The sequence below is a fragment of the Gordonia sp. BP-119 genome (assembly GCF_016924115.1).
GTDB lineage: Bacteria > Actinomycetota > Actinomycetes > Mycobacteriales > Mycobacteriaceae > Gordonia > Gordonia hongkongensis.
The window spans coordinates 1-57,671 of record NZ_JAFFZF010000013.1 but is presented as its reverse complement, the minus strand read 5'-3'; the positions used below and the strand labels follow the sequence as shown (position 1 = coordinate 57,671).

The 57,671-nt window shown below is 68.8% G+C and carries 49 protein-coding genes, 1 tRNA gene and 1 rRNA gene; 34 read left to right on the top strand and 17 right to left on the bottom strand.

From position 1 onward, the window contains the following. Positions 1–82 precede the first annotated feature (82 nt). The 6 genes from JW364_RS10105 (at position 83) to malQ (ending at position 6,386) form a co-directional block, all read left to right on the top strand. Positions 83–1,033 carry a ParA family protein gene (locus JW364_RS10105; RefSeq protein WP_058251912.1) on the top strand — a complete coding sequence of 317 codons (951 nt, stop codon included), beginning with the start codon at positions 83–85 and terminating at the stop codon, positions 1,031–1,033. 56 nt (positions 1,034–1,089) lie between these two features. Further along, positions 1,090–1,533, top strand: a complete 444-nt coding sequence (locus JW364_RS10100; protein WP_058251911.1) for a lipoprotein LpqH — start codon at positions 1,090–1,092, stop codon at positions 1,531–1,533. Positions 1,534–1,716: 183 nt separating this feature from the next. After that, positions 1,717–1,986: a GlsB/YeaQ/YmgE family stress response membrane protein gene (locus JW364_RS10095; RefSeq protein WP_058251910.1), complete on the top strand. Its 270-nt coding sequence runs from the start codon at positions 1,717–1,719 to the stop codon at positions 1,984–1,986. Positions 1,987–2,136: 150 nt separating this feature from the next. After that, positions 2,137–2,790 (top strand): SDR family oxidoreductase, encoded by a 654-nt coding sequence (locus JW364_RS10090; RefSeq protein ID WP_165629752.1) that lies wholly within the window; start codon positions 2,137–2,139, stop codon positions 2,788–2,790. Beyond that, positions 2,771–4,174 (top strand): FAD-binding oxidoreductase, encoded by a 1,404-nt coding sequence (locus JW364_RS10085; protein ID WP_137810412.1) that lies wholly within the window; start codon positions 2,771–2,773, stop codon positions 4,172–4,174. Before JW364_RS10090 ends, JW364_RS10085 begins: the two co-directional genes overlap by 20 nt. A gap of 79 nt (positions 4,175–4,253) precedes the next feature. Continuing rightward, positions 4,254–6,386: a 4-alpha-glucanotransferase gene (malQ, locus tag JW364_RS10080; protein ID WP_205333244.1), complete on the top strand. Its 2,133-nt coding sequence runs from the start codon at positions 4,254–4,256 to the stop codon at positions 6,384–6,386. Here malQ and JW364_RS10075 read toward each other — a convergent pair. Next, entirely contained in the window at positions 6,358–7,575 is a 1,218-nt protein-coding gene (locus JW364_RS10075) for an MFS transporter (RefSeq protein WP_058251907.1), read from the bottom strand. The genes malQ and JW364_RS10075 overlap by 29 nt on opposite strands. Before the next feature lie 118 nt (positions 7,576–7,693). Here JW364_RS10075 and JW364_RS10070 point away from each other — a divergent pair, with 118 nt between their 5' ends. Next, on the top strand, positions 7,694–9,175 hold the full coding sequence (locus tag JW364_RS10070) for an NAD(P)/FAD-dependent oxidoreductase (RefSeq protein WP_058251906.1): 1,482 nt from the start codon (positions 7,694–7,696) through the stop codon (positions 9,173–9,175). A gap of 102 nt (positions 9,176–9,277) precedes the next feature. On the opposite strand, the gene JW364_RS10065 is transcribed toward JW364_RS10070, so the two are convergent. Continuing rightward, a complete protein-coding gene (locus tag JW364_RS10065) occupies positions 9,278–10,054 on the bottom strand; it encodes an SOS response-associated peptidase (protein WP_068971508.1) in 777 nt (258 codons plus the stop codon). A gap of 65 nt (positions 10,055–10,119) precedes the next feature. Continuing rightward, positions 10,120–10,617 carry a Cys-tRNA(Pro) deacylase gene (gene ybaK / locus JW364_RS10060; protein WP_068971504.1) on the bottom strand — a complete coding sequence of 166 codons (498 nt, stop codon included), beginning with the start codon at positions 10,615–10,617 and terminating at the stop codon, positions 10,120–10,122. A 177-nt stretch (positions 10,618–10,794) separates the two neighbouring features. Between ybaK and JW364_RS10055 the strand changes: the two genes are divergently transcribed. Together JW364_RS10055 and rsrA are read left to right on the top strand one after the other, a co-directional pair. Next, positions 10,795–11,604: a sigma-70 family RNA polymerase sigma factor gene (locus tag JW364_RS10055; RefSeq protein WP_058251904.1), complete on the top strand. Its 810-nt coding sequence runs from the start codon at positions 10,795–10,797 to the stop codon at positions 11,602–11,604. Then, the gene (gene rsrA, locus JW364_RS10050; protein WP_055475556.1) at positions 11,601–11,888 is read left to right on the top strand and encodes a mycothiol system anti-sigma-R factor; all 288 of its coding nucleotides are present in this window, start codon (positions 11,601–11,603) and stop codon (positions 11,886–11,888) included. The genes JW364_RS10055 and rsrA overlap by 4 nt, the downstream gene beginning before the upstream one ends. Before the next feature lie 114 nt (positions 11,889–12,002). Here rsrA and JW364_RS24640 read toward each other — a convergent pair whose 3' ends face one another. After that, positions 12,003–12,077, bottom strand: coding sequence for a 50S ribosomal protein bL37 (locus tag JW364_RS24640; RefSeq protein WP_369758845.1), 75 nt, complete (start codon positions 12,075–12,077; stop codon positions 12,003–12,005). Positions 12,078–12,320: 243 nt separating this feature from the next. On the opposite strand from JW364_RS24640, the gene JW364_RS10045 reads away from it, so the two are divergent. Then, entirely contained in the window at positions 12,321–12,536 is a 216-nt protein-coding gene (locus tag JW364_RS10045; protein WP_055475555.1) for a biotin/lipoyl-binding carrier protein, read from the top strand. Between the two features lie 39 nt (positions 12,537–12,575). Then, complete coding sequence (locus tag JW364_RS10040; protein WP_055475554.1) at positions 12,576–14,081, top strand: sensor histidine kinase; 1,506 nt, start codon at positions 12,576–12,578, stop codon at positions 14,079–14,081. Between the two features lie 121 nt (positions 14,082–14,202). Here the strand turns inward: JW364_RS10040 and JW364_RS10035 are convergent, their stop codons facing one another. Continuing rightward, positions 14,203–14,457 carry a WhiB family transcriptional regulator gene (locus tag JW364_RS10035; RefSeq protein ID WP_004023450.1) on the bottom strand — a complete coding sequence of 85 codons (255 nt, stop codon included), beginning with the start codon at positions 14,455–14,457 and terminating at the stop codon, positions 14,203–14,205. A 414-nt stretch (positions 14,458–14,871) separates the two neighbouring features. On the opposite strand from JW364_RS10035, the gene JW364_RS10030 reads away from it, so the two are divergent. Then, positions 14,872–16,062 carry an MFS transporter gene (locus tag JW364_RS10030; protein ID WP_055475553.1) on the top strand — a complete coding sequence of 397 codons (1,191 nt, stop codon included), beginning with the start codon at positions 14,872–14,874 and terminating at the stop codon, positions 16,060–16,062. Here JW364_RS10030 and JW364_RS10025 read toward each other — a convergent pair. Then, positions 15,999–16,949 carry a diacylglycerol kinase family protein gene (locus tag JW364_RS10025; RefSeq protein WP_171011664.1) on the bottom strand — a complete coding sequence of 317 codons (951 nt, stop codon included), beginning with the start codon at positions 16,947–16,949 and terminating at the stop codon, positions 15,999–16,001. The genes JW364_RS10030 and JW364_RS10025 overlap by 64 nt on opposite strands. Positions 16,950–17,078: 129 nt before the next feature. On the opposite strand from JW364_RS10025, the gene JW364_RS10020 reads away from it, so the two are divergent. After that, positions 17,079–17,510, top strand: a complete 432-nt coding sequence (locus JW364_RS10020; protein WP_055475551.1) for a hypothetical protein — start codon at positions 17,079–17,081, stop codon at positions 17,508–17,510. A gap of 100 nt (positions 17,511–17,610) precedes the next feature. Continuing rightward, entirely contained in the window at positions 17,611–18,399 is a 789-nt protein-coding gene (locus JW364_RS10015; protein ID WP_055475550.1) for a ParA family protein, read from the top strand. Positions 18,400–18,430: 31 nt separating this feature from the next. Here JW364_RS10015 and JW364_RS10010 read toward each other — a convergent pair whose 3' ends face one another. Both JW364_RS10010 and JW364_RS10005 read right to left on the bottom strand, forming a co-directional pair. After that, entirely contained in the window at positions 18,431–19,705 is a 1,275-nt protein-coding gene (locus tag JW364_RS10010) for a hypothetical protein (protein ID WP_137810417.1), read from the bottom strand. Positions 19,706–19,721: 16 nt separating this feature from the next. Then, entirely contained in the window at positions 19,722–21,332 is a 1,611-nt protein-coding gene (locus tag JW364_RS10005; RefSeq protein ID WP_137810418.1) for a DEAD/DEAH box helicase, read from the bottom strand. 287 nt (positions 21,333–21,619) lie between these two features. Here JW364_RS10005 and JW364_RS10000 point away from each other — a divergent pair, with 287 nt between their 5' ends. Together JW364_RS10000 and JW364_RS09995 are read left to right on the top strand one after the other, a co-directional pair. Continuing rightward, positions 21,620–22,333: a ferritin-like fold-containing protein gene (locus JW364_RS10000; protein WP_078113366.1), complete on the top strand. Its 714-nt coding sequence runs from the start codon at positions 21,620–21,622 to the stop codon at positions 22,331–22,333. 125 nt (positions 22,334–22,458) lie between these two features. After that, positions 22,459–22,689, top strand: coding sequence for a DUF3107 domain-containing protein (locus JW364_RS09995; protein ID WP_004023442.1), 231 nt, complete (start codon positions 22,459–22,461; stop codon positions 22,687–22,689). Positions 22,690–22,767: 78 nt separating this feature from the next. Here the strand turns inward: JW364_RS09995 and JW364_RS09990 are convergent, their stop codons facing one another. Beyond that, positions 22,768–23,502, bottom strand: coding sequence for a TetR/AcrR family transcriptional regulator (locus tag JW364_RS09990; RefSeq protein ID WP_058251898.1), 735 nt, complete (start codon positions 23,500–23,502; stop codon positions 22,768–22,770). Between the two features lie 66 nt (positions 23,503–23,568). On the opposite strand from JW364_RS09990, the gene JW364_RS09985 reads away from it, so the two are divergent. From JW364_RS09985 to JW364_RS09950, 8 genes are all read left to right on the top strand, one after another. Next, positions 23,569–24,612, top strand: coding sequence for a DUF3152 domain-containing protein (locus JW364_RS09985; RefSeq protein ID WP_055475547.1), 1,044 nt, complete (start codon positions 23,569–23,571; stop codon positions 24,610–24,612). A gap of 58 nt (positions 24,613–24,670) precedes the next feature. Next, on the top strand, positions 24,671–25,879 hold the full coding sequence (gene moeZ / locus JW364_RS09980) for an adenylyltransferase/sulfurtransferase MoeZ (RefSeq protein ID WP_055475546.1): 1,209 nt from the start codon (positions 24,671–24,673) through the stop codon (positions 25,877–25,879). 85 nt (positions 25,880–25,964) lie between these two features. After that, on the top strand, positions 25,965–26,819 hold the full coding sequence (locus JW364_RS09975; protein WP_055475607.1) for a TIGR02569 family protein: 855 nt from the start codon (positions 25,965–25,967) through the stop codon (positions 26,817–26,819). A 237-nt stretch (positions 26,820–27,056) separates the two neighbouring features. Continuing rightward, entirely contained in the window at positions 27,057–28,562 is a 1,506-nt protein-coding gene (locus JW364_RS09970; protein WP_078113367.1) for a NarK/NasA family nitrate transporter, read from the top strand. Positions 28,563–28,599: 37 nt separating this feature from the next. Next, the gene (nirB, locus tag JW364_RS09965) at positions 28,600–31,188 is read left to right on the top strand and encodes a nitrite reductase large subunit NirB (RefSeq protein WP_078113368.1); all 2,589 of its coding nucleotides are present in this window, start codon (positions 28,600–28,602) and stop codon (positions 31,186–31,188) included. Further along, positions 31,185–31,622, top strand: coding sequence for a nitrite reductase (NAD(P)H) small subunit family protein (locus tag JW364_RS09960; protein ID WP_137810419.1), 438 nt, complete (start codon positions 31,185–31,187; stop codon positions 31,620–31,622). Before nirB ends, JW364_RS09960 begins: the two co-directional genes overlap by 4 nt. Before the next feature lie 5 nt (positions 31,623–31,627). Next, positions 31,628–32,812: a uroporphyrinogen-III synthase gene (locus JW364_RS09955; RefSeq protein WP_055475606.1), complete on the top strand. Its 1,185-nt coding sequence runs from the start codon at positions 31,628–31,630 to the stop codon at positions 32,810–32,812. Positions 32,813–32,829: 17 nt separating this feature from the next. Beyond that, complete coding sequence (locus JW364_RS09950; RefSeq protein WP_137810420.1) at positions 32,830–33,573, top strand: sirohydrochlorin chelatase; 744 nt, start codon at positions 32,830–32,832, stop codon at positions 33,571–33,573. An 87-nt stretch (positions 33,574–33,660) separates the two neighbouring features. Here the strand turns inward: JW364_RS09950 and JW364_RS09945 are convergent, their stop codons facing one another. Next, positions 33,661–33,963 carry an MGMT family protein gene (locus JW364_RS09945; RefSeq protein ID WP_137810421.1) on the bottom strand — a complete coding sequence of 101 codons (303 nt, stop codon included), beginning with the start codon at positions 33,961–33,963 and terminating at the stop codon, positions 33,661–33,663. 23 nt (positions 33,964–33,986) lie between these two features. Next, positions 33,987–34,763, bottom strand: coding sequence for an alpha/beta fold hydrolase (locus tag JW364_RS09940; RefSeq protein WP_137810422.1), 777 nt, complete (start codon positions 34,761–34,763; stop codon positions 33,987–33,989). A gap of 108 nt (positions 34,764–34,871) precedes the next feature. Between JW364_RS09940 and JW364_RS09935 the strand changes: the two genes are divergently transcribed. From JW364_RS09935 to nudC, 4 genes are all read left to right on the top strand, one after another. Further along, positions 34,872–38,309 (top strand): ATP-dependent DNA helicase, encoded by a 3,438-nt coding sequence (locus JW364_RS09935; protein ID WP_137810423.1) that lies wholly within the window; start codon positions 34,872–34,874, stop codon positions 38,307–38,309. Beyond that, complete coding sequence (locus JW364_RS09930; protein WP_137810424.1) at positions 38,302–41,706, top strand: ATP-dependent helicase; 3,405 nt, start codon at positions 38,302–38,304, stop codon at positions 41,704–41,706. Before JW364_RS09935 ends, JW364_RS09930 begins: the two co-directional genes overlap by 8 nt. 102 nt (positions 41,707–41,808) lie before the next feature. Further along, positions 41,809–42,879 (top strand): TrkA family potassium uptake protein, encoded by a 1,071-nt coding sequence (locus JW364_RS09925; RefSeq protein ID WP_058252009.1) that lies wholly within the window; start codon positions 41,809–41,811, stop codon positions 42,877–42,879. Positions 42,880–42,922: 43 nt separating this feature from the next. Next, entirely contained in the window at positions 42,923–43,846 is a 924-nt protein-coding gene (gene nudC / locus JW364_RS09920; RefSeq protein WP_240198905.1) for an NAD(+) diphosphatase, read from the top strand. Between the two features lie 42 nt (positions 43,847–43,888). Here nudC and JW364_RS09915 read toward each other — a convergent pair whose 3' ends face one another. Next, on the bottom strand, positions 43,889–44,173 hold the full coding sequence (locus tag JW364_RS09915) for a mycoredoxin (RefSeq protein WP_058251890.1): 285 nt from the start codon (positions 44,171–44,173) through the stop codon (positions 43,889–43,891). 81 nt (positions 44,174–44,254) lie between these two features. Between JW364_RS09915 and JW364_RS09910 the strand changes: the two genes are divergently transcribed. Then, the gene (locus tag JW364_RS09910; RefSeq protein WP_165629759.1) at positions 44,255–46,402 is read left to right on the top strand and encodes an ATP-dependent helicase; all 2,148 of its coding nucleotides are present in this window, start codon (positions 44,255–44,257) and stop codon (positions 46,400–46,402) included. 611 nt (positions 46,403–47,013) lie between these two features. Next, positions 47,014–47,304, top strand: a complete 291-nt coding sequence (locus tag JW364_RS09905) for a WhiB family transcriptional regulator (RefSeq protein ID WP_068970011.1) — start codon at positions 47,014–47,016, stop codon at positions 47,302–47,304. A gap of 63 nt (positions 47,305–47,367) precedes the next feature. On the opposite strand, the gene JW364_RS09900 is transcribed toward JW364_RS09905, so the two are convergent. The 3 genes from JW364_RS09900 to JW364_RS09890 form a co-directional block, all read right to left on the bottom strand. Continuing rightward, positions 47,368–48,684 carry an AarF/ABC1/UbiB kinase family protein gene (locus JW364_RS09900; protein WP_068970010.1) on the bottom strand — a complete coding sequence of 439 codons (1,317 nt, stop codon included), beginning with the start codon at positions 48,682–48,684 and terminating at the stop codon, positions 47,368–47,370. Positions 48,685–48,699: 15 nt separating this feature from the next. Then, positions 48,700–49,641 carry a hypothetical protein gene (locus tag JW364_RS09895; RefSeq protein ID WP_091344360.1) on the bottom strand — a complete coding sequence of 314 codons (942 nt, stop codon included), beginning with the start codon at positions 49,639–49,641 and terminating at the stop codon, positions 48,700–48,702. An 88-nt stretch (positions 49,642–49,729) separates the two neighbouring features. Next, positions 49,730–51,202 carry a zinc-dependent metalloprotease gene (locus tag JW364_RS09890; RefSeq protein ID WP_058251886.1) on the bottom strand — a complete coding sequence of 491 codons (1,473 nt, stop codon included), beginning with the start codon at positions 51,200–51,202 and terminating at the stop codon, positions 49,730–49,732. Between the two features lie 123 nt (positions 51,203–51,325). Here JW364_RS09890 and JW364_RS09885 point away from each other — a divergent pair, with 123 nt between their 5' ends. Continuing rightward, the gene (locus tag JW364_RS09885) at positions 51,326–52,390 is read left to right on the top strand and encodes a PDZ domain-containing protein (RefSeq protein ID WP_205333205.1); all 1,065 of its coding nucleotides are present in this window, start codon (positions 51,326–51,328) and stop codon (positions 52,388–52,390) included. A 20-nt stretch (positions 52,391–52,410) separates the two neighbouring features. Here the strand turns inward: JW364_RS09885 and JW364_RS09880 are convergent, their stop codons facing one another. Beyond that, positions 52,411–52,956: a PPA1309 family protein gene (locus JW364_RS09880; RefSeq protein ID WP_065631883.1), complete on the bottom strand. Its 546-nt coding sequence runs from the start codon at positions 52,954–52,956 to the stop codon at positions 52,411–52,413. Positions 52,957–53,176: 220 nt separating this feature from the next. Here JW364_RS09880 and JW364_RS09875 point away from each other — a divergent pair, with 220 nt between their 5' ends. Next, a complete protein-coding gene (locus JW364_RS09875; protein ID WP_238994920.1) occupies positions 53,177–56,134 on the top strand; it encodes a UPF0182 family protein in 2,958 nt (985 codons plus the stop codon). A gap of 43 nt (positions 56,135–56,177) precedes the next feature. On the opposite strand, the gene JW364_RS09870 is transcribed toward JW364_RS09875, so the two are convergent. Continuing rightward, the gene (locus JW364_RS09870) at positions 56,178–56,462 is read right to left on the bottom strand and encodes a hypothetical protein (RefSeq protein ID WP_058251883.1); all 285 of its coding nucleotides are present in this window, start codon (positions 56,460–56,462) and stop codon (positions 56,178–56,180) included. Positions 56,463–56,680: 218 nt separating this feature from the next. Here JW364_RS09870 and JW364_RS09865 point away from each other — a divergent pair. Next, positions 56,681–56,757: transfer RNA gene (locus tag JW364_RS09865), tRNA-Met, on the top strand. A gap of 791 nt (positions 56,758–57,548) precedes the next feature. Beyond that, positions 57,549–57,671: ribosomal RNA gene (locus JW364_RS09860) — 16S ribosomal RNA — on the top strand; the annotation flags it as partial.

Genomic DNA, 57,671 nt, shown 5'->3' with positions numbered 1-57,671 from the left:
GGTGGCCTACGCGTCGGCTCGGTAATCTACTCGCGACGCAGGACGCCCGAACAGCAGGGCGACCGAACAGACCGGGGACGCCATGCCGACGGTGATCGCGACCATCAGTCTCAAGGGCGGGGTCGGGAAAACCACGCTCACGGGAGGCCTCGCCGACTTCCTCGCCGGCGTCTTCGGCAAGAAGGTGCTGCTCGTCGACCTGGACGCCCAGACCAACCTGACGACGATGATGATCGGGCAGGAACACTGGCTGACGTGCAACGCCCGGCGGCACACCGTCGCGACACTCTTCACCGACCTGCTCGACGGCACGGAATCGTTCGACCTCGAGGGCAGCGTGCAGCGCGATGTCTCGACCGTGGCCGGGCTCACCGGGATCGACCTGCTGCCGTCGTCTCTGGACCTCATCGAACTGGCCGAGGAGCTCAGTGCTCACCGGGTTGCTGCGGACGACCATCTGGCGGCCGTGGAGGTACTGACGAACGCGTTGGCCCCGATCGCCGGGCAATACGACTACATCCTCGTCGACTGCCCGCCCAACGTCGGACCGTTCAGCCTCAACGGGCTGGCGATGGCCGCCGCATATCTGATCCCGACCATCCCGGATGTCCTGTCCACATATGCGATTCCGCACATCCAGCGTCAGGTCGCCGATTTCGGCACCGAATTGGGGCGGGAAATCGTCGAATTGGGGGTGGTGATCACCAAGTACCGGGCGGCGTCGACGCTTCATCAGGACACGGTGCGGCGACTGAGACGGGACACCTCGATCCAGAACGTCCTGCCGACCTACCTGCACGAGGGCAATGCGATCGGTGCCGCCGCCGACTTCGCAACCTGGCCGAGCCTGCATGCGAAGTACGGCTACCACGGCCACTACGAACAGTTCCGCGATCTGACCCGCGCCGTGATGGTCGAGGCCGACGCCAAACTCGCTCGGGCCGAACTCGCTCGGGCCGAACTCTCGGGGGCGGTTCCGAGTTCCCGCGGCCCATTCGATCGACCGACGCCGAACCGCAGCTCAGGCGTCTAAGTTCATCTCAGCCGCCGACCGGTGGCGCCTCGTTCGACTCCTCAGGAGCTCCCATCATGCGCAAAGTGCACATCACCTCGGTTCTCGGCGCCGCAGCACTGGCCGTCGCCCTCACGGCGTGCGGTTCCGATGACTCGGCGTCGGGTGGCACCGACGCGGAGGCCACCGTGACCGTCGACGGTCAGGAACTGGAACTGGCGGACAAGACGGTCGGGTGCACCGACGCCGCGGGCAAGGTGACCATCGGGATCGGATCGGGTGGGGGCTCGGGTATCGGCGTCGTCCTGACGTCGGGTGACTCGCCCGAGGTGGAATCCGTGGGTCTGGGCTCGCTCGACGGTGTGGTGCTGGCCTATCAGAAGGGTGCCGGCGGCGGCAGCGGCGAGGTCACCAAGGACGGGGACACCTACACGGTCACCGGCGACGCATCCGGGATCGATCCCGCCAATCCGACCGAGCCCGTGACCAAGTCCTACGAGATCAAGGTGACCTGCCCCTGATCCCGGTTCCGCCGCTTGGTCTCGGTCCGGTGACCGGTCCGGTCTCGATGTGTACACATTTTCCCCGGACGCTGTTTGGCGCTCTGTCGGGCTGGGTACGTTCCGATTTGTAGCGATTCGAGAGGTCTTCGCGATCTCTAACGATTTGCACAACGGATCAACGACGACCCTTTAGGAGCAGACATGTGGGCCATCCTCGTATGGATTGTGATCGGCGGGCTCGCCGGCTGGATCGCCAGCAAAATCATGGGAACCGATGCACAACAGGGAATCATCCTCAACATCGTTGTGGGCGTCGTTGGCGGCTTGTTGGGCGGCTGGTTGTTGCAGGCGTTGTTTGACGTGGAGGGTGGTGGCATCTTCCTCACGTTCGTGACCTGCCTCGTTGGTGCATGCATCTTGCTGTTCATCGTGAAGCTGGTGACCGGGCGCGGTCGTCGAACTCGCGTCTGACAGCAGAGAATCTCCGCCCCGGCTCGACGTTCGCATCGAACGTCGAGCAGGGGCGGAGTCGCGTCGGGGCCGTGTCCGGGGCATATGCGTACGTTGGATTGGGTACGAGAGTGGCGACCGCACAAGTGAGCAACCGAAAGTGAGCATCCAGTGACTCGAGTGGCGATCATCGGCGGACACGGCAAGATAGCGCTGCGGCTGGCGCGGATTCTGTCGGAACGCGGCGACGAGGTGACCTCGATCATCCGCAATCCCGAACACGCCGAAGACGTCGCGGACACCGGGGCCGTTCCCGTGGTCGCCGACGTCGAGACCCTCGACACCACCGGCATCGCCACCGCGATCTCCGGCCACGACGCGGTGGTGTGGACCGCGGGGGCCGGCGGCGGCGATCCGAAGCGGACGTACGCCGTGGACCGCGATGCCGCGATCCGGTCCATGGACGCCGCCGTGCGGGCCGGAGTCCGCAGGTACGTGATGGTGTCCTACTTCGGCGCCGGACCCGATCACGGTGTGCCCGAGGACAACTCTTTCCACGCCTACGCCGAGGCCAAGGCGGCTGCGGACACGTACCTGAAGTCCACGGAACTCGACTGGACGATCCTCGGACCCAGCAAGCTGACCGACGAGAACGGCACCGGCAGCATCACGCTCGGCGGCGACCGGGTCGAGGGTGACCAGGTCAGCCGGGACAACGTCGCCCAGGTCGCGGCGGCCGTTCTCGACCATCCGGCGGCGGTGCACGAGGTGATCGAGTTCAACGACGGCGACACCCCGATCCTCGATGCCTTCCCACGGTCCTGAGGAGCCGGATTCCCCTCTTGCCGCCGTTATCGCGGCTTGTCGCGCGATCGTCGGCGACGCGCATGTCCTCACCGACCCGGACGCCACGGCAGGGTTCCTGACAGACTGGACCGGGCGGTATCGCGGAGCGGCGGAGGCGGTGGTCCGGCCCCGCACCACCGACGAGGTCTCGCGCGTGCTCACCGAATGCGACCGGTCGGGCATCCGGGTCTGCGCGCAGGGCGGCAACACCGGACTCGTCGGCGGCTCGGTGCCACCGGCCGCCGCCGTCGGCGAGCGCTGGATCGTGCTGTCGACGGTGCGGATGACCGACATCGACGAGGTGGACACCGTCGGTCGTTGTGTCGGCGCCCAGGCCGGCGCGACCGTCGAATCCATCGACCTCCGCGCCGCGGCGCACGGCCTGTCGTTCGGTATCGACCTCGCCTCCCGCCAGAGCGCGACCGCGGGCGGGGTCGTGTCGACCAATGCCGGTGGGACGCGGATGATCCGGCGGGGCAACGCGAGGTCGCAGATCGCGGGGATCGAGGCCGTCCTGGCCGACGGCCGCGTGCTCCGCCGGTGGACATCCCTCGTCAAAGACAATGTGGGATACGACCTTCCAGCCCTCCTGGCCGGTAGCGAGGGAACCCTCGCGGTGATCACCCGGGTCCTGTTCCGACTCGTCGCGCCGCCCTCGGCCGCGACCGTCGCGGTCGCCTCGATCGAGCGCGTCGAGAACGCCATCGGGCTGATCGGCGCCGCGTCGGCGGCGGGACTGACCGTCGAGGCCGCCGAACTGATGACCGAGGCCGGGGTTGCGCTCGTCGCCGAGTACGGGCACCGGCGCCCGACGACGCCGGGACCGTTCTATGTCCTTCTCGAGGCGTCGGGGACCGGGGACATCGAGACCGCGACCGCCGAGCTCCTCGGTGATGCCACCGGGATCATCGACGCCGTGCTCGCGCCGGCGCCGGCTCGCGCCCTGTGGTCCGGTCGCGAGGGCCACACCGAGGCCATCGCCCGGTCGAGCGCGACACCGGTCGTCAAGCTCGACATCTCGGTTCCGATCCGGGCACTGCCCGAGGCATTCGCCGAACTGTCCCGTGTGGGTGACGAAAACGAATTTTCCTGTCGGCCGATTCTTTTCGGACACGTCGGTGACGGCAACATCCACGTCAACCTGCTCGACGTCCCGCCGGCGCAGGCCGGCGCGGTCACCGACCACGTGTTCGGGATCGTGGCCGCCAACGGCGGGAGCATCAGTGCCGAGCACGGTATCGGCCGCGCGAAGTCGGCCTGGACGCACCTCGGCCGCGACGCCACCGACCTTGCGACCATGCGCGCGATCAAGGACGCGCTGGACCCGCGGGGAACCCTAAACCCGGGGGTGATCTTTCCGTGAGGACCGAACCGGTGGACCGAACCCGGCGGCGCGGGCGGCGGGCGCACGGAAATCCTGCGATCATGCACGGGTGGCTGATGTGAACCTCGATGGGTTGACCGCACTGGCGGATCGCTACGGCGTCGCTTCCAGCTATGTCGGCTGGGGTGACGAGCGGCACGAGGTGGACCAGGACACATTGGTCGCGGTGCTCCGGGCGCTCGACGTCCCCGCGGGTTCGCCCGAGGAGATCGAGAACTCGATTCGCGAGATCGACGAACAACCGTGGCGTGAGTTCGTCCCGGCCGTGACCGTCGTGACCGAGGGCTCGGGAGCCACGTTCGCCGTGCATGTTCCGCACGGGCACCTGGTGAAGGTGTGGGTGGTCAGCGAAACCGGTGACGACGTCGCGGCCCCCCAACTCGATGTCTGGGTCGAGCCGCGCGAGGTCGACGGCGTGCTGATCGGCCGTGCGACGTTCGCCGTGCCCGACGACCTCCCCACCGGATATCACCAGATCAAGGCGATCGATCTCGACGATTCATCGGCCTCGAGCGCGCCCCTGATCGTGACGCCGCGCCGACTGCACACCGCCGACCGGCTGATCGGCCGGAAGCGATGGGGACTCGCGGCGCAGCTGTACTCGATCCGATCGGCTGACTCGTGGGGCGTGGGCGACTTCGCCGATCTCGCCGGGATCTGCGAGGTGGCCGCCAGTGCGTACGGCGCCGACTTCGTCCAGGTCAATCCACTTCACGCCGCCCAGCCGAAAGCGCCGATCGAGGCGTCGCCGTACCTGCCGGTGACGAGACGATTCGTCAACCCGCTCTACATCCGGATCACCGACATCCCCGAGCTGGACGGGCTGTCGAAGTCGCAGCGCAAGTGGGTCAAGGCGTTGAAGCGCAGCTTCCTCGACGAGAACACCGCGACCGACAAGATCCGGCGCAACAAGGCATTCCGCGCCAAGCTGGAAGCACTCGAACTCATCTACGGCGTCCCGCTCGCCCCGGCTCGTGCGCACGCCTACCGCGCATTCCGGCGCCGGGAGGGGAAGGGCCTCAAGCGTTTCGCGACGTGGTGCGCGCTGGCCGAGCGGTACGACGCCGACGACCCGCGCTGGCAGGGCAAGTTCGCAGACCCCGCGTACATGAAGAAGAAGCGTCGAAAGATGGCCCGGCGCATCGACTTCCACATGTGGCTGCAGTGGATCTGCGACGAGCAACTGGCCACCGCCGCGCACGCGGCGCGATCGGCCGGCATGGAGATCGGTGTGATGGCCGATCTCGCGGTCGGGGTCGCTCGGCACAGCGCCGATGCATGGGCCCTCGGTGACGTGCTCGCCTCCGGTGCGACGGTGGGGGCGCCGCCCGACGGTTTCAACCAGCAGGGCCAGGACTGGGACCAACCGCCGTGGCATCCACGACGCCTCGCCGAGGCCGGTTACGAGCCCTACCGCGACATGATCCGCACCGTCCTCCGACACGCGGGCGGTGTGCGCGTCGATCACATCCTGGGATTGTTCCGGCTCTGGTGGATACCCGACGGCAGCAGCCCGGCCCAGGGCACCTATGTGCACTACGACAGCGAGGCGCTGATCGGCATCCTGGCGCTCGAGGCGCACCGCGCCGACGCGGTGGTCGTCGGCGAGGATCTCGGGGTGTTCGAACCGTCGGTGCAGGACTCACTCCGCGAACGCGGAATCCTCGGCACGTCGATCCTGTGGTTCGAACAGGGGCCCGACGCCGCGACCCCGCCCGAGGACTACCGCGAGCTGTGTCTGACCTCGGTGACGACCCACGATCTGCCCCCGACCGTGGGATATCTGGCGGGCGACCACATCACGCTGCGATCGCGGCTGGGCCTGCTCGCCTCCGGGGAGGACGCGGAGCGGGCGCGCGATGCACGTGAACGCGACGCCGTCCTCGAACTCGCCTACGAACGCGGCCTGCTGTCCCGGGACACCCCGCTGACCGACCCGAAGGTCGTCGACGCTCTCTACGCCGTGATCGCCCACAGCCCGTCGGTACTGCTGAGCGTCGCCCTGGTGGATGCGGTGGGGGAGCGACGAATCCAGAACCAGCCGGGCACCGACAGCAGTCAGTACCCGAACTGGTGTGTCCCGCTGGCCAATTCGGAGGGCGACGTCGTGCTCGTCGAGGACCTCGTCAGCAGCGTGCGCTTCCGCCGCCTCGTGTCGGTGCTCAACGAGTCGGGCGTGCCAGGTTCCTGACCGAGACGATGGTCAGTACGAGTGCGATGAGGGCCAGCAGAGCGACCCCGATGTTGAAGGCGATCCCGGCGGGCCGGAGACCCCAGTGCTGCGCGGTGATTCCCTGGCCGACGATCGGGATCGAGATCGCGACGTAGGCGACGACGAAGTAGGTCGAGGTGACCTCGGCCTTGCGTCCCGCCGGGGTCGCCGCGACCACCGACGCCAGTCCCTTGCTGAACGACATGCCCTGCCCCACACCGCAGATCACCGCTCCGCCCAGCAACGCCGGGGTCGATGCGGCGACCAGTCCCAGGATCGACAGGCCGGTCCCGAGGATGAGGATGGCGCAGCCGGCGATCAGGGCCGGTTCGGTCGGCATCCGGCGCACGACGATCTGGGTGACCGCCGAGGACGCGAACAGGACGAACACCAGGAAACCGGTGAACGCGTGGTCGTCGATGCCGAGGATGTTCGTGACGAAGGACGGCATCACGCCGGTGAAGGTGCCCATCACCGCGAATCCGGCGAATGCGGCGATCGACGCCCGGACGAAGACGCCGCGGATGTCGGCCGGGACCGACAGCCGCTGGATGCTCAGCCGGGCGCCGGGGACGACGTCCACCGTCTCGGGCAGCCGCCAGATGCCGAGGAAGACCAGGACCAGTAGCGCCAGATCGAGTACGAACGGGGTGTGCAGCGGGGACGGGGCGTACTCGGCGAGGACTCCGGCGATCAGCGGTCCGAGGCCCAGGCCGCCGATGTTGGCCGCGGTCGCCACGGCCGGGGCGCGTCCCCGCCACGACGCGGGGGCCAGTTCGATGACCGCGGTGGTGGCGGCGCCGGCGTAGATGCCCGCGGACAGACCCGACAGCACCCGGCCCAGCAGCAACTGCCAGACCGGGCCGGCCGTGAGGAAGACGACGGCGCTGACCGCCGACAGGATCGCGCCGGCGATGAGCATCTTGCGCCGGCCGATGACGTCGGACCAGCGTCCGAAGCCGATCAGCGCGGCGATGACGCCGGCCGCGTACACGGCAAAGATCACGGTCGTGGTGGTCACGCCGAAATCGAGTTCCTCGCCGTAGATCGCGTAGAGCGGTGTGGGCAGCGTGGTGCCCAGCATGATCACGGCGAAGGCGTAGACCGCCGCGGCGAAGGATGCGCCGGTCGGCGCAGGGGAGGCGGGGGTATGCGAACGGTCAGACATGGCAGCTGACACGCTACCGCCGCGTCCGGGAGGGTCCGGCCCTGGTCTCCCGGCTGTGTGCTGGGTTACGGTAACTGTCGGTAACGGTAATTAAGGGTGAGCGACGAGGGGGTGTCGGATGCAACCAGAACTCGACGTCGTGATCGTGGGTGCCGGCTTCGGCGGGATGGGTGCCGCGATCGAACTGAAGCGACAGGGCTTGGACAACATCGCGATCCTCGAGCGGGAGGACGACCTGGGCGGGACGTGGCACGTGAACCACTACCCGGGACTCGCCGTCGACATCGCGTCGGTCACCTACTCCTATTCCTTCGAGCCCAACCCGTACTGGTCCCGGCTGTTCGCCCCCGGAGCAGAGCTGAAGCGTTACGCCCACCACGTCGCCGACAAGTACGACCTCAAGCGGCACATGGAATTCGGAACGGTCGTCGAGTCCGCGACCTGGGACCCCGACGAGCAGCTGTGGCGCGTCCGCACCGCATCCGGCACCGAACGCACGGCGCGTTATCTGGTGACCGCGACCGGGTTCCTGTCCCAGCCGCACGTCCCGGAGTTCCCGGGCATCAAGAACTTCGCGGGCACGATCCTGCACACCGCGGACTGGCAGGACGGGTTCGACTTCACCGGTAAGAAGGTCGCCGTGATCGGTACCGGCGCGACCGCGGTGCAGCTCATCCCCGAGATCGCCGCCCGCGCCGAGGCCCTGACCGTCTTCCAGCGCACCGCGATCTGGGTGGTGCCCAAGATCGACTTCGCGATCCCGTCGCTCGTCCAGCAACTGTTCGGCCGGTTCCCGCTCACCCAGCGTGCTGCGCGACTGGTGAACTCGTCGCTTCTCGAACTGCTGATGGTGTTCGGCGTCCTGCACTACAAGCAGGTGAAGCCCGGCAACAAACTCGCCGCCCGACTGGCCCAGGCGCACCTGCGGCGCCAGATCGCCGACCCGGAACTACGGCGGAAGCTCACCCCGGACTACGACTTTGGCTGCAAACGCCCCACCTTCTCCAACACCTACTTCGCCAGCTTCGCCCAGCCGAACGTGAGCCTGCAGACCAGTGGCATCGCCCGCCTCGAAGCCGATGCGATCCTCGCCGCGGACGGCACCCGGACCGAGATCGACACCCTCGTTCTCGCCACCGGGTTCAACCTCTGGGACACCAACTTCCCGGCCTTCGACATCGTCGGCCGGGACGGGCGCAACCTCGGCGAGTTCTGGCGCGAGAACCGCTTCCAGGCCTACGAGGGCGTCACCGTCCCGAAGTTCCCGAACCTGTTGTCCCTCAACAGTCCTTACTCCTACAGCGGCCTGTCGTACTTCACGACCATCGAAGGGCAGATGAAGCACATCGCCCGCCTCTTCGGAGAACTGCGCCGCCGCGGGCAACGGACGTTCGAGGTGACCGAGGAGGCCAACGACGCCTTCCTCGACGAGGTGACCGATCGTCTGCAGTCCTCGGTGTTCTACAACGGGGACTGCGCGACGTCACGCAGTTACTACTTCAACCAGCACGGCGAGGCGACGCTGCTCCGCCCGGCCTCGACGCTGCGGACTCTCCGCGAGATGGACTCGTTCCCGTTGCGCGACTACGAGTTCAGCTGAGCGCTCCTCTCCGACAGCTCCCTGAGGAGCGCCCGGAGTTTGCGGCGGGCCCGCCCTCACCCCTTGCTCCCTGAGGAGCGCCCGGAGCTTGCGGAGGGCGCGTCACGAAGGGTTCAGCAACTCCGGCCCGTTGTTGGCGACGCGGTTGACCAGCGGGGCGACCTCGCGGATCGCGATCGCATCGACCAGCGACTCGGCGGGTGGGGCGAACAGCTCATCGGGTGCCCGGCCGTCCGGGTCGAGCCAGGCATTCCAGTGTTCGTACGGCATGATCAGCGGCATCCGGTCGTGGACGTCGCGCAGCTCCCCGACCGCGTCGGTGGTGAGGATGGAACAACTGAGCAGTGGCTGGGCGGCCTTCTCGGACGACTCGGGGTCGGTCTTGGGGTGCCAGACCGACCACAACCCGGCCATGAAGAGCCGGGTCCCGTCCTGCGGCGACATGAAGAACGGGATCTTGGTGGGTTTGCCCTTGCTGTCGGCCGGACCCTTCTTCCACTCGTACCAGCCGTCCATCGGCACGAGGCAACGCCGCGACTTGACCGACGAACGGAACGAACTCTTCTCCGCGGCGCTCTCGGCGCGCGCGTTGAACAGCAGCGGCCCCTTCCCGACCTCCTTCGCCCACGGCGGCACCAGCCCCCAGCGCATCGCGCGGACGCGGAGCAGCGGATCGTCGTCGGGATCGTCGGGCGAGTGTCGCTTGACGACGGTCATCACGGTCGTGGTGGGCGCGACGTTGTAGTTCACGCCCGGTGACCGGGGCGCCGCGTCGAGATCGGTGGAGTCCGCACCCGCCGGCTGGGGTACCTCGTTGACCGCATCGATCTCGGCTGCCAGCTTCGCCGGGTCGGTGGTCACCGCATAGCGTCCGCACATGGTGTCCATGCTGCCCTAGTGGGTGCCCCGCCACCGGGATGAGTGGCCGTTCCGACAGCCGACGATCAGCCGACGGCGATGTCGGCGACGACGGCCTCGGTGACGGACACCAGATCGGCCGGGGCCAGCTCGATCTCGAGCCCGCGCTTGCCGGCGCTGCACAGCACCCGGTCGAAATGCGTGGCCGAGGAGTCGACGACGGTCGGCAACAGGGTCCGCTGGCCGACCGGGGACACGCCGCCGAGAACGTAGCCGGTGGTCCGGGTGACCGCCTTGGCGTCGGCCATCTTCGCCTTCGACGCGCCGAGTGCGGCGGCCGCCGATTTGAGCGACAGCTTGGCCGGCACCGGGACCACCGCCACCGCCAGGCCGGGCCGGTCCCCGCCGGAGAGTTCGATGACCAGCGTCTTGAAGATCTGCTCGGCACGGACACCGAGGGTTTCGGCGAGAGCGGCGACCGCCTCCGCGCCGTAGGCCTCCGATCGGGGGTCGTGCGCGTACCGGTGCACCGAGTGGTCGATCCGGGCGCGTTCGAGCGCGGCGATCGCCGGGGTGGACGCCATGGTCGGTTACCTCCTGGTCGTGAGCGGGGTCGCGGCTGAGCGCGTGCGCACGAGGCCGCGGTGATCCGCGCCGAGACGATCGCGGGGGCGGGCCGGGAACAAACCGCGCGGTGCGCTCTGTTGGGACTGATCGGACAACGGACGTATGAAGACGGACACGAAGGAGGTCAGAGGCATATGAGCACAGCGGCCGTGATGGAGCTCCCGCAGCGCGTCGAACCGAGGCCTCTCTCGGTGGGGGACGGGTCGGTAAGCTTGATCGACAACATCTCCGTGATGCCTCCCATCGAAGGGATCGTAGTGTCCGACACAGAAGCATCCGACACAGAGTCACCCGATTCCGGCCGTACCGGGAGCGCCAAGGCGCCTCGCCGGGCCGATCCGAACGAGTCGCCGGAACAGCTGACCGAGCGGTTCGAGCGTGACGCGCTGCCGCTGCTCGACCAGATGTACGGTGCCGCGCTGCGGATGACCCGCAACCCCGCCGACGCCGAGGACCTGGTCCAGGAGACCTACATCAAGGCGTTCACCGCGTTCGCGTCGTTCCGGGAGGGCACCAACCTCAAGGCCTGGCTCTACCGGATTCTCACCAACACCTACATCAACGGCTACCGCAAGAAGCAGCGTCAGCCCGCGCAGTACCCGACCGACGAGATCACCGACTGGCAGATCGCGGCGACCGCCGAGCACACCTCGCAGGGGCTGCGGTCGGCGGAGATCGAGGCGCTCGACGCCCTCCCCGACGACGAGATCAAGGCCGCGCTGCAGGAATTGCCGGAAGACTTCCGGATGGCCGTCTACTACGCCGATGTGGAAGGCCTGCCGTACAAGGAGATCGCCGAGATCATGGACACCCCGATCGGTACCGTCATGTCCCGACTGCACCGCGGTCGCCGTCAGCTGCGCGAGCTGCTGGCCGACGTCGCGCGTGAGCGCGGGTTCAATCGTTCCGCACGTGCGGCGGCGGATGCGGAGGTGGCGCGATGAGCGACGTCGATCCGGAGCTGACCCAGCTCGACTGCTCGGCCGTCATCGCCGATGTCTGGCTCCTGCTGGACAACGAGTGTGACCAGAACGCCCGGGAACGACTCCAGGGCCATCTCGACTCCTGCCCGTCGTGCCTGGCGCACTACGGCATCGAACAGCAGCTCAAGGCGCTCGTCAACCGGAAGTGCGGCGGCGACCAGGCGCCGCAGAGCCTGCGCGACCGTCTGCGCATCGAGATCCGCAAGACCGTGATCGTGCATGAGGTCTCCGAATCCGATCGCTGATCGCGTCGAGCTCGAGCACAACAACCACAACCCACGAAAAAGCCCGGGCGGCCTGTGAAGGCCGTACCCGGGCTTTTTGGCTTGCTCGCTCGCCGAGACCGCGTGGTGCGGTGATCAGGCGTTGGGGCGCTTGCCGTGGTTGGCAGCGTTCTTCTTACGAGCACGCTTCTTGCGTCCGCGCTTTCCCATGACGCATCTCCTTCATTGCGGGGCGGGCGCCGTGGGACCGGGCCCGCCGTGTACTGGTTCAGCTGTGCTGAGACAACCCTGGCATCGGCCGGGGAGGACATCCCTGGTGTCATCCGGGGAAGACATCCCTGGTGATCGGGACATCACAGTGTCTCAGGGATTCTCCCACGTACCAAAAACACCTCTGCTGACGCCCCCGGCACCGGGACCTCCGGGTACGACGCCGTGGGCTAATTTGGGTGCATGGCAGAAGACGTTGTGGCAGAGATCGTCGCGAGTGTCCTCGAGGTGCGCGTCGCCGCAGGGGAGCAGATCGAGGTCGGCGACACCCTGGTCCTGCTGGAGTCGATGAAGATGGAGATCCCCGTGCTGGCCGAGGAGCCGGGCACGCTCGCCGAGGTCAAGGTCGAGGTCGGCGACGTCATCCAGGCCGGCGATGTGATCGCCGTCTACGAGTAGTGAACCGGCCCCGGCCCGTCGTCGCCCCCGTGTCCTGAGATGTCCACCCTCTCCGACCTGCTCGCCGAACACACCACGCTGTCCGACTCGGCAGCCGCGCATCTGCAGCGCCTCGTCGCCGAATGGCAACTGCTTGCCGACCTCTCGTTCGCCGACCTCCTGTTGTCGGTGCGCACGGAGGCGGGCGCGGTCGTCACGGTCGCGCAATGCCGTCCCAACACGGCCTCGACGGTCTTCCCGACCGACGAGGTCGGCCGCGTCATCGACACCGAAGCCCATCCACAGGTGTTGCGCGCCTTCACCTCCGCCCGCATCCTGCGCGACGAGGACCCCACCTGGTTCGGCGCGACGGCCATGCGGCAGGAAGCGGTTCCGGTCGGCTTCGACGGCGAGGTGATCGCCGTGGCGACCCGAGCTGTCGACCTCACCCACCCGCGCCTGCCGTCGCCGCTCGAACTCGCCTATCAGGACTCGGCCGACGATCTGTGCCAGATGGTCGCCGACGGCACGTTTCCGCACGAGGAGGGGAATCCGCGCGGCTTGTCGACGCCCCGCGCCGGCGACGGCTTCGTTCGTCTCGACGGACAGGGCCTCGTCACCTACACCAGCCCGAACGCGCTGTCGGCCTTCCACCGGATGGGGTGGACCGCCGAACTCAATCACACCCGCTTGTCCGACGTCGTCAAGCAACTCATCACCGAACCGTTCGAGGCCGACGACGTCGCACTGATGCTCGACATCGCGGCCGGCGTCGCCGAGATCCCGACCGGCCCCTACCGCGACATCGGGATGCGCGTGGAGGCAGACGCCCGCCGCGCGACGGCCCTGATCCGCGCCGTGCCGCTCCGTCCGCGCGGCGAGACGACCGGAAGCGTCGTCCTGATCCGGGACGTCACCGAGGTCAAGCGACGCGACCGCGCACTCATCAGCAAAGACGCCACCATCCGCGAGATCCACCACCGGGTGAAGAACAACCTGCAGTCGGTCTCGGCGCTGTTGCGACTACAGGCGCGGCGCACGTCGAACTCCGATGCCCGCGAGGCGCTCAACGAGGCGGTGCGCCGAGTGGCCTCCATCGCGCTCGTCCACGAGTTGTTGTCGGGCAGCGTGGACGAGGAGGTCGACCTCGACGAGGTCGTCGATCGTCTGGTCCCGATCCTGGTCGATGTCGCGTCGGGGGAGGCGCGGGTGGCTGTGCGCCATCGCGATCGGCTCGGCGTGCTGACCGCCGAACTCGCGATGCCGCTGGTGATGGTCCTCACCGAACTCATCCAGAACGCGATCGAACACGGCTTCGACGGCGCGCCGCACGATGACGCCGAGATCGCGGTCGTCGCCGAACGGGATGTGCGCGGCCTTCGAATAGCGGTCCGCGACAACGGTTCCGGTCTCCCGGAGCATTTCGATCTGGCCACGTCCGACCATCTCGGCCTGCAGATCGTCAAGACCTTGGTGTCCATCGAACTGGGCGGTGAGCTCGACATCCGGTCCAATCCGGGTGGCCCGGGAACCGAAGTGGGTGTCTACATTCCGCTGCGCTCGTGAGCCGTGGTCGCGTACCGCATTGTCTGACCGCGGTTTCCGCCGGACGGTGGGGACGAGAGCACGAAAAAACCCGGCCGCGGCCGGGTTTCTTCGAGTCCGGGACGATGCCGGCCGTCGAGGCCTAGACGCTGCTCCGGGTACGCGTACGTGCGGTACGGCGCTTGAGTGCGCGTCGCTCGTCCTCGCTCATGCCGCCCCACACTCCGGCATCCTGGCCGGACTCGAGGGCCCACGACAGGCAGTCGGCGGTGACGGGGCACCGCGCGCAGACGAGCTTCGCGTCGGCGACCTGTGCGATGGCCGGGCCGCTGGTCCCCACGGGGAAGAACAGTTCCGGATCCTCGTCGCGACAGATGGCCTTGTGACGCCAGTCCATTCCACTACTCCTTCGGGCGCGTTCGCACCACTCGATCGTCTTGCTGGTGATTGTCGGCTGTAACTCTCAGTTCACGCGGCGCACCAAATGTTTCCGCGTTGTTGCTTGTGAATACTTTCACGAATCGGGCCGAAGTCAATGGGTTTGCTTCACACGTGGGCAACATCACGTCACCCGCCTAGCACTACGGTCGCGGACTCCCGAAGGGGGGTCCGGGCACTTTGTCTCACGGCCTTGTTGTAGCCTACGCGTCTCGCGGCGGTACTGTCGACGACTTTCTGCAGGTCGCGACCCCGTCGCCGGTGAAAAACGCTCGTGACGTGGCCGGACGCCGAGGGTATTGTTCACCACATGCGCCGACGATGTTGATCCACACCGCCCCGGCGGCCCCACCGCAGGCTGACAGCCGCGGCGGTGGGCTCCGCCCTCCTCGAAGACCTCATCCCGCTCTACCCGCTGTACGCCGTCCTCTTCGCCGACCCCGGGATTCCGGGCGCCGGGCTCGGGCCCGCCGAGATCTCGGCGCTGTTCGTGATCTGGTCGGTGTCGTCGGTGATCGTCGAGGTCCCCACCGGTGTGCTGGCCGACCGCGTGTCCCGACGGAAGCTGCTGGTCGCCGGTCCGCTGATCACCGCGTCGGGTTTCGCGCTGTGGACGGTGGCGCCGTCGTTCGTTGCCTTCGCCGCCGGATTCGTCCTGTGGGCCCTCGGTGGAGCGTTGCGGTCCGGCACGACACAGGCGCTGGTCTACGACGAGCTGAACCGGCTGAGGCGCTCGCAGGACTACGCCCGACTGACCGGGCTCATGCGGGCGGCCGGGGCCATCGGAGTGATCGGCGGCACCGCGGCGGCCGCACCGTTGTTCGCGTGGGGCGGCTACGACGCCGCAGGCGCCGCCAGCGTCGTCGCCTGCGTGTTGTGTTCGGTGATGTCGGCGATGCTGCCCGAGGGTCGAGAGGCCGCCGCCGATCCACCGGAACCCGAGGACGCGGACCCCGACCTCGGTTGGCGGGAGATCGTCCGCCACGGCTGGGGCTCGGTGCGGACGCAGCCGGTCGCACGGCGCATGTTGCTGCTGGGTGTGGCGCTGACCTGGGTCGCGGCGCTCGACGAGTATCTCCCGTTGCTGATCGCGTCGTTCGTGGTCGACGCCGCCGCCGAGCCCGATCCGGCGGCGGTCGCGCTGCTGATGATCGTGGTGTCGGCCGGTGACATCGGCGGCGCGCTCGCGGCGGGGCGGTTCCGGTCGGTCGACGCGATCGGGCCGGCGGTGGGGGTGGGCGCGGTCGTGCTCATCGGGTCGGCGCTGTGGGGGCACCCGGTGGGCGCCGCGGGCGTCGCGACGGCGTTCGGGATCCTGGGGTGGGCGCGGGTCGTGGCCGACGCCGAACTGCAGGACCATCTGAGATCGGCATCGCGGGCCACCGTCACCTCGCTGGCCGGGATGGGCGAGGAGGTGGTCGCGATCCTGGCCTTCGCCGGCTGGGCGCTGGGGTCGACATGGCTGGGTCCGGCCGGGCTCTTCGCGGCGGCGGCGCTGCCCTACGTCGTGATGTCGGCGGTGCTGATCGGCGGTGCGATGACCGTGAGGGCGTCGCGGCGATGACGAAAACGTATGTCGCGGAACGCCCCGATGTAATCGCCGTCCATCTGTACGTCGATCGGGGCCTCCGCGCGGAAGCACACCTCGTCGACGTCGTCATCCCGAAAGAGGTGGCGTGCCTTGGGATCTGCCTGTGACAGGAGTCGCGTCGCCAGCGGGAGGTTACGGAACACACCGGTGGAGGTCGCCACGAACACCCCGAGGCCGGTGTGGAAACCGGTGCCGGGGTTGGTGCGGATCTCGCGCGGTCCGAGATAGGTCCACGGGCTGGTGTTGGACACGAAACCGTAACGCGCGCCGACGATCCGGTTCCGGCCCGGGATCTCGACGTCGAACGTGGCCGACGAACCGGACTGCTTCAGGAAGCTGGTGATCGTGGTCCACAGGTATCGGGCCGGCGTCGCGGTCTTGCCCGCGTGCCGCTTGTCCTCCATCGCGTGGATGACGACCGCGTCCATGCCCATGCCCGTGTTGAACAGGAACCAGCGGTCATCGGTGTGGCCGAGTCCGATCCGGCGACTGCGTCCCGCGTCGAGGAGGGTGATGATCTGCTGTGTCGCGAGCAGCGGGTCGGGATCGATCCCCAGCGTGCGGGCGAAGACGTTGGCGCTACCGCCGGGGATCACGGCCAGGGCGGGCCGCCGCCGGTCGGGATCGCTGCTCGACGGCGGGTCGAGCAGTCCGTTGGCGGCCTCGTTCACCGATCCGTCGCCGCCGTGCACGATGACGGTGTCGAAGTCCTCGGCCGCGGCGCGCGCGGCGAGCTCGAACGCATGCCCGCGGTGCGTGGTGAGTTCGACGTCGAGGTCGAAATGCGCGCTCAGGGTGTGCGCCAGCGCGTCGCGACCGGCCGGACTGGTCGCGGTGGCGAACGGGTTGACGATGAGCATGACACGCACGACACCCGAGGATATGGGGTCGTCGCCGCCCGCGCGTAATCGCGCGGATGTGTACGGCGCCATCGCTCCGGTGCGCACACCCGCGGAGGTCCGCGCGAGAGGACCAAATATCCTGGGACGGTGAGCACCGAGAACGGCCGTCCGGAGTCCGACACCGATCCGTCGGTGACCCCGCGCCAGATCAAGATCGCGGGTGCGGTGACCACGCTGCAGGGGCTGGCCGGTGTTGCGGTCGCGGTGATCCTGGTCGTGCGCGGCCTGGCCGGGCACGAGGAGACCACCATCAGCGGCTACGGCACCGCGGCCTGGTTCGGCATCATCGGCGGGGGAGTACTGGTCGGCGGTCTGGCGCTGCTCTCGGGGCGGCGGTGGGGACGCTCGATCGCCATGGTGGCGCAGATCCTGCTGCTGCCGGTGGCGTATTACCTGTTCACTAGCGGATGGCCGGTGTTCGGCGTGCCGCTGGCGCTCGCGGCGCTCGCGGTCCTGGTGATGCTGTTCAGTCCGGCGTCCATGAGGTGGCTCGCCGACGAACTCGAACCCGAGCGCTGACATCCTCCTCCGGCCGGTTCTCCTCCGTCCGGGTGCGCCGCGCAGCCGAGGTGGACTCTCATCCGACGATCCACGCCCGGGCGGTCGTACAGTAGGGCGCATGACGCGTATCCTCGCGATTGCCAATCAGAAGGGTGGGGTCGCCAAGACCACCACGGTGGAGTCCCTCGGTGCCGCCCTCGCCGATCTCGACGTCTCGGTCCTCGTCGTCGATCTCGACCCGCAAGGGTGTCTCACCTTCTCGCTCGGGCACGATCCCGATCAGCTCACCTCCTCGGTCCACGACGTGTTGCTCGGTGACGAGGAGATCGCCGATGTCCTGCTCGACACCGAGGACAAGGTCACCCTGCTGCCGGCGACCATCGACCTGGCCGGCGCCGAGGCGCTGCTGTTGATGCGCCCGGGGCGGGAGTATGCCCTCAAGCGTGCACTCGCGGAGGTGAGCGAGGACTTCGACGTCGTGATCGTCGACTGCCCGCCGTCGCTCGGCGTCCTCACGCTGAACGGTCTCACCGCGGCCGACGAGGTGATCGTGCCGCTGCAGTGCGAGACGCTCGCCCATCGCGGCGTCGGACAGTTGTTGCGCACCGTCCGGGAGGTCCAGCAGATCACCAACCCGAACCTCACGATGCTGGGTGCGGTGGCCACCCTCTTCGACGCCCGGACCACGCACAGCCGCGACGTTCTCGCCGACGTCGCCGATCGGTACGACCTGCCGGTGCTCGACCCGCCCATCCCGCGCACAGTGCGTTTCGCCGAGGCCTCCGCCTCCGGGACGTCGGTCATGCGGGGCCGAAAGAACAAGGGCGCGACGGCATATCGCGCGCTCGCCGAGAATCTGTGGAAGCACTGGGAGGCGGGCGCCGAGGTCGGCACCTTCGAGGTCTGACAGTCGGGTCTGCGGTCGGGGGCCGTGGGGGTCAGCCCGGGCCGAAGGCCTCGATCCGGGGTCCGTGCTGTTCGACGACGATGTCGCCGAGGACACGCAGACTCACCACGGGCGCGGCCGGTCCGCTCCGGGCGAGCGGGATGGACCGGATCTCCCGGCCGGTCGCGACGTCGCGGACGCTGATCCCGGTGGTACTCGGCAGCAGGAGTTGTCCCGCCATCATCTGGCCGGGTCCCAATGTGCCGGGGACCTGGTAGATCGGATTCAGCGTCTGGGCATTCAGGACGACGGTCGCCTTCCCGGTCCAGTAGGTGACGATCCCGTCGGAGGAGATCGGGACGCTACCGGCCGGTGGCGTCGAGTCGCCGGCGACGGTGTTGGTCCCCGCCGCGTTCGCGTCGGTGTCGAACCGGCGGATCGCCGGCCCGCTCTCGGCGTCGAACGTGGGCGGTTCGGCCGGTGCGGCGCCACCGTCGTACACGGCGATCCCCGACGACGACATCGCGATGACCACGGGCGGCGGTCCGCTCACGTCGCCGGTGATGAGGGTCGACCCGTACTGTTCGACCTTCTCGTCGTCGCCGAGTACCGCGCCGAGGACCGTGAGCCGATACCCGGGGTCGTCGGCGCAGCGTTCGACGACGGCCACCCGATCTCCCGACACCACCGACGAGAACAGCTCGCAGTCGACGCGATCGGGCGCGTCCTCCGGTCGGACCGGCGCCTCGACCCGGCCGTATTCGATTCCGCGAACGAGATTGGAACCCCAGGTCTCCATCCGGCGGGGGCCCTGCGCGACGACGTACCCCGAGTCGGTCGCGAGCCGGACCTCCGGGTCGGCGTCGCTGGTGCGGGCGCCCTTCCGGCTGCCGGTGCCCGCATCGAGAGCGGTCACCTCCGAGCAACCGCGGCTGTTGCGGTAGACGGCCAGCGCCAGATCGGCGCTCCCGGTCCAGGCGGTACCGACCGCACACAGGTCGAGATCGCGGCTGTACGACCAGAGTTCGCGTCCGGTGGCCGGGTCGTGCCCGACCACCCGTCCGCCGTTCCCGGTGACGACGGCGGAGGTGCCGATCGCCGGGGCGCGGGTGGCGTCGGAGTCGGCCCGCCAGCGCGCGACGAAACTCGCGGGCACGGACTGTGCCGGCTGCACCGCGGCGGGTACGGCCGCGGCCGGCACGCTCGCGGTGTGGCGAACCGGGCTGAGGGCCCAGGCGGTGACGCACAGGGCCGCGACGACGACCACGATGGCCGCGGTGACCGCGAGATCGATCGGGCGGCGCCGTTCGGGCCTGACTCGTGCCACGCGGGTCAGCCGGTGGTCAGTCGGCGACAGCTGCCGTGGACTCCGACGCGCCGGCGTCGGACGCGGTGGTCTGCTCGCCGGCGGGCTTGCGGTTGGCGCCACCCCGACGTCGACGACGGCGACGCGGCTTCGCGGTGCCGTCAGCGGCAGGCGTTCCGGCGTCGGCGCCGGACTCGGTCGTCGTGGTCTCGGTTGTCGCGGACTCAGCAGCCGCTTCGGTGGACGTCCCATTGGCGTCCGTCTGTCCGCCCCGGGTGCGACGGCGGGTGCGGGTCGAGCGCTTGCGCGGCTCGCGGTCCGCGCGCGTCTCCCGGGTCTCGTCGGGGTCGCGCGGCGGCTTGGCGGCGGCGATCCGGCCCGTCTTCGACTCGTCGATCGACAGGTCCGACCGGAGGTGTTCCGACGTCGAGTAGGTCTCCGGCGGATCGGGGATACCTAGATTCAGCGCCTTGTCGATGAGCTCCCAGCGGTGCAGCTCATCCCAGTCGACGAGGGTCACCGCGATGCCCGTGCGCCCGGCGCGACCGGTACGGCCGATGCGGTGCACGTAGGTCTTGTCGTCTTCGGGGCACTGGTAGTTGATGACATGGGTGACGTCGTCGATGTCGATGCCGCGGGCGGCCACGTCGGTGGCGACCAGCACGTCGATGGTGCCGTCGCGGAACCGCTTGAGCGCCTTCTCGCGGGCGACCTGACCGAGATCGCCGTGGACCGCGCCGACCTTGAAGCCGCGCTCGGCGAGATCGTCGGCGACCTTCTGCGCGGTGCGCTTGGTGCGGGTGAAGATCATCGTGGCGCCGCGACCCTCGGCCTGCAGGATGCGGGCGACGAGCTCGGCCTTGTCCAGCGCGTGCGCCCGGTAGGCGTACTGCTTGGTGCGGTCGTGGACCGCGGAGTCGTTGGCGTTCTCGGCCCGGATGTGGGTCGGCCGGTTCAGGAACGTGCGGGCCAGGGTGACGATCGGACCGGGCATGGTCGCCGAGAACAGCATCGTCTGACGAGGCGTCGGCAGTGCGGACATGATGCGCTCGATGTCGGGCAGGAAGCCGAGGTCGAGCATCTCGTCGGCCTCGTCGAGGACCAGGATCGACACCTTGCCGAGGACGAGGTGGCCCTGCTGGGCGAGGTCGAGGAGCCGGCCCGGGGTGCCGACCACGACGTCGACACCGGACTGCAGTTCGGCGATCTGCGACTCGTAGGGACGGCCACCGTAGATCGAGGTGACCTTCAGCGGTCGCTTCGTCCCATCGGCCAGGGTCACCTCGAGCGACGGCGCCGCCACCTGGAGATCGCCGGTCACCTGCACGCACAGCTCGCGCGTGGGCACGATGATCAGCGCGCGGGGCGTGGTGTCCAGCGGACGGACCCCGGACTCCTCGGCATGGGCGAGCCGGTGCAGCAGCGGGATGCCGAAGCCGAAGGTCTTGCCCATGCCGGTGCGGGCCTGGCCGATGAGGTCGTGGCCTTCGAGCGCCAGCGGCAGGGTCAGTTCCTGGATCGCGAAGGTGTGGGTCTTGCCGTCTGCGGCGAGGGCCGAGACGATACGGTCGTCGACGCCGAGCTCGGCGAAGGTGGGGGCGGTGTGGGTGTCGTCGACGATGGTCGTCTGCACGGCGGAATCGCTCATGTGCGGTTGTGTGCCTTTCTGGGCCGGTCTGCGCGCGATGTGTTTCGGTGCGCGCACGGAGAAGGCTCGAAAGTGCACGCGCATATGTCGTAGTGGCACCGGGGATGTGACCGGGTATCGCGAGGAACTCGCAGTTCGGCGAGCAACGCCGTCGTCACATCCACACGCTCGCGCCGGCGAGCACGCGCTCCACGCGCAGCTCAGCGGGCAAGCGACGGGGGGTCCCGTCGGAGTGCACCGCCGTCGAGTGTACTTGGTGCCCCGCGGCGGCCCGCTACCATCACCTCATGGCGCCTGCATCCGACCCGTCCGAGTCGACCCCGTCACCTGCGACGTCCACCTCGGTGGCGTCGGCCGAGATGCGGGATTCGGCGATCGGGAAGCTGTTCGCCGTGCTGCTCGCCGGCGAATTCGCCGCGTTCCACCGGCTCATCGAGGAGTCGGCGATGGCGCCGGATGTGCCCAGCCGCATCGCGATCGCCCGGATGGCGGCCTCCGAGGTCGGCCACTTCGACCGGCTCGCCGAGCGGGTGGAGGCGATGACCGGCCTCGGCGCCGCGGAAGCCGTCGAGCGCTACCGTTCGGTGTTCGATCAGTATCACCGCGCGACGACGCCGAAGACCTGGTACGAGGCGCTGGTCAAGGCGTATGTCGGCGACGGACTCGCGGCCGACTTCTACGCCGAGCTCTCCGACATGCTGCCGCCGGACTCGCAGGCCGTGATGGCCGAGGTGATGTCGGAAACCGCCAACTCCCAGTTCGCCCGTGAACAGGTCCGGGCGGCCGTCGAGGCCGACCCGTCGATCAAATCGGCCCTGGTGTTGTGGGGCCGCCGGCTGCTCGGCGAGGCCATCACCCATGCGCAGTGGGTTCTCGCCGCCGAGGAAGAGGTCACCGATCTGCTCTTCGCCGGGGCCAGTTCGCTGACCGGCGTCGCCGGGTTCTTCGACGTCGTCGCCGGCAAACACGCCGAGCGGATGGCCGACCTCGGCCTAGCCTGAGCCGGACCTGACCACGGCGGAGTAGGCCGACGGTGTTTCGCTCTGAGCGGAGTGGCTGTCCCGCCGCACCCCGGCTGCACTAGCCTTGTGCGGCAAGCGTTGACAGACACCGAGGAGGGCGGCACATGGCCGTGGAAGTGAAGATCGGCATCACCGACAGCCCGCGGGAGCTGACCATCGCGTCGACCCTGACCAGCGACAAGGCCTTCGCCGAGGTCGAGGCGGCACTGGGTGGCAAGCAGCAGCTGTTGTCCCTCGTGGACGACAAGGGCGCCCGCTACCTGATCCCGGTCACCAAGATCGCCTATGTCGAGGTGGGCGCGTCGGAGAACCGCCGCGTCGGATTCGGTTCCTGACCGGCCGCGCAACCAGATCGACGAGAAGGGGCCTGTACGCCGGATGGCGTGCAGGCCCCTTCTCGTGTCGCAAGTGGTTCAGGCAGTGCCGTTGACAGTCGGCCCGCTCGCTTCGCTCCCGGCGCCGGTCGCATCCGGCTGCGCGTCGGCCACACTCGGCTCGACAACCGGCTGCGCGTCAGCCGACGCCGTCTGTCGCGGGAAGTGCGACAACCCGCCCCAGAGGAGGGCGACCGTGGTGTCCACGGCGGTCTGCTTGTCGACCGGGCGCTTGGCCTCGAGCCAGTAGCGGGCGTTGACCTGGCTGGCACCGACGAGCCCCGACGCGAGCATCCGCGAACGGTACGGATCGAGACCGGAATCGTGCATGACCAAGCCGTACACGGCGTCGACGCACGCCTCGGTCGCGCCCTCCACCCGGCGGATGACGGCGGGATCGGAGGCGTCGGAGGAGAAGATCAACCGGTAGCCCGAGTTGTCCTGATCGATGAAGTCGAAGAAGGCCTGGACCGCGGCACGGACGCGCTTGCGGTTGTCGGTGGTCGTCCGCAGGGCGGTGTTGACGTCGCTGACCAGCTTCTCGGCGTGGCTGTCCACGACCGCGATGTAGAGGTCGAGCTTCGACGGGAAGTGTTGATACAGAACGGGTTTGCTCACTCCCGCGTGCACCGCGATCTCATCCATGCCGGCCGCGTGGTAGCCGCGTTCGACGAAGATCTCACTGGCCGCGTCGAGCAACTGCATACGTCGTGCGCTGCGCGGCAGGCGAGTGCTGCGGCCGGGCACGGCGGACGCGTTGGTTGCGGTCGACATGCCCAAGAGAGTACTCGGCGGAGCTTCCTGCGCAGTATCGGTGGTCTGCTGTGAGAAAGTTGACCGGTGAGCCGCACAGAGGACGGTGGCCCCGGGTCCGAGCGTGGCCGGGTGCGTGCCAAGGATGTCGGCCCGAGATCGTCGGGACGCCCCAGACCGGACCAGCCGCTACGAGCGCGCTGGGACCCGACCGACGACAGCGGACGTCCCCGCGTCGACCGCGATGCCCAGCCGGAATACAAGAAGCAGTCGGCGCTCGGGCGGTTCGTCTCGACCTATGGGTGGCGTGCCTATGCGATCCCGGTGCTCACGATCCTGACGATCGCGCTGATCGTCGTCACCATCCGGGACGGCCGGACCGATGCGCTCGAGCCGGCGGCGGCCGCCAGCCCCGACTCCGCGGCGCGCAACACCGACATCAGCAAGGAGACCCGCCCGATCGGTGCCCCCACCGGCGACATCCAGGCGGCCGCGCTGCCCGCCGGGACGCTGCCCCAGGGCGGCCCGTTCACCGACCGGGCCCGCAAGACGTTCCGGGTCCTGCGCGGCGGCGGTCCGCCCGTCGGCACCGGCGGGCAGGTGTACACCTACACGGTGGAGGTGGAGAACGGCCTCAACCCGCAGGACTACGGCGGTGACCCGACCTTCGCGAAGATGGTGGACACGACGCTCGCCAACCCGCGCAGCTGGATCGGCGACGGCCGCGTGTCCTTCCGCCGTGTCGACCGCGGCGAACCCGACCTCCGCATCTCGCTCACCTCGACCGGCACCACCCGCGAGTTGTGCGGCTACCAGATCCGCCTGGAGACCTCGTGCTATTACCCGCCGCAGGCGCGGGTAACGCTGAACGAAGCCCGATGGGTGCGCGGTGCGCTGTCCTATCAGGGTGACGACGTCGCCTACCGGCAGTACCTCATCAACCACGAGGTCGGTCACGGCATCGGCTACGAGGCGCACGAGGCGTGCCGCGAGGACGGCGCGCTCGCGCCGATCATGATGCAGCAGTCCTTCGGCGTCGCGAACTCCGAGATCATGGCTCTGGACCCGCAGATGAAGGCCAACCGGACCTTCGTGTGCCGTCCCAATCCCTGGCCGTTCCCCACCCGCTGACCGGGAATGCCGCCGCGGACTCATCCGTTGTGCCGGGGGTACGTAGTCAGCCCGAACAATGGAGGCGTTCGTGTCATCGCAAGGGTCGCCCACAGGGTCGCTGCCGCCGCTGGTGGAACCGGCCGCGGAACTGAGCAACGAAGAGGTGGCCCGCTACAGCCGTCACCTGATCATCCCGGACGTGGGGATGGACGGTCAGAAGCGTCTGAAGAACGCCAAGGTGCTGGTGATCGGCGCCGGCGGACTGGGTTCGCCGACGCTGCTGTACCTCGCTGCGGCGGGGGTCGGGACGATCGGCATCGTCGAGTTCGACATCGTCGACGAATCCAACCTGCAGCGCCAGGTCATCCACGGCCAGTCCGACATAGGCCGGCCCAAGGCCGAGAGCGCGCGGGACTCCATCCTGGAGATCAACCCCTTCGTCACCGTCAACCTGCATGACCAGCGGCTCGAGCCCGAGGGTGCGATCGAACTGTTCTCGCAGTACGACCTCATCCTCGACGGCACCGACAACTTCGCGACCCGGTACCTGGTCAACGACGCCGCGGTCCTCGCGCACAAGCCCTACGTGTGGGGGTCGATCTACCGTTTCGAGGGTCAGGCCTCGGTCTTCTGGGAGGACGCCCCCGACGGCCGCGGGCTCAACTACCGCGACCTCTACCCGCAGGCACCGCCGCCCGGGATGGTGCCGTCCTGCGCCGAAGGCGGTGTACTCGGCATCCTCTGCGCCTCGATCGGATCGATCATGGGCACCGAGGCCATCAAGCTGATCTGTGGGATCGGCGAGCCCCTCCTCGGTCGTCTCATGGTGTACGACGCCCTCGACATGACCTACCGGACCATCAAGATCCGCAAGGATCCGGAGGGTGAGCGGATCGCCGGCCTCATCGACTACGACGACTTCTGCGGTGTCGTCTCCTCGGAGGCGTCCGACGCCGCCGCGGGGTCGACGCTGACCGCCGTCGAACTCAAGCAGAAGATCGACGCGGGCGAGAAGCTGGCGATCATCGACGTCCGGGAGCCCGTCGAATGGGACATCGTCCGCATCGACGGCGCGACCCTCATCCCGAAGGGCGACATCCTCTCCGGCGAGGGTCTCGCCAAGGTGCCGCAGGACCGGCCCACCGTGCTCTACTGCAAGACCGGCATCCGGTCCGCCGAGGCGCTCGCTGCGCTGAAGCGAGCCGGTTTCGCCGACGCCACGCACCTGCAGGGCGGCGTGACCGCGTGGGCGAACCAGGTCGACAAGACGTTGCCGGTCTACTGAGCCCGGTCATCGATCCGCACGTCGGTGCGGGTGGTTGCCGCGTGCCTTCCCGAAACGGACTACCGCGCTCGGTAATCTGGCCGACGTGAACACCGTCGAGCCGCCCGGACACGTGTTGAACACGTTCGGGCTCACCGCCCACCCGCCCATCGCGATGGGGGAATCGTGGGTCGGCGGGTGGCGTGTCGGCGAAGTCGTGCTCTCACTGGTCCCCGACCACGCGCGCGCCGCGTGGTCGGCGTCGGTGCGCGAATCCCTGTTCGTGGAGGGGATGCGCATCGCGCGTCCGTTCCGCGCCACCGACGGCCGGTACGTGGTGTCGGGCTGGCGCGCCGACACCTACATCGCCGGGACGCCCGAACCACGGCACGACGAGGTCGTCCTGGTCGCCGACCGGCTGCACGAGGCGACCGCCTCGCTCGAACGGCCCCGGTTCCTGCTGCAGCCGCCTGCTCCGCCGCACACCGACGTCGACGTGTTCACCGCGGCCGATCGTGCCGCCTGGGAGGACGTCCCGCTGCGCTCGGCCCGGGCCGCCGGTATGGCCGAGCCGACCGCACCCGACGGTGTGCAGAGCGTCGACATGCTGAAAACCCTTGCGAAGCTTCGTAAGCCGGTGGATCTGCCGTCTCAGGTCGTGCACGGTGACCTCTTCGGCACGGTGCTGTTCGCCGGTGCCGCGGCCCCGGGGATCACCGACATCGTCCCGTATTGGCGGCCCGCCCCGTGGGCGGCGGCGGTCGCGGTGGTCGACGCCCTGGCGTGGGGTGGTGCCGACACCGAACTCATCCAGCGATGGTCGGATCAGCCCGAGTGGCCGCAGATGATGCTGCGGGCGACGATGTTCCGGTTGGCAGTCCACGCGCTGCACCCGCGGTCGACCTCGGGCGCACTGCCCGGGTTGCAGCGAGTCGTCGAACATGTACGTTTACTCGTATAACCGCAGCTCACAGCCCTGACTGACCGCTGACAGGGTTCTCACAACGCCCGCGTGACGGAGTGAGGACAACGTGACGATGCGGTCACCTCGCGGAAAATCCGCGCAACACGCCCCCTCCACACTTGGTCTCGAGTCGCACGACACCGGTGTCGGCGTCTTCCACGACAGCCACCACTGCACGCAGCCCTGTGCACGGCAGTGACACCACGTAGACCAGCAACCATCGGAGGCGGAGCCTTGGCATTCGCAGATCTCAGAGCACAACTGACACGGGACCACACGATCACCGACTGGGACCCGGAGGACCGGGTCGCCTGGGACAACGGCAATGCCGCGATCGCCAAGCGCAATCTGATCTGGTCGGTCATCTGTGAGCATGTCGGATTCTCGATCTGGTCCCTGTTCTCGGTGATGGCCCTGTTCATGGGCCCCGAGTACGGCATCAGCATGGACCAGAAGTTCGTCATCGCCGCCACCGCGACGCTGGTCGGTTCTTGCCTGCGTATCCCGTACACGCAGGCCACCGCCAAGTTCGGCGGCCGCAACTGGGCGATCTTCTCCGCCGTCGTGCTGCTCATCCCGACCGGGCTGACGATGATGCTGATGATGAACCCGGGCGAGTTCGGGTTCGGCTGGTTCCTCGCCGTCGCGGCCATCACCGGTTTCGGTGGCGGCAACTTCGCGTCGTCGATGACCAACATCAACGCGTTCTACCCGCAACGGCTGAAGGGCTGGGCGCTCGGACTCAACGCCGGCGGCGGCAACATCGGCGTGCCGGTCGTGCAGGTCATCGGTCTGCTGGTCATCTGGCTCGCCGCCGACCAACCCGAGATCGTGTGCGCCATCTACCTGGTCGCCCTGGCCGTCGCCGGTATCGGTGCCGCCCTCTACATGGACAACCTGGACCACCAGACGGCCAGCGGCCGGGCGATGCTCGACTGCCTGAAGTACCGCGACACGTGGCTGATCTGCCTGCTCTACATCGGTACGTTCGGTTCCTTCATCGGCTTCGGGTTCGCGTTCGGCCAGGTCCTCAACATCAGTTTCACCGAGGCCGGAGTCGCGAAGCCGGCGCTGGCAGCAGCGCAGATCGTCTGGATCGGTCCGCTGCTGGGGTCGGTCATCCGTCCCTACGGCGGAAAACTGGCCGATCGCGTCGGCGGTGGCAAGGTGACGCTGTACACCTTCATCGCAATGGTCTTCTCCGCGGCGATCCTCGTGGTCGCCGGCACGATCGCCGACAACAACGGCAAGACGATCACCGGCGCCACGTTGACGGCCTTCATCATCGGCTTCATCCTGCTGTTCCTGCTCTCGGGCCTGGCCAACGGGTCGGTCTACAAGATCATCCCGACCATCTGGGAGCACAAGGCGCAGGCGCGGAGCGGACTGAATTCGCTCGGGAAGACGAAGTGGTCGCGGAGCATGTCCGGCGCGCTCATCGGGATCGCCGGTGCCGCAGGCGGTCTCGGCGGTGTGGGCATCAACCTGGTGCTGCGCGCCAGCTACCAGTCCAACAAGTCGGCGACGATGGCCTTCTGGGTGTTCATGCTCTTCTACGTCCTGGCAGCGGTCGTGACCTGGTGGTTCTACGCCCGGCGCCCGATCGTCATCGCGGAGACCACCGATCTCGCGATCACCGGTGCCCATGACGAACCGGCATCGACTGTCGACGGGACCGCATCGACCGGTGCTGCCGCCGAGGGCACCGACAAGCAGGCAACCAAGGAAGCGCTGGCCTGATCCTCACGGGACCGGCGAGGCAAGGGAGCAAAGAGCAGTGAACAGCGAAACCGCAACGCGCACAACCAAGACAGTGGTGGTGGTGGGCCATGGCATGGTCGGTCACCGCTTCGTCCAGGCGCTCCGCGAGCGTGACGCGACCGACCTGTGGCGTATCGAGATCGTCAGCGAGGAGATCGACCCGGCCTACGACCGGGTGGGGCTGTCCTCGTATGTCGGTGCCTGGCTTCGGGATTCTCTCGCACTCGAGGGGAACACGTACGCCGGGGACGATCGGGTCGTCACGCATCTGGGCGAGACCGTCACCGGCATCGATCGAGACGCCCGCCGGGTCGTCACCTCGAGCGGTCGCGAGATCGACTACGACGCAGTCGTTCTGGCCACCGGTTCCTACGCTTTCGTCCCGCCGGTCCCCGGTCACGACAACGACCGGTGCTTCGTCTACCGCACCCTCGACGACCTCGACGACATCCGGGCCGCGGCCGAGGCCGCCGGTCCGGGTGCGACGGGTGTGGTCGTCGGTGGCGGCCTGCTCGGACTCGAGGCCGCCAACGCACTCAAGCTCATGGGGATGACCCCGCACGTGGTGGAGTTCGCCCCGCGTCTGATGCCGATGCAGGTCGACGAGGGCGGCGGCGCGATCCTGAAGAACCTGGTGACCGAGCTCGGACTCGAGGTCCACACCGGGGTCGGGACGTCGGAGATCGCCGACGCCGAGGACGGCGGCCTGCGGGTCACGCTGTCCGACGAGTCGACGATCGACGCCTCGCTCGTGGTGTTCTCCGCCGGCGTCCGACCGCGCGATCAGCTCGCTCGGGACGCGGGACTGGCCGTCGGCGAGCGCGGCGGCGTGCTCGTCGACGCCGGTTGTGGAACCGACGACGAGAACGTCTACGCCATCGGCGAGGTCGCCGCCGTCGAAGGCCGCTGCTACGGCCTCGTCGCCCCCGGTTACTCGACCGCCGAGGTGGTCGCCGACCGTCTGCTCGGCGGGACGTCGGAGTTCCCCGGTGCCGACCTGTCCACGAAGTTGAAGCTCCTCGGCGTCGACGTGGCCAGCTTCGGCGACGCGTTCGGCACCACCGAGAACGCGCTGGAGATCACCTACCACGACGCGGTCGCCGGCCGGTACGCGAAGATCGTCGTCAGCGACGACGCGAAGACGCTGCTCGGCGGAATCCTGGTCGGCGACGCATCGGCCTACGCGATGCTCAAGCCGATGGTCGGCCGGGAGATCCCGGGCGACCCCGCTGCCCTCATCGCACCCGAGGGCGGTGCTGCGGTGGGTATGGACGCACTGCCCGACGACGCGGAGATCTGCTCGTGCAACGGCGTCTCGAAGGGTGCCATCTGCTCGGCGATCGCCGACGGTGCGTGCGACATCGCCGCGGTCAAGGGCTGCACCTCGGCCGGCACCACCTGCGGTGGCTGCCTGCCCAGCATCAAGCAACTGCTCGCCGCGTCCGGGGTCGAACTGAGCAAGTCGCTGTGCGACCACTTCACCCAGTCGCGCGCCGAGCTGTTCGAGATCGTCGCGGTGACCGGAATCCGCACGTTCTCCGAACTCGTCGACCGGTACGGCACCGGGCAGGGTTGCGAGATCTGCAAGCCGACGGTCGCGTCGATCCTCGCGTCGACCTCCAGCGACCACATCCTCGAGGGCGAGCAGGCCGCGCTGCAGGACACCAACGACCACTTCCTGGCGAACATGCAGAAGAACGGCTCGTACTCGGTCGTGCCGCGGATGCCCGGTGGCGAGGTCACGCCCGAGCAGCTGATCGTGATCGGTGAGATCGCGCGCGACTTCGGGCTGTACACCAAGGTCACCGGCGGCCAGCGGATCGACCTGTTCGGTGCGCGCGTCGACCAGTTGCCCGAGATCTGGCGGCGCCTCGTCGACGCCGGGATGGAGTCGGGGCAGGCGTACGGCAAGAGCCTGCGGACGGTGAAGAGTTGCGTCGGTTCGACGTGGTGCCGGTACGGCGTGCAGGACTCGGTCGGCATGGCCGTGCTCCTGGAGAAGCGGTACCGCGGACTCCGCTCACCCCACAAGATCAAGTTCGGGGTGTCGGGATGTGCCCGCGAGTGCGCCGAGGCGAGGGGCAAGGACGTCGGTGTCATCGCCACCGAGCACGGCTGGAACCTCTACGTCGGCGGCAACGGCGGCCAGAGCCCCAAGCATGCGGTGCTGCTCGCCAGCGGAGTGGATGACGAGACCCTCGTCGCCTACATTGATCGGTACCTCATGTTCTACATCCGAACAGCCGATCGACTGCAGCGCACGGCGCCGTGGCTGGAGTCGCTCGAAGGTGGTCTCGACCATCTGAAGGACGTGGTGTGTGAGGACAGCCTGGGGCTCGCCGCCGAACTCGAGGAGGCGATGGCCCGCCACGTCGGCGGTTACCAGGACGAGTGGGCCGCGGTGCTCGCGGACGAGGACAAGCTGAAGCGGTTCGTCTCGTTCGTGAATGCGCCCGATGTCGTCGACCCGACGATCCGGTTCTCCGAGTACGAGCGCAAGGCGCCGGTGCTGCTCGACATGCCGGCGGTCCGTCCGGGTGCGACCGCTCCGTCGGGCCCCGATGGAGTGAGCGAGCGACCGGTGAGAGAAGGAGTGCCCACATGACCATCGCGCCAGGGGAGGCCGACACCATGTCCGCAGAGACGACACCCACCGGCGCCGCCACGGCGTGTGAGGGGAGCTGGGTGCGCGCTTGTTCGATCGACGACCTGATCGTCGGTCGCGGCGTCGCCGTGCTGGGTCCCGAGGGTGTGCAGGCCGCGCTGTTCCGTCTGCCCGCCGCCGAGTCCGATCGCGAGGCGGCGCCCGGGCGCTCCCGCCTGTACGCGATCGGCAACATCGATCCGTTCGGTCGCGCCGCGGTCCTCTCCCGGGGACTCACCGGCGACCGCGGGGGCGAACCCACCGTCGCCTCGCCGCTGGGTAAACAGGTCTTCGCGCTGCGCACCGGGATCTGCCTGGACGACGAGACGGTGTCGGTCCCCAGCTACGGTGTGCGGGTGGTCAACCGCATCGTCGAGGTGTTCTTCCCGGCGTGAACACCATGACCCCCGCCGGTGCAGACCCTGCCGGCGCAACCTCACCGGACCCCGACCCGTTGCCGCTCGCCGGTTTCACGATCGGGATCACCGCCGCGCGTCGCGCCGAGGAGTTCGCGGTACTGCTGGAACGACGCGGTGCCGAGGTGATGCAGGCCCCGACCATCCGCATCCTGCCGCTGGTCGACGACACCGAACTCGAGCGGGTGACCGAGGAACTCATCGCCCACCCGCCCGAGGTGATGGTCGCCACGACCGGTATCGGCTTCCGCGGGTGGGTCGAGGCCGCCGACGGGTGGGGCAACGCCGAGGCCGTCCTACGGGCGCTGTCCGATAGCCGGCTGATCGCACGCGGCCCGAAGGCCAAGGGCGCGATCCGGGCGGCGGGGCTGCGCGAGGAGTGGTCGCCGGAGAGCGAGTCCTCCTCGGAGGTCCTCGACCGGCTGCTGGAAGAGGGCGTCGACGGCGTCCGGATCGCGGTGCAGTTGCACGGTGCCACCAGCGAGTGGGAACCGCTGCCGGACTTCTGCACGGTGCTGCGCGCCGCCGGTGCCGAGGTGGTTGCGATCCCGGTGTACCGCTGGCATATGCACCCCGACGTGGCGCGCATCGACAAGATGATCGGCGCGGTGCTCCGCGGCGATCTCGACGCGATCACCTTCACCAGCGCCCCGGCGGCGGCGTCGATCCTGACCCGTGCCAAAGAACTCGGCAAGCTGCAGCAGTTCATCCACGCACTGCGGACCGCGGTACCGGTCATGTGCGTGGGCTCGGTGACCGCCAGTCCGCTGGAGGCGCTGCAGATCCCGACGATCTACCCGCGCCGGTTCCGTCTCGGCGCGCTCGCGCGCCTGATCACCGACGAACTGCCGCGGCGGAGCCACCTGCTGCGGGTCGCCGGGCACGACACCGCCATCCGCGGCCAGGCCGTCGTGGTCGACGGTGAGCTCCGTGAGATGTCGGCGACGAGTCTGCTCCTGCTCAAACTGTTGGCCCGCAACCCCGGTCGCGTGGTCTCGCGGCAGGAGTTGCTCGCCGGTCTGCCCGGTGACAGCTCCGACACCCATGCGGTCGAGGTCGCCGTTGCTCGACTCCGTGCCGCACTCGGGGATTCGAAGATGGTGCAGACCGTCGTCAAGCGTGGTTACCGGCTCGCGGTCGACCTCGAGTACGACGCCGAAGACGAGTGAGAAGGAAGCGAGAACACATGCACGACAACCATGTACGGCTTCCGCACGGTGACCGGTTGCAGGGGTACAGCCCCGTCCTGGTCGCGCACGGGACCCGCAACCCGCACGGGGTCAACGTGATCGCCCAGATCGCCGAGGCCGTCAGCGCCCGCATCGGGCTCACCCGCACCGCATTCGTCGACGTCCTCGGACCGACGCCGAGCGAGGTCATCGCCGACCTGGAACGTCCGGCGGTGCTGGTGCCCGCGTTCCTCGCCTCGGGCTACCACGTCCGCAAGGACCTGCCCGAACACGTCGCGGCCGCCGGCCGGGCGGACACCGTCGTCACCCGGGCGCTGGGTCCCGATCCGGCCATCGCCTCGGTCGCCCGACTCCGGCTGGCCGAAGCGGGCTGGGAACCGGGCGACGCGGTCGTGCTCGCCGCCGCCGGGTCATCGGACGAGAGTGCCTGCGGGCAGGTTCATCTGGCCGCCCGGCAGCTGGAATCGCTGATCGGCGGACGGGTCGAGGTCGGGTTCATCACGACCGCGACCCCCACTGTGCCCGAGGCGGTCGAGCGGGCCCGGCGCACGGGACGGCGGGTCGTGATCGCCAGCCACCTCCTCGCCCCGGGCCTGTTCCATCAGCGCCTGAGCACCTACGGCGCGGACGCGGTCGCCGCACCCCTGGGGCCGGACCCCAGGATCGTCGACCTGATCGTCACGCGGATGCGTGCGGCCATCAGTCCGTACCGACGTGTGCCGGTCCCGCGCCACGTCTGAGCTGCCCCGCAAACCCACCCTTTTTCGGCATATTCAGCACCCTCCAAGGGGGTGGGTATGCCGAGAACAGGTGGGTTTGCGGGTCGGTCACGTGGCGGGGTCCCACCGGCACTCGCGCAGTCGGATTCGCCCGTCGGTGACCGGAACACCCTCCGCCCGCAGCCGTTCCAGCTGACGAGTCGCGAGATGCGGCGCCGGCCGGCCGCCGGCGGGCACCACACGGTGCCAGGGCAGGTCGGCCGAATCGGTCCGCATGATCCAGCCGACGATCCGCGGGCTCGACAACCCGGCCGCGGCGGCCAGGTCGCCGTAGGTGCTCACCTGGCCGGCCGGAATGGCCGACACGAGTGCACGGACCCGTTCGACCTGCTCCTCGGTGATGGCTGCCATCGTCGCCTCGACAGATGTCGTCGCTACAGCAGCGATCGGACCAGCGCGGCCGCGAGCCCGGGCTCGAGGAACGGCACCATGTGGCCGCAGTCGGCATGGTGGACGGTGACCTCGTCGCCGCGCTCGCTCGCGCACGCATCGAGGAAGGCCGGCCGCACGAACGGGGGCTGGACCTGGTCGGCGACCACCACGTGGGTGGGCACACCTGGCGGCGGAAGCACTGCGGGCCTAGCCATCTCGCTCCACGACGCCGCTGCGGCGGGTGCGCTCACCCGCCAGCCGACCCGGCCGCGCGGCCGGGGGACGAGGTGTTCGGCGAGTTCGGCCTCCATGAGCTGGTCGGGAACGGCGGCCCAGCCCTCCGCACGTTTCGCGGCGCGGGCGGTGTCGGCATCCGCGTAGTCCCAGTTGTCGAGACTGTCGGTGGCCACGTCGAGCGCGAATTCGGGGTCGAGGCCCTGCGCGGGGTCGAGCAGCACCAGCCCCTTCACCGCATCCGGGCGGCGGTTGGCCAGGTGCAACGCCAGCGCGCCACCGAACGAGTGACCCACGACGACCACCGGATGCTCATCGGCGGGGATGTGTTCGTCGATCACCGCGGACAACGCCCGCACCTGGTGCTCGATGCTCCATGGCGGTCGCCACGGAGACCGGCCGTGACCGATCAGATCCGGCGCGACGAGGCGCACGCCGGGGAGGTGATCGGTCAGCGCTGCCCAGCGGCGGCCGTGCCCGGTGAGTCCGTGGATCGCGAGAACCGCAGGACCGCTGCCGAAGACATGCGTGTTGAGAGCTGTCACCCGTCCATCCTGCCGTACGCCGCGCGGCGGACTCTGACACAGGTCGCGGGGACACAGGTCGCGGGCACGGCCGACGAGGCCGTCGGTGGGCCGTGATTCGATGGATGCATGAGTCGGAAACCGGGTGCCCAGACCCCGCGGAGCGCGCTGCGTGCGCGACTCGTCGCGGCCCCCGACCCGACGGACCGGCCCCGGCACTGGCCACCGTCCGTGGCGCAGGTGATCGACCCGCCCACGAGTCGGCCGGCGGACGAGGAGCAGGCGTGGCGCCCGGTGCGGGTGCACGGCGGCCCCGGGAGCGGGAAGACCGCACTGATCGTCGACGCCGCGGTCGCCCGCCTGCTCGACCCCGCCACCGATCCGGAGTCGGTCCTCGTCCTGGCGTCGAGCCGACGCGCCGCCGTCGCGCTCCGGGAGGAGATCACCCGGCGCGTCCTGTCCGCGGGCTCGAGCGGTCGCCGGGTGCTCGGCGGTGCGCTGCGCGAGCCGCTGGTGCGGACCGTGCACTCCTACGCCTTCGCGATCCTCCGCTTACAGGCGCAGGCCCACAACAATCCGCCGCCGCGCCTCATCACGGGGTCCGAACAGGACGTCGTCCTGCGTGAACTGCTCGCCGGTGACATCGAGGACGGCGCCGGGTACTGGCCTGCCCACCTACGGCCCGCGCTGGGCACCGACGGGTTCGCCCAGGCGTTGCGCGACCTGATGATGCGCGCCGCCGAACGCGGGGTGGGTCCGGAAGAGCTTGCCGCGCTGGGGCGTACGCACAAACGACCGGAGTGGGCCGCGGCCGCCCGGGCCTACGCGCAGTACGAGCAGAACATGCTGCTGCGCGGGGCGGTCGGGCTCGAGACCCCGGGGGCCTCGGCGCCCGCGGTCGACGCGGCCGAATTGATCGGGTCGGCCCTGTCGGCCTTCGCCACCGATCCCGACCTGCTGAGCGGCGAGCGTCGTCGTATCCGGCATCTGCTGGTCGATGACGCGCAGCATCTCGACCCGCAGGCGGCGCAGCTCATCACGCTGGTCGGCACCGGAACCCTCTCGACGATCATCGCCGCCGACACCGACCAGTCCGTGTTCGGATTCCGGGGTGCGAGTCCGCGATTCGCGGACGGGCTGGCCGAACCGGGCAGCCCGCTCGACATCCTGCTGGAACACGATCACCGCGCCCGGCCCGAGCTGTCCCGCCTCGGGCGCGCGATCGCCGCCCGGCTGCCCGGCGCTCGCCCGCACCCGTATCCCGACCCGGTGACGGATTCGGCCGACGCCGACCCGGGCGCGGCCGATGGGGGAGGCGCGGCCGCGGTGCGCGTGTACGGGTCTGCCGCGAAAGAGGCCACCGCCATCGCCGACCTCCTGCGGCGTGCGCATCTGTTCGACGGGGTCCCGTGGTCGCAGATGGCGGTCGTCGTCCGGTCGGTGTCACTGGCCCTGCCGCCGCTCCGACGCGCCTTCCGGTCCGCGGGCGTACCCCTGACGACGCCCGCGAGCGACCTGCCCCTGCATCGGCAACGAGCCGTCATCGGACTGATGCTGGTGCTGCGCGCCGTCGCCGCGCGGGCGGCCGCGGGAGCAGATGCCGACCTGCCCGACACCACCGACCCGGAGACCACCGACCTGTTCACCAGCGAGCTCTTCAGCACCGAGGACACGCTCACGTTGCTGTCCGGTCCGATCGGGGCGGCCGACCCGGGCTCGATGCGCCGTCTCCGACGCGGTGTGCGGCGTCTCGACGATGCCGATGACCCAGCAGGACAACCGGATTCGCTCACGTCGCTGACCCGCGCCATCCTCGACCCCGAGGTCGGCGCGCGCTATCGCCGACGGCTCACCGAGACCGAGGCGGCGCCGCTGGCCCGCGTGCTGGACGTCGTCGGTGCGGCCCAGCGGGTCCATGACGCGCGCCGCGGGATCGAGGAGACCCTGTGGGCGGCGTGGCAGGCCACGGGACTCGAGCGGCGGTGGGCGGCATCGGCGGTCCGCGGCGGCCCGGCCGGTGAACAGGCCGACCGCGACCTCGACGCGGTCATGGCGATGTTCGAATCCGCCGCGGATTTCACCGACACGCTGCCCGCGGCCGGGCCCGCCGGATTCGTGCACTACCTGTCCCAGTTGCAGATCCCGCGCGACAGCCGAACAGCCACCGCCGCAACCGAGTCGGTGACCGTGCTGTCCGCGCACGCCGCGGTGGGGCGGGAATGGGAGGTCGTCGCCGTCGCCGGGGTCCAGGACGGACTGTGGCCGTCGCTGCGCAGCCGGGGTGGCGTTCTCGCCACCGGGCAACTCGTCGACCTCCTCGACGGTATGGCCGCCGACGCCGTGGACACCGTCGCCCGTGGGGCGACGGCACTCGCCGACGAGCGCCGGCTCTTCCTCGTCGCCTGCACCAGGGCGCGAAGCCGGCTGCTCGTGACCGCGGTCGAGGACGGCAGCGGGGACGCCTCGCCGTCGCGGTTCATCACCGAGCTCGCAGATCTGGTGGGGGACAACGACGATCCGGCCGAGTCGGCCCGCGCCGAGGTACGGCTCGATCCAGGCGTCGACCGGGTGCTCTCGTTGCCGTCCCTCGTCGCGACACTTCGGTCGGCGGTGATCGCCGGCGTCGACGAACCCGATGCACCCCGGACGAAGGCCGCGGCGCGTCTGCTGGCCGAGCTCGCCGACTCCGACATCCCGGGTGCGCACCCGCGCGACTGGTTCGGGCTCGCCGCACCCAGCACCGACGATCCGCTGTGGACGCCGGAGTCGGGGGCGCTGACGCTCTCACCGTCGAATGTCGATGCACTGACCCGCTGTTCGCTGCGGTGGGTGCTCGAACGCAACGGCGGCCGCGACGGCGACGGCACCCCCGCGCTGACCGGCAGTCTCGTGCACACGCTCGTCCAGGCGGTGGCAGGCCAGCTCGACCCGGCTGAGGTGACGGCGGCGCTGCGCGGCATCTGGGAACGGGTCGACACCGGGGCGGGCTGGTACTCGGCTCGCGAACTCGAACGGGCCGAGGGCATGCTGGGGCACTTCCGGGAGTGGCTGCGCATCTCGCGTGCCGATCTCGAGGAGGTGGGCGTCGAATTGCCGATCGACGCAACCATTCCCGCGGCGTCGGGGCCGGATTCCGACGAGCCCGCGGTCCGTCTGCGCGGGCGTGTCGACCGCCTCGAGACCGATGGCGCCGGCCGCCCGGTCGTCGTCGACGTGAAGACCTCGAAGAACCCCATCACCAAGGCCGACGCCGACGAGCACGCGCAGATGGCGGCCTATCAGGTGGCGTTGGCGCACGGCGGCGTGCCCCAGTTCGGCGACGCCGCGCCGGGCGGCGCCCGACTGGTCTACGTGTCGACCGCGAACCGCAATTCCGGTGCGGCCGAGCGTGTTCAGTCGCCGCTCACGCCGGAGTTGCTAGACGAGTGGATCGGGGTGGTGCGTCGCGCGGCCCGGGCGAGTATCGGTCCGACGTACAGCGCGACGCCCAACCCGGGCTGTGTGCACTGCAACCTCACCACCAGCTGTCCGGCCCAGATCCCGGGGAAGGCGGTCACCGATGACTGACCTGCAGGATCGGACCGAACGGCCGATGGTCGGGGCGAAGTCGCTGGCCGCGGCGCTGGGTCTGCCCGATCCCACGCCCGAGCAGGTGGCCGTGATCGAGGCACCCATGGAGCCGATGCTCGTCGTCGCCGGAGCCGGGGCCGGCAAGACCGAGACGATGGCCTCACGCGTGGTGTGGCTGGTGGCCAACCAGCTCGTGGCCCCCGACGAGATCCTCGGACTCACCTTCACGCGCAAGGCCGCGAGCGAACTCGGCGCCCGCATCCGGCGTCGGCTCTCGATGCTTGCCGGGTCGCCGGCGCTGCGGAACTGGGATCCCGACGGCGCGTTGGCCGCCCGCCTGCGCGGCGCCGACCCCGAGGTGAGCACCTATCACGCCTACGCCGGCCGGTTGATCGCCGACTACGGGCTGCTGCTGCCGGTGGAACCGTCGTCGACGCTGCTCACCGAGACCGAGCTCTGGCAGCTCGCGTTCTCCCTCGTCTCCGCGTGGCCGGGCGAGCTGAACACCAAGAAGGTGCCGGCGAGTGTCACCGAGGCGGTGCTCAAGCTGTACGGCGAGATGTCCGAGCACCTCGTCGACATCGCCGACCTCGCGCAGGCGGGTTCGACGCTGTACGAACTCGTCGACACCCTCCCGAAGGGCCCCAAGCAGCGTGACAAACCGACCCAGGCGCTGCTGAAGGTCCAGGAGGTCATCGACGAACGTCGCGAGCTGATCCCGATGGTCATAGCGCTGGGCGAGACGATGCGCGCCCAGTCCGCGCTCGACTTCGGCAGCCAGATGTCGCTGGCGGCACGGCTGGTGGTGTCCAATTCCGAGGTCGTGACCGCCGAGCGCACCGCCTTCCGCGCGGTTCTCCTCGACGAGTACCAGGACACCGGCCACTCGCAACGGGTGTTGCTGTCGACCCTGTTCGGCGGGCACGGCCGCGCGCCGGTCGCGGTCACCTCGGTCGGCGACCCCATCCAGTCCATCTACGGGTGGCGTGGCGCCTCGGCGGCCAACCTGCCGCGGTTCGCGCGCGACTTCCCACGACCCGACGGGACCCCGGCCCGGCGCCTCGAACTGCTCACCAGCTGGCGCAACTCGGCCCAGGGCTTGCGGTTGGCGAATCAGATCTCCGCGGAGCTCCGACGCCGCGGTATCCCGGTCAGTGTGCTCCGGCCGCGTCCCGATGCCCCGGACGGAACGGCGTCGATCGCCCTGACCGAAACGGTTCTGGACGAACGGAACTGGATCGCCGACGCCATCGAGGAACGCTACCAGGCGGCCGAGGCCGCAGACGTCGCGCCGCCGACCACCGCGATCCTGGTGCGCCGCAACGAGGATTCGGCGCCGCTGGCCGCCGAGCTCGAGAGTCGGGGCATCCCCACCGAGGTGGTCGGCATCGGCGGGCTGCTGCACGTCCCGGAGATCGAGGACATCGTCGCGACCCTGCGCGTGATGGCCGACCCGATGGCCGGGACCGCGGTCATGCGTCTGCTCACCGGGGCCCGCTGGCGGCTCGGCGCCAAGGACCTCGCCGCGCTCTGGCGTCGGGCCACCAACCTGGCGGCGGAGAGCTTCGCCGAGGCGGGCGGGGTGGTCACCAGCAGGGAAGCGCTCGACGCCGCACTCGATGCGGTGCTGCCCACCGAGATCGTCGACCGGGCGGGCATCGCCGACGCCGTCGTCGACCCCGGCGAACCCACCGACTACAGCCCGGAGGGTTACGCCCGCATCCGGGCGTTCGGTGCGCAGTTGGAGTCACTGCGTCGGCGCATCGGACAACCGCTGCCCGAACTCGTCGCCGACGTGGAGAACACGATCGGGGTCGGCGTCGAGGCGCAGATCCGGGCGCGGCGCATGCGGGGTGCGATCACCGGACGCGAACACCTCGACGCCTTCGCCGACTACGTCAGTCATTACGCTGATCGTCCGGGAGCGAATCTGCCTGGACTGCTCGCCTTCCTGGATGCTGCCGAGACCATCGAGAAGGGTCTCGAACCGGGCCGCATCGAGGTGGCCGAACAGCGGGTGCAGATCCTCACCGTGCATGCGGCCAAGGGCCTGGAATGGGATGTCGTCGCGATCCCGCACCTGGCGAAGGGGATCTTCCCCAGCGCCAAGGCCGACACCACATGGTTGGGCAGTGCGCGCGAACTCCCGGCGGACCTGCGCGGCGATCTGGCGATCCCGGCCGAGGCGGCCGACGGTGCGCCGGAGGGGTTCCCGATCCTGAAGATCGACACCGTGGCCGACCGCAAGCAGCTCGAGGACGCCCTGACCGACCACAAGGCCGCGATCGGCGAACGGCGACTCGAGGAGGATCGCCGGTTGCTCTATGTGGCGCTCACCCGCGCCCGGCACGACCTGCTGATCTCGGCGCACCACTGGTCGGAGACCGGCGACAAACCCCGCGGCGGTTCGGATTTCTTCGACGAGTTGATGACCGGCATCGATGAGGCGATCGCCGACCCGAGCGTCGACTCGACCGGTCTGTCGATCGCGGTGCGGACGCCACCGCCCGAACCGGACAGCCCGAATCCGTTGGCCGAACGCGCGATCGCGGCGCCGTGGCCGCGTGATCCGCTCGCGGGCCGCCGCGACTCGGTACAGCGGGCGGCCGACCTGGTCGCCGACGCCATCGCCGGCCGCGCGGCGCCCGCGCTGTTCGACACACCTGCTGCCCAGTCCGGCCCCGCCGACGCCGAGACCCCCGCAACGCCACCGGCCGACCCCGCGGACGAGATCGGGGCGTGGGAGGCCGAGGTGTCGGCCCTGCTCGCCGAGCATCATCAGGCCAACCAGGCGCTCGTCGAGGTGTCGTTGCCGACCCATCTGTCCGTCAGTCAGCTGGTCGAACTGGACGCCGACGAGGCCGAGTTCGCTCGTCGGCTCCGCCGGCCCACCCCGTTCCGGCCCAACCCGATGGCCCGGCGCGGCACCGCGTTCCACGCCTGGGTGGAACGCTGGTTCGGGGCGACACGGCTCCTCGACATCGACGAACTGCCCGGCGCCGCCGACGCGACGGCGAGTCCCGACGCCGATCTCGAGGAACTGCGGGCCGCGTTCCTCTCCTCGCCCTGGGCGAATCGCAGCCCGACCGAGGTGGAGGTGCCCTTCGAGACCGTCATCGGCGGGATCGTCGTGCGCGGACGGATCGACGCGGTCTTCGCCGAGAAGGACGGTTCGTGGACGGTCGTGGACTGGAAGACCGGTGTGATCCCCGAACCCGCCCGCCGGGAATCACTCTTCATCCAGCTCGCCGCGTACCGCCTGGCGTGGGCGCAGCTGGCCGGGGTGGAGCCGACCAAGGTCCGCGCCGCGTTCCACTATGTGCGCGACGGGCACACCCTGGAGGCCGACGACCTGCCCGACGAGGCGACCCTCGCCGCGAAGCTGGCCCGCTGAGCGCGCCGGTGCCCCGGGACAGCTCCCGCCACATGCCTTGTGATGCCCCGAGGTGGGCTACATTGCAGCGTGTGAGCGAACTCGACGTGCGCGTGCGTGCCGGTGGCTAACCGTCTGCGCCGACGCTTCGGCGGTACCGAGCTGGCCAACCGGCCCGACCACGCACTGGTCGGCGTCGTCCGCATCCCCGAACTCCAGCAGAGCCCGAGCCGGGCGATCGGTCGGCGCGTCTTCTGGGCGACCCTGGCGCTGCTGTTCACCTCGGTCGTGGTCTGGCTGGATCGCGCCGGCTATCGCGATGCCCAGGACAACGAGCTGTCGTACCTGGACGCGCTCTACTACTCCGCGGTGACCCTCTCCACGACCGGCTACGGCGACATCACACCGATCACCCCGTTCGCCCGTTTCATCAACCTCGTCATCATCACGCCGTTGCGCGTGCTGTTCCTGATCGTGCTGATCGGTACCACCCTCGAGGTGCTCACCGAACGGTCGCGCCAGGCGCTCAAGATCCAGCGTTGGAGGAATACCGTGCGCAATCACACCGTGGTCATCGGCTACGGCACCAAGGGCCGCACCGCGGTGGACGCCATGCGGGGCGACGGCATCAAGCCCTCCGAGATCGTCGTCGTCGACGCGGACGCCACCGTGCTCGAGGCGGCCGCCTCCGACGGGCTGGTCACCGTGCGCGGCGACGCCACCAAGTCGGATGTGCTCCGCCTCGCCGGTGTCGCGCACGCCGCCAGCATCGTCGTCGCCACCAGCCGCGACGACACCGCGGTCCTCGCCACGCTCACCGCCCGCGAACTCAATCCGCGGGCGAAGATCGTCGCGTCGATCCGGGAGTCGGAGAACACCCACCTGATGCGCCAGTCCGGCGCCAACTCGGTGGTGGTGTCGTCGGAGACCGCCGGCCGCCTCCTCGGGATCGCGACGATGACCCCGTCGGTGGTCGAGGTGATCGAGGACCTCCTGACCCCGGATGCCGGCTACGCCATCGCCGAGCGCGAGGTCGACCCGACCGAGACCGGCGGATCGCCCGCCCACACCCGCGACATCGTCCTGGGTGTTGTGCGGAACGGTGTGCTGCACCGCGTCGACGACAGCGAGGTCGAACAGATCGAAGTCGGTGACCGGCTGCTGTACGTCCGCACCAACCCCAACGACGACTGATCGTTCCGTCATCGAGAAAGGCCGTGTCACCGTGCATTTCGACATGCCCCAGCCGCCGCTGCTGTCGCGGGCGGTGTTCGACCGGGCGGACGCGATCCGCGACGACGCCGAGCGGATGGCCGCCGGCTGGCCGACGGCCAAGGTGCTGTTGATCGACGCGGCCGGCCGCTACCCGGTCACCGATTCCGGTGCGCTGCACTGGGTTGCGGCTCCGACCGTGGCCGAGGCGCCGCCGGGGGATGCGGTGATCCTCGGCTTCGACGGGTCGGGCGGCGCCGGTGGAGCCGACCTGTGGACGCGCCGGGTGGACCACATCGACGGACCGACCGATGACGCCCGACGCGGTGCGACGCGACTGTCCGCCGACGAGGCGGGGCTCCTCGCGACCGCCCTGGGAATCCTGAACTGGCATGCGACCGCGAGTCATTCACCGGTCGACGGTTCCGTCACCCGGCCGGCCCGCGGTGGTTGGGTCCGGCGCAGTGTGGATTCCGGCCGCGACGAGTTCCCGCGGACCGACCCGGCGATCATCACCGTCGTCCACGACGGCGCCGATCGCATCCTGCTCGGCCGCCAGTCGGTGTGGCCGCAGGGTTGGTATTCGACGCTGGCCGGCTTCGTCGAGCCGGGGGAGTCGCTCGAACAGTGCGTCCTGCGCGAGGTGTACGAAGAGGTCGGGATCGGGGTGCGGGAACCGCGCTACCTCGGCAGTCAGCCGTGGCCGTTCCCGCGGTCGCTGATGCTGGGATTCGCCGCACTCGGCGACCCGGCCGACGAGTTGGCGTTCCTCGACGGCGAGATCGGCGATGCGCAGTGGTTCCACCGCGACGAGGTCCGGGCGGCGCTGGCTCGGGGCGACGGCTGGTCCCGCGCCGAGGCGCCGGGTTCCGACGACGCCGACCGTCTGCGCCTCCCCGGATCGATCTCCATCGCTCGTTCGATGATCGAGGCCTGGGCGGCCGGATAGACCGGCCGCCGTCGCGCTGGACTCATCGCCGGCCGACCGGACTCAGACGCCCAGCTTCGCCTTCACGTCGGCGATCGACGGGTTGGTGGCGGTGGTGCCGTCGGCATAGAGGACAGTCGGGACGACATGGTTGCCGCCGTTCACGCTGCCCACGAATTCGGCGGCGTCCGGGTTCAGCTCGATGTCGATCTCCTGCCAGCTGATACCGCTGCTCTTGAGGCCGCGCTTGAGGCGCGCGCAGAAGCCGCACCACGACGTGGTGTACATGGTCAGCTCACCGGAGTCGGAGGTGCGGGCGCCGGCCTCGTCGTCGATCACGTTGCTCATGGGTCCCATAACACCATGTCCGGGCCTGCTGTTCCCGTCCGCGTTGTTCGCCTGCCGGCGGCGTCGGTGGTTGGTGACATAGTGGACGCCGTGCCTCACCCGACTTCTGCCGCGAAACCCGAGTCCCCGCGTCGTGCCGCGGTGTCGGCGAGTGGCGGCGCGGTCGAGGGACTCGACCCCGAGCAGAGCGCCGCAGTCCTGGCGCCGCGCGGACCGGTGTGCGTGCTGGCCGGGGCGGGCACGGGCAAGACCCGGACCATCACCAGGCGCATCGCCCACCTCGTCGACACCGGCCAGGTCAATCCCGGCCAGGTCCTGGCGGTCACCTTCACCGCCCGCGCCGCCGGCGAGATGCGCACCCGCCTGCGCAGTCTCGGTGTCGGCGGTACGGGGGGCAGCGTCGCGGCCCAGACCTTTCACGCGGCCGCCATGCGTCAGCTGCGGTACTTCTGGCCGCGTGCCTTCGGTGACGCCCGGTGGGAGCTCCTGGACAACAAGTTCCCGCTCATCTCGCGGGCGGCTCGCCGCTCCGGCCTCGACACCTCGACCGACACGCTGCGAGACCTGTCGTCGGAGATCGAGTGGGCCAAGGCCTCGCTGATCTCACCGGAGAACTACGTCGAGGCGGTCGGCCGGCTCGGCCGCGAGTCCCCGGCACCGCCGCCGAAGGTCGCGGCCGTGTACGGGCACTACGAGGACGCCAAGGTCTCGCCCGACGGGGACCGGTTGCTCGATTTCGACGACATGCTCATCTACATGACCCAGATCCTCACCGTCGAACCGGGCGCCGCGGACGAATTCCGTTCGCGGTACCGGTGTTTCGTCGTCGACGAGTACCAGGACGTGACGCCGGTGCAGCAGGGTCTGCTGGACGCCTGGCTCGGGGAACGCGACGACCTGACGGTCGTCGGTGACGCCAACCAGACGATCTACACGTTCACCGGTGCCTCGCCGAACCATCTCTTGGATTTCAGTCGCCGGTTCCCGGAGGCCACGGTCGTCCGTCTCGAGCGCGACTACCGGTCCACCCCGCAGGTCGTCGATCTGGCGAACCGCGTCATCGGCGCCGCCCGGGGGCGCATCGCAGGAACCCGCCTGCAGCTCATCGGACAGCGCCCGCCCGGGCCGGCGCCGCAGTTCGCCGAGTACGACGACGAGCCCGCCGCCGCGACGGCGATCGCCATCGAGATCAAACACCTCATCAGATCGGGGGTCGCGCCCGCCGAGATCGCGATCCTGTACCGCGTCAACGCACAGTCCGAGAACTACGAGCAGGCCCTGACCGAGGTGGGCGTCCCGTACCAGGTGCGCGGCGGCGAGGCGTTCTTCGCGCGCACCGAGGTCCGGCAGGCCATGCGGCAGCTCGCGACGGTCGCTGGCCGCGAGGTCAGACCCGACGTGGAGCTCCTCGACGTCGTGCGCGCGGTGCTGGGCGAGCTGGGTCTCAGCGAGGAGCAGCCGTCCGGTGCGCAGGCGCGCAGCCGGTGGGAATCACTGAAAGCGCTGGTCCAGCTGACCGAGGACATGGTCGCCGAGAACCCGGAACTGACGCTGCCGCAACTGTCGGCCGAACTCGCCGCCCGCGCCGAGGCGCGCCATCCCCCGACGGTGCAGGGCGTGACGTTGTCGTCGCTGCACGCGGCCAAGGGACTCGAGTGGGATGCGGTGTTCCTCGTCGGACTCACCGACGGGTCGCTGCCCATCAGCCAGGCGATCAAGGGGTCCTGGGAAGAGGTCGAGGAAGAGCGGCGACTGTTCTATGTCGGAGTGACGCGTGCCCGCGAGCACCTGCACCTGTCGTGGGCCCTGGCCCGCAACGAGGGCGGCCGTGCCCGGCGTCGCTCGCGGTTCCTCGCCGACCTCGTGCCCGACGACTCGCCCGCGTCGCCGATCGCGAAGGAGCGCGCGCCCCGCCGCGGACCGACCTGCCGGGTCTGCGGTTCCCGGTTGATGGATTCGACCGCGACGCTGCTCGGTCGCTGCGCCGGGTGCCCGTCGGATCTGGACGAAGGACTGCTGGTCTCGCTCAAGGAGTGGCGTCGCGAGCGGGCCCACGAGAAAAAGGTGCCGGCCTTCGTCGTCTTCTCCGACAAGACCCTCACCGCGATCGCCGAGCAACGACCGACCGATACCGCTGCGCTGGTGGCGATCTCGGGAATCGGGGCGAAGAAGGTCGACGAGTACGGCGCCGAGATCATCGAACTCGTCGAAACCGCAGGTCAAAAATAGGTTGTGCGGGTTTCGGCCCAGCGTCTACTCTGAGTCCCGTCAGTACGGGGATGGGTTGTGTGCGTCCGTCACACCGGCCCGCCACAGTCACCGACGACCGACACGAACGCGGAAAGCCACGAGACCAGAAGGGAGTGGATCAGTGAACGGAATCACCGTGAGCCAGGCCGGCATCTGCCAGTCTGCGGCGAACCTGAGAGCAGCCGACACGTATGCGCCGAAATTGCATGCGCTGAAGCCGAATCAGCCCGCCATCGCGCGTACCGGTCGCACCCGCTCCTGGATGCCGGTCGCCCGAGCGTGCACGAGCTTTGCACGCCCGGTCGCCGTCCCGGCGGCGGCCCTGCACCTGGCAGCCGAAGCGCGCGTCGCGCGAATCGCACCGCCCGCAGCAGCAGTAGCACCCGCGCCGCGTCGGTTCCCCGTTCTGTTCCGAAGTTCCCGGAGTTAGATCTCCGAGACATTCCGGGCCACGGGCGAATCGCAGAGGCGACACCCGTGGCCCTCTTTTTTCTGTCACCGAATCTCCACCCCGATCCAGGGGTCTCGGACACAGAGCCACATCGAGGACTCGGGTTCAACACCCCAAACGAGCAGATGTGGAGAAACCAATGACTGTCGAATGCGTCCTCGAGTCCTGTATGTCGGCGGACCGCGCAGCGACCGCCCGGCTCGACCTGCCCTGCCAGATCGCCGACGCAGATCTGTGGTTCGCCGAAGACCCCCGTGACCTCGAGCGTGCCAAGGCCATGTGCGCCGAATGCCCGTTGCGGGCCCAGTGCCTGCAGGCCGCACTCGATCGATCCGAGCCCTGGGGGGTCTGGGGAGGCGAGATCTTCGAGCGCGGAGCCGTCATCGCACGCAAGCGTCCCCGCGGTCGCCCGCGTAAGAACGTTGCATGACAACAAAACCGACGCCGCGAGCAGAAATGCTCGCGGCGTCGGTGTCGTGTCTGCGAGGTGGTGTCAGTCGCCCAGGCCGGGGACCCACTCCTCCATGATGGCCCGGTACGGGGCATGCGCCTCGAGCTGCGAGGCGATGCCGACGCAGCCCCCGAGTACGCGGAAGACCATCACGAAACGCTTGGGCACGTTCAGGTTTCGTGACGTCTTGTACACCTCGCCGCGAACATCGGTGGCCTTGCCCGCGGCCCGCTGCATCCACTTCCGGGTGAAGTGGAACGACTCGCTGTAGAGCGGATCGACGTAGGGACGCAGGTAGGCCTCGAGGTCGGCACTCGTCACCTTGTTCGCGTGGGACGGGCGGATGAACTCGGCGGAGATCATGAGTTCTTTGAGTTCGTCGTACTTCTTGTCCCGCGCCAGACGGAGAATCGGTCCGGTCTCGGGCGGGAGGCCTTCCGGATAGTGGCCGACCGCACCGAAGTCGAGTACGCCGAACCGCCCGTCGGTGGCCCGGAAGAAGTTGCCCGGATGCGGATCGCCGTGGAGGAGTCCGACCCGGTACGGCGAGCCGACCTCGAATTCGGCCATCTTCGCGGCGGCGTCGTCGCGGGTCTGCTGGTCCCCGGTGGTGATGATCTTCGACAGCGGGACGCCGTCGACCCACTCCGAGACGACGACCTTGGGTGCACTCGCGACGACCTTGGGGATGAGGAAGTCGGGATGGCCGTCGTAGGCCTTGGCGAAGGCGCGCTGATTGTCGGCCTCGCCGAGGTAATCGAGCTCGGCCTCGGTCCGGTCGATGAGTTCGTCCATCATCGCCTTGACGTCGGTGCCGGGGGACAGGCGCTGCAGGAGTCCGGACATGCGGGACAGGGTCTTCAGATCGGCCTTCAGTGCGTGGTCGGCCCCGGGGTACTGGACCTTGACCGCGACCTCACGGCCGTCCGACCAAATTCCTTTGTGTACTTGTCCGATCGACGCCGATGCCGCGGGCTCGTCGGAGAATTCCCGGAAACGCTCGCGCCACCGGGTGCCGAGCTGCTGGTCGAGCACCTTGTGGACCTTCGCGGCCGGCATGGGCGGGGCGTCGGCCTGCAACTTGGTGAGCGCTTCGCGGAACGGCTCGCCGAACTCGTCGGGGATCGCGGCTTCCATGATCGAGAGCGCCTGCCCGACCTTCATGGCGCCGCCCTTGAGTTCGCCGAGAACGGCGAACAGTTGTTCGGCGGACTTCTCCAGGAGCTCCTGGTTGACCTCGTCCTTGTCCCTTCCGACCATGCGCTTGCCGAAACCGGCAGCAGCCCGCCCGGCCATACCGATCGGAAGAGAGGCCAGTTTCGCGTTGCGGCGACCCTGTCCTTTGGTGATGTCGGTCATAGCATCCTTTCCGCGTCACACAATAGACGACCTGGCTTGCTGATCCGGTGCGGGACGACAATCGCAGGCCGGGTGCGGCGACCATTGTCTGATGTCCAGCCGCGTCGGGTCATCTCGGAATTCCAACACATGGTCGAGCAGCTGCGGATCGGGTCGTGGCTCCACATGCGGCCGGTCGCGTACGGCCTCCACCAATTGCTCGATCTGCGAGTGGGCCATCGCGGCGGTCATCGCCACCACGGCCGGGCTCGCCTGACCCGACGTCCGGATCAGCTGGACGGCCAGGGCCGGCCAGTCCGGGTCCGCGTCGGACCGGTGACGGTCCGCGCACATGAGGCAACTCGACAGTCCGGGGAGCACCAGCGGGCCGACGATGCCCACCCCGTCGCGGACCCGGACCAGCAGATGGGGTATCCGGGCCCGGGTCAGTGCGAACACCACCCGCGGATCGTGGACGACGAAGTCGGTCAGGATCACCAGGTCGGTGTCGACGGCATCGAGCGTCCCGTCGGGTAGCCGCCGCATCGTCCGTCGAGCTGACAAACCCATGCTGCGCAACGAATTCGACAGCTGTTCGCTGATCGGCCCCTGGCCATGGATCAGGATGTGGAACTCCGCGGCCGTGGGCGGGCGGTCGACAACCGCTCGGCCGGCCGACACCAGACTGCTCAGGACCAGATCGAGGTCGTCGTCGTGGAGGCCGGCCCGTCGGGCGCGGCGAGCGAAGGTGTCCGCCGTGCACGGATCCTCCAACGATCGAAGCAGCCCGGCGACGGAATACGCCGACACCGAGGCGTCGAAGTCGAGGAGCAGGCTGTCGGCCGGATCGATGCCCACGCGGACCGAGTTGCCCGGCTGGACGATGACGGGCGTCCCCGGGAGCAGCCGCGGGACCGCGGGCGGAACAGCGCAGGGGGACACCGAGATGGCGCTGGAACTCGTCCGGGCTGGCGACATGCGGCAACTCTGCCAGCCGAACGCCGTCGCGGGCGCTCGGCGAGCAGGTTATCCACAGCATGGCGTGTTCCACCGGTGGTGTGGATTCCTACGATCCGCCTCGTGCCGATTCGCCGCCGTCATCGTTACGGGACTCGTCGGTGGCGTCGCGCGCCTTCTCCTCGGCGATGGTCTTCTCGAGCTGGGCGATCGGGTCGTCGAGGTCGTCGCCGCCCAGGAGCCGGTCGATGAAACCCGCAGGGTTGTCGAGGTCGTCGGCATCCGGCAGCAGATCAGGGTGTGCCCACACGCCGTCCCTGGTCGCGACGTCGGTGGCCTCCAGCGCGCGGCGCCACAGCTCCGACGCCTCGCGGACCTTGCGGGGCCGAAGCTCGAGACCGACGAGGGTTGCGAATGTCTGCTCGGCCGGCCCGCCCGACGCGCGCCGACGTCGCATGGTCTCGGTGAGTGCCCCGGTACTCGGGATCCGGTCGCCGAGCGCTCGGGTCACGACCTGCTCCACCCAGCCCTCGATCAGGGCGAGGAGGGTCTCGAGACGGCCGAGGGCCGCTTTCTGCTCAGGTGTCGTGGTCGGCTCGAACGACGTCGATGAACTGATGATCTCCTCGAGTTTCGAAGGGTCGGAGAGCAATTGGGTCGGGTCGATCCCGGCGGTGGCGTCGGTGATACCGCTGAAATCGATACTGATGCCGCGGGCGTATTCCTCGACGGTGGTCAGCAACCGCTGACGCAGCCAGCCGACGTGGGTGAACAGGCGCACATGGGCGGCCTCGCGCGCGGCGAGGAAGACGATGATCTCCTGCGCCGGCTGCTCCAGACCCTCGGCGAACTTGGCGATCGCCTCGGGGAGCAGGACGGCGATCCCCTCGGGCGCCAGCGGCAGCCCGACGTCGGTCGACGTCAGCACCTCCTTGGCGAGCTGACCGAGCCCCTGGCCGAGCTGGGTGCCGAACGCCATGCCGCTCATCTGGGTCAGCATCCCGATCATCGGGCCGGCGAACTGGGCCGCCTCGGCGGGGAGGTTGTCCTGCCAGGTTCGGGCCAGCTGCTCGGCGACCGGGTCGCACAAACCCTTCCACGTGTCCATCGACTCCTCGAGCCATTGGACCGGTGTCCACGCCACCGTCTGGGTGACGCCGCTGGGGAAATTCGTCGCGTCGTCGAGCCAGACGTCGGCGAGCCGGACCGCGTCGGCCGAGGCCGAGATCTCCTTCTCGAGGATCGGGGTGAACGAACCGATCTGCTGCCGGGCGAGATTGGTCGCGACCGAGTAGTTCACCGGACCGTTTCCGCCGCCCGCCATGCCCGCGCCCATACCGCTGAACATGTTGCCCAGTTGCGAGAACATCTGGCCGATCATGTTGGGATCGAACTTCGAGGGGTCGAAGTCGCCGCCGGGACCGCCGCCGAACCCCTGCCCGCCCCCGAATCCGAACGGGTTGGCCCCGCCGAACGGGTTGCCACCGGGATTGTCGCCCGGCTTGTTCTTGTCACCGCTGTTCTTGTCGCGGTCGTCATCGCCGTCACCGGACGACGAGAAGCCGAAGGGCAGATCACTCATGGGTTCCACCGTACCGCCCGGTGAGGCCCGCAAACGGCGACGACTGTTCGCCCTGCGCGTAGCCGGCTCATGGTCGCCGGCGCAGCCGGCTCGTGGTCGCTGCGGGGCACTATCGTGTGCGGAATGAGTTCGAGCCCCCGATTCCGGAGAATCGCCGCGGCCGCGGTCTCCACCGTGGTCCTGCTGGCGTTGCTGGTGCTCGGCACGCAGGTGCAGGTGCCCTACGCCGCGCTCGGGCCCGGACCCACGCTCAACACCCTCGGTACGACGAAGGTGGAGGACGACGGGGCGGTGGTGGAGCGCAAGGTCGTGCAGATCGACGGTGCGCCGACCGATCCGACGACCGGCCACCTCAACCTCACCACCGTCTCGGTGCGGGACGGGATCTCGCTGTTCGACGCCCTGGGCATGTGGGTGTCGGGCACCTACTCGCTGACGCCGCGCGACCAGGTCTATCCGCCCGACCGCACCACCGAGCAGGTTCAGGAGGAGAACGCGCAGCAGATGACGGGGTCAGAGGAGAACGCGACGGTCGCCGCGCTCCGTTACCTCGATCGTCCCACCGCGTTGCGCATCGCGAGCGTCGCACCCGACGGGCCCGCGGTCGACGTGCTGCGCGCCGGCGACGAGGTCGTGGCGGCCGGCGGCGTGCCGGTGGAAACGGGTGAACAGCTGCGGAAGGTCGTCGGCGACAATCCGCCGGGGACCGTCCTGCCCATCGAGATCGTCCGCGCCGGTGCCCGGCAAACCGTGTCGGTGACCCTCGGCACGCATCCGGCCGACTCCGAGGCCGGGTATCTGGGCGTCGTTCCGGAGGTGGTCGATGCCGATCCGCGCCTCGAGGTCACCTACAACGTGGGGGACATCGGGGGACCGTCGGCGGGGATGATGCTGGCACTCGCGGTCATCGACCAGCTGAGTCCCGGCGAGCTGACCTCCGGCAAGTTCATCGCGGGCACCGGCACGATCACCGATGAGGGGGTTGTCGGTCCCATCGGCGGGATCACGCACAAGACCCGGGCCGCCCGCGACGCCGGCGCGACGGTCTTCCTGGTCCCGGCCCGCAACTGTGCCGAGGCGGTCTCGGAGCGACCGGACGGATTGAAGCTGGTGAAGGTCGACACTCTCGAGGGCGCTGTCGACGCGCTGAACGCGGTCGGCGCGGGCCGTCCGGCGCCGAGCTGCTGAGGCTTGCCAGGACTGCCGCGTCAGCCCCGGTCGGACGACTCCGGTAGATCGGGAGCGAAGGTGTCGCGCAGCGCGGCCCGCAGTTCGAGTGCCAGTTGCGGGTGGGTCAGCAGTTCGGGTTCCCCGTCGGGTTCGGGTCGAAGACGCATCAGCGCGAGATCGGCGCCGGTGCGCAGCACCCCGACCACCAGCCGCGCAACCTCCTCGCCCGGATGGTGATCGCCGGTGTCGGTGACCTCGAAGCGGGGCGTCCGGTCGTCGTCGTCTTCGGGATCGGCGATGACGATCTCCATACTCACCGCCGCCCCGGCGACCTCCTCTGGCCAGACCGCCGAGGCGAGGAACTCGTCGAGGTCGTCGACGTCTTCCTCCACCGGGGTGAACACCGAACCGTCGTCGGCGATCACCTCGGGAAGCTGTGCGTGGAGGAGGGCGGTCGGCGCCAGCGCGAACACGGACGGTGACTGACCCCAGCCACGGGAGTCGAGGTGTTCCATGATCTCGTTCAACGCGCTGCCGAGATCGTCGGTGGAGAAGGCGCGTGGGGTCGTCGGGAGGTCGGGCACGTGCTCATCCTGCCCCGGATCGCGGTGCGACCGCGAGTCTGCGACGCCGCCAGGGAACCGCTGAGGTGTGGCGATCGTTGAGCGGGCGCCCCGAGTGAGTTGGTCACCCGGGTGGTGCCAGTACAGTGGGCACCACGCCCAGCAGGCACGTGTGCGCGGGTGGTGTCCGGATTGAGAGCTTTGGAGAGTGGGTCTGGTGGGCGTCCGAGGGCCGGCGGGAATGCCGACACTGTCACGCAGGAGCAAGATCATCATCGGGCTCGGCGTGGCCGTCCTGGTGCTGTTGCTCGTCGGGCCACGCCTGATCGGTCTCGCGACCGACTGGCTCTGGTTCTCCGACGTCGGGTATTCGAGCGTCTTCACCAAGGTGATCTGGACGCGCGTGATCCTCTTCCTGATCACGACGATCGTCGTCGGACTCATCATCTTCGGGGCGGTCTCCCTGGCGTACCGCAGTCGCCCGGTGTTCGTACCGACCGCGGGCCCGAACGATCCGCTCGCCCGGTACCGCACGGCCATCATGGGCAAGGTCCGCTGGTTCGCCATCGTCCCGGCGGTGATCATCGGCGCCCTGGCCGGCCTGGTCGCGCAAGGGTCCTGGGCGACCGTCCAGATGTTCCTGCATGGTCAGTCGTTCGGTCGGACAGACCCTCAGTTCAATCTCGACATCGGGTTCTATGCCTTCGACCTGCCGTTCTTCCGCTTCGTGCTCAACCTGCTGTTCGTCGTGGTCGTGGTGGCGTTCCTGGCGAACCTGGTCACGCACTACCTGTTCGGAGGTATCCGCCTGGGGCAAGGCGGTGGTTCGGTCACGACCGCGGCACGCATTCAGCTCGCGGTGCTGGCGGGCACCTTCCTGCTGCTGAAAGCGGCCGCTTATTGGCTCGACCGGTACACTCTGCTGTCCAGTCAGCGGAAGGCCGAGATCTTCCCGGGGGCGAGTTACACGGACATCAACGCGGTGCTGCCGTCGAAGCTCATCCTGATGGCGATCGCGATCATCTGTGCGGTGGCGTTCTTCGCCGGGATCGTGCTCCGCGACCTGCGGGTGCCGGCACTGGCCACCGTCTTGATGTTGTTCTCCGCGTTGCTCATCGGGGTCGGCTGGCCGCTGACGATGGAGCAGTTCTCGGTCAAGCCGAATGCCGCGCAGAAGGAAGCCGAGTACATAGAACGCGCGATCACCTCGACCCGCGAGGCGTACGGCATCGGGCCGGACAAGGTCATCACCCAGCCGGGCTGGACCGCCGGGCCGGCAAACCCGGCGCTGGTGAACAGCGATGAACCGACGCTGTCGAACGTCCGGATCCTGGACCCGAATGTGGTGTCCCCGACGTTCATCCAGCAGCAGCAGCGGCAGAACTTCTACGGATTCCCGACGCAGCTGGCGGTCGACCGCTATCGCATCGACGGCGAGCTCCGTGATTTCGTGGTGTCGGTGCGCGAGCTCGATCCGAGTCGCTATCTCGAAAACCAGCAGAACTGGCTGAACAAGCACCTGGTGTACACCCACGGAGACGGGTTCGTCGCCGCCCCGGCCAACCGGGTGAAGGAGTCGACGGACGTCAACAACGTCGACGGTGGCGGCGATCCGTTCTACTACGTCAGCGACACCTCGAACTACCAGACCGAGGAGTACAAGCGGGACGCCCCGATCAAGGTGTCACAGCCGCGGATCTACTTCGGCGAGCTGCTCGCGAAGATCGACCCGGATTACGCGATCGTCGGTTCCGACGACGGGCAGGCTCGGGAACACGACATCGGGGACGACAAGTACACCTACCAGGGGCCGGCGGGAGTCTCGCTCGGCAACTGGTTCTCCCGAGTCCTCTATGCCGGCAAGTACGCCGAGCGGAACTTCCTGCTGTCGGGCGAGATCAACTCGGCATCGAAGATCATCTACAACCGCGATCCCCGGGACCGCGTCGAACAGGTCGCACCGTGGCTGACGGTCGATTCGAAGACGTACCCCGCGGTGATGGAGGACGGCTCGATCAAGTGGATCGTCGACGGTTACACCACCCTCGACGACTACCCGTACTCGCAGCCCACGTCGTTGCAGAGCGCGACCGCCGACGCCCAGGACCTCAACCCGGGGCAGACCGGCCGGACGCAGATCAACAAGACCGTGTCCTACGTGCGCAACTCGGTGAAGGCGACCGTCGATGCCTACACCGGCGAGGTCGAGCTGTATCAGTTCGACACCGATGACCCGGTGCTGAAGACGTGGATGGAGGTCTTCCCCGACACGGTCAAGTCCCGCGCCGACTTCGACGCGCAGACCTCCCTGCGGGATCACGTCCGCTACCCCGAGGACATCTTCAAGATCCAGCGGTCGCTGCTGACCCGCTACCACGTCGATTCGCCCCAGACGTTCTTCCAGGCGAGCGACTTCTGGTCGGTGCCCTCCGATCCGACGGACCCGGACGCCGAGCAGCGCGGGCTGGACCAGCCCCCGTACTACTTCGTGGCCTCGGACCCGGAGAGCGGTGAGCCGACGTTCCAGCTGACCTCGGTGCTGACGCGACTCAACCGACCGATCCTGGGCGCCTATGTGACCGTGTCGTCGAATCCCGAGAACTACGGTCAGATGACGGTCAAGCAGTTGCCCAGCAACTCCCAACGGTCCGGTCCGCAGCAGGCGTTCAACCCGATGCGCACCGACCGAACGGTGGCGGAATCACTGAAGTCGCTCGAGAACACGGCGACGGTGACCTTCGGTAATCTCCTCACGCTTCCGGTGGGTGACAACGGCATCCTGTACGTCGTCCCGTTGTACGCACAGGCCCAGGGCGAAGAGGCCTTCCCCCGTCTGTTCCGTGTGATCACGAGGTTCGAATCGGCAGACCGGGTATCCGGGATCGGTTATGCACCCACGACCCGCGAGGCTCTGCGGCAGGTCGGCATCACGCCCGCTGCCGGAGTGGTCCCCGGCGATCAGCAGGCACCGCCCGCGCCGGACCAGGCCGGAACGCCGGCACCGGCCACGCCGGCACCGAATCAACCTCCGCAGCAAGGTGATTCGCCGGAGCGGGACGACGCGGCAAACGCCATCAGTGACGCGATCACGGCGCTACGCCAGGCTCAGCAGAGTGGCGACTTCGCAGCGTACGGCGAGGCACTCGACCAGCTGAGTCAGGCGGTTGCCCGCTACGAGTCGCTGGCGGCTCCCAACTAGTCGAACGACGACCCAGGCCGGGCGCTATCTGCGAGTCATACCGCTATCCGCGGTATTTCCGCAGGTAGCGCTCGGTTTCGTTGGGGGTGTTGTCGGGGAGCACCGGGCTGTGGTGGTGCCGGTGGCCCAGCGAGAAGAAGATCGACACCGCCGTCGTGAAAGCCGCGACCATCAGCAGGCCGCAGATGATCGCGGGGCCGACATTCCCGACCGCCATGTGGACCAGCCAGAGCGCGGCCATGGCGAATCCGGTCAGTGCCAAGACGAACCCGACGAAACTCATCGGATGGTTCCCGTGGCTCTCGTGGTGGAAGCGGTGGGTGTTCATGGTTCCTCCTCGGCGGGGCGTCTCGTGAGCCGAGTGTACGCCTGATGTGACTGGCATCACATTTCACAGCGGCGACGGGCGGGCTGTCCGGGTCGTCACGTCACCTGCCGTTATCGAGGTGCGAGTGACCGCCGTCACTGACGTTTTCCCAGGTCGGATGGGGTTGAAGTACCGATTTGCATCGCTGACAAACCGGTGTGTAACGTTGTGTTCACCAACGCGGGGTGGAGCAGCTCGGTAGCTCGCTGGGCTCATAACCCAGAGGTCGCAGGTTCAAATCCTGTCCCCGCTACCAACACCAAGAACCCCCGCCCGGGACACCCGGGCGGGGGTTCTTGCTATGTGCGGTCCTGTCTGAGGCGGGACAAGCCCGACGATTCGAGAACCCAACCGGGCAGGCCCGGATGCGGCCGCATCGGCGGGCGGATCATCCGCTCTGGTCGGTCCCCGTGGCACCGTCGCCGCCGGCTTGCCGACCGAACAGGCTGCGAAGTCTGCACTCCCAGGTCGTCGCATCGAGCGTCGTACCCACTCTGACCAGGCGATTTGACGGCGGGTGCGGCGGTGCGTAACTTATGTCGAGTCAGCGAGCCACGGCGCCGCCCCGGAAGGGCCTGAGAGGGTCTGATGGTGGGGAGTGGAGACCGGGTTTCTTGGCTGGCCGCCCCTGAATGTTTTGGCTTGAGTCGTTGTGGCTTGGGTAGAGTGTTTGGGGTTGCTGGGTCTCTCAGTGGTTCGGAATTCTTCGGGGTTGCGGGCTGCGGGATGGGTCTGGTAGGCTGGAAGAGTTGCCCCGGAGACGGGGTGGCTGGCAAGGTTGAATGCGAAGTGTGCTGGTGAGAGCCCTGATTTGGGGTGGGTAGCTGGTGGGTGTGTGTTCTTTGAGAACTCGATAGTGTGATGATGAATTGTCTGATGCCAATTTAGCATCGTGCATCTTTGTGGATGTAGATGTTTGTTTGTTGTGTGACGTTCGGGCCCCGTCCTGGGTGTCACATTTTGCTAGGTTTATTTTGGTCAGGTTGTGCTTTCCTGATTGTGTTGAAACGCCGGCCTTTTTTGGGGTTGGTTTTGTTTCACTGTTTTTTCATGGAGAGTTTGATCCTGGCTCAGGACGAACGCTGGCGGCGTGCTTAACACATGCAAGTCGAACGGAAAGGCCCAGCTTGCTGGGTACTCGAGTGGCGAACGGGTGAGTAACACGTGGGT

What these genes read in the sequence shown, in the direction of transcription:
- JW364_RS10105 (WP_058251912.1), top strand. Translation starts at nt 83, where the DNA reads ATGCCGACGGTGATCGCGACCATCAGTCTCAAGGGCGGGGTCGGGAAA.
- JW364_RS10100 (WP_058251911.1), top strand. Translation starts at nt 1,090, where the DNA reads ATGCGCAAAGTGCACATCACCTCGGTTCTCGGCGCCGCAGCACTGGCC.
- JW364_RS10095 (WP_058251910.1), top strand. Translation starts at nt 1,717, where the DNA reads ATGTGGGCCATCCTCGTATGGATTGTGATCGGCGGGCTCGCCGGCTGG.
- JW364_RS10085 (WP_137810412.1), top strand. Translation starts at nt 2,771, where the DNA reads ATGCCTTCCCACGGTCCTGAGGAGCCGGATTCCCCTCTTGCCGCCGTT.
- JW364_RS10075 (WP_058251907.1), bottom strand. Translation starts at nt 7,575, where the DNA reads ATGTCTGACCGTTCGCATACCCCCGCCTCCCCTGCGCCGACCGGCGCA.
- JW364_RS10070 (WP_058251906.1), top strand. Translation starts at nt 7,694, where the DNA reads ATGCAACCAGAACTCGACGTCGTGATCGTGGGTGCCGGCTTCGGCGGG.
- JW364_RS10065 (WP_068971508.1), bottom strand. Translation starts at nt 10,054, where the DNA reads ATGTGCGGACGCTATGCGGTGACCACCGACCCGGCGAAGCTGGCAGCC.
- ybaK (WP_068971504.1), bottom strand. Translation starts at nt 10,617, where the DNA reads ATGGCGTCCACCCCGGCGATCGCCGCGCTCGAACGCGCCCGGATCGAC.
- JW364_RS10055 (WP_058251904.1), top strand. Translation starts at nt 10,795, where the DNA reads ATGAGCACAGCGGCCGTGATGGAGCTCCCGCAGCGCGTCGAACCGAGG.
- rsrA (WP_055475556.1), top strand. Translation starts at nt 11,601, where the DNA reads ATGAGCGACGTCGATCCGGAGCTGACCCAGCTCGACTGCTCGGCCGTC.
- JW364_RS10045 (WP_055475555.1), top strand. Translation starts at nt 12,321, where the DNA reads ATGGCAGAAGACGTTGTGGCAGAGATCGTCGCGAGTGTCCTCGAGGTG.
- JW364_RS10040 (WP_055475554.1), top strand. Translation starts at nt 12,576, where the DNA reads ATGTCCACCCTCTCCGACCTGCTCGCCGAACACACCACGCTGTCCGAC.
- JW364_RS10035 (WP_004023450.1), bottom strand. Translation starts at nt 14,457, where the DNA reads ATGGACTGGCGTCACAAGGCCATCTGTCGCGACGAGGATCCGGAACTG.
- JW364_RS10025 (WP_171011664.1), bottom strand. Translation starts at nt 16,949, where the DNA reads ATGCTCATCGTCAACCCGTTCGCCACCGCGACCAGTCCGGCCGGTCGC.
- JW364_RS10015 (WP_055475550.1), top strand. Translation starts at nt 17,611, where the DNA reads ATGACGCGTATCCTCGCGATTGCCAATCAGAAGGGTGGGGTCGCCAAG.
- JW364_RS10005 (WP_137810418.1), bottom strand. Translation starts at nt 21,332, where the DNA reads ATGAGCGATTCCGCCGTGCAGACGACCATCGTCGACGACACCCACACC.
- JW364_RS10000 (WP_078113366.1), top strand. Translation starts at nt 21,620, where the DNA reads ATGGCGCCTGCATCCGACCCGTCCGAGTCGACCCCGTCACCTGCGACG.
- JW364_RS09995 (WP_004023442.1), top strand. Translation starts at nt 22,459, where the DNA reads ATGGCCGTGGAAGTGAAGATCGGCATCACCGACAGCCCGCGGGAGCTG.
- JW364_RS09990 (WP_058251898.1), bottom strand. Translation starts at nt 23,502, where the DNA reads ATGTCGACCGCAACCAACGCGTCCGCCGTGCCCGGCCGCAGCACTCGC.
- moeZ (WP_055475546.1), top strand. Translation starts at nt 24,671, where the DNA reads ATGGAGGCGTTCGTGTCATCGCAAGGGTCGCCCACAGGGTCGCTGCCG.
- JW364_RS09960 (WP_137810419.1), top strand. Translation starts at nt 31,185, where the DNA reads ATGACCATCGCGCCAGGGGAGGCCGACACCATGTCCGCAGAGACGACA.
- JW364_RS09955 (WP_055475606.1), top strand. Translation starts at nt 31,628, where the DNA reads ATGACCCCCGCCGGTGCAGACCCTGCCGGCGCAACCTCACCGGACCCC.
- JW364_RS09950 (WP_137810420.1), top strand. Translation starts at nt 32,830, where the DNA reads ATGCACGACAACCATGTACGGCTTCCGCACGGTGACCGGTTGCAGGGG.
- JW364_RS09945 (WP_137810421.1), bottom strand. Translation starts at nt 33,963, where the DNA reads ATGGCAGCCATCACCGAGGAGCAGGTCGAACGGGTCCGTGCACTCGTG.
- JW364_RS09935 (WP_137810423.1), top strand. Translation starts at nt 34,872, where the DNA reads ATGAGTCGGAAACCGGGTGCCCAGACCCCGCGGAGCGCGCTGCGTGCG.
- JW364_RS09930 (WP_137810424.1), top strand. Translation starts at nt 38,302, where the DNA reads ATGACTGACCTGCAGGATCGGACCGAACGGCCGATGGTCGGGGCGAAG.
- nudC (WP_240198905.1), top strand. Translation starts at nt 42,923, where the DNA reads ATGCCCCAGCCGCCGCTGCTGTCGCGGGCGGTGTTCGACCGGGCGGAC.
- JW364_RS09915 (WP_058251890.1), bottom strand. Translation starts at nt 44,173, where the DNA reads ATGAGCAACGTGATCGACGACGAGGCCGGCGCCCGCACCTCCGACTCC.
- JW364_RS09905 (WP_068970011.1), top strand. Translation starts at nt 47,014, where the DNA reads ATGACTGTCGAATGCGTCCTCGAGTCCTGTATGTCGGCGGACCGCGCA.
- JW364_RS09900 (WP_068970010.1), bottom strand. Translation starts at nt 48,684, where the DNA reads ATGACCGACATCACCAAAGGACAGGGTCGCCGCAACGCGAAACTGGCC.
- JW364_RS09895 (WP_091344360.1), bottom strand. Translation starts at nt 49,641, where the DNA reads ATGTCGCCAGCCCGGACGAGTTCCAGCGCCATCTCGGTGTCCCCCTGC.
- JW364_RS09890 (WP_058251886.1), bottom strand. Translation starts at nt 51,202, where the DNA reads ATGAGTGATCTGCCCTTCGGCTTCTCGTCGTCCGGTGACGGCGATGAC.
- JW364_RS09885 (WP_205333205.1), top strand. Translation starts at nt 51,326, where the DNA reads ATGAGTTCGAGCCCCCGATTCCGGAGAATCGCCGCGGCCGCGGTCTCC.
- JW364_RS09875 (WP_238994920.1), top strand. Translation starts at nt 53,177, where the DNA reads ATGCCGACACTGTCACGCAGGAGCAAGATCATCATCGGGCTCGGCGTG.
- JW364_RS09870 (WP_058251883.1), bottom strand. Translation starts at nt 56,462, where the DNA reads ATGAACACCCACCGCTTCCACCACGAGAGCCACGGGAACCATCCGATG.